The organism is Cupriavidus sp. UBA2010, from assembly GCF_002335265.1.
GTDB lineage: Bacteria > Pseudomonadota > Gammaproteobacteria > Burkholderiales > Burkholderiaceae > Cupriavidus > Cupriavidus metallidurans.
The window spans coordinates 1-57,171 of record NZ_DDCI01000033.1 but is presented as its reverse complement, the minus strand read 5'-3'; the positions used below and the strand labels follow the sequence as shown (position 1 = coordinate 57,171).

Below are 57,171 nucleotides of genomic sequence, written 5' to 3'. Positions count from 1 at the left end.
CTGGTAGAGCGCTACGTTCGGGACGTAGAGGCCGGAGGTTCGAATCCTCTCACCCCGACCAGATTTCAAAAAAGCCGGATCCTCGCATGTGGATCCGGCTTTTTGCTTTGTGGCCCACCCCGGCCACGGCACCCTCCACGGCGCCCTTTTTCGCGTCGATTCCCCCGCCCCGCGCAAGTAGGGTTGCGCCGCTGTCGCACAAACGCCAACGCGCGCGCAACCGAGCTTTACAAAAAGTGACCCCAGCGGCAAACTGCCCCGGTCCGGGACACATGCCCCCGCCGATCCCGCCGCAGTCAACCGCGCCGCCGTTCACCAGCCCGAACGCGCGCACCTTGCACAGTATTTCGCCATGACACTAGGCCTCGCGCTTGCCCAGAGCCGGCGGATCGCGCCGGCTCTGCTTGCCCAGTTGGAGCAATCGGCCCGGGAAAAGAAGACGCAGCTGATCGACGAGATCATTGGCAGCGGCACCATGTCCGCCCATGACGTCGCCGTGTTCGCCGCCGACAAGTACCAGCTCCCGCTGCTCGACCTCTCCGAATACAACCTCAGCCGCGTGCCGTCGGCACTCTCGGGCAACCGCGAGTTCCATGCGCACCGGCTCCTGCCGCTGGGCCGTCGGGAAAACCGCCTGATCGTCGCGATGTCCGATCCCGCCAACCAGGCCGGCGTCGAGGTGATCCGCCAGAAGTTCAGCCTGCCCGTGGAAACGGTCGTCGTCGAACACGACAAGCTGATGAAGCATGTCCGATCCGCCGGCGAGGCACTTGGCACGCTCAAGAACGCCCTGCCGACGCCCACGGCTCAGAAGATGATCGACTATGACCCGGTGGCCGCCGCAAGCGCGCGCAAGGTCCCCGGCGCCAACGACATCGACGACGCGCCGGTGGTGCGCTTCCTGCAGAAGCTGCTGACGGAAGCCTTCCATCGCGGCGCGTCGGACCTTCACTTCGAACCGTTCGAGTTCTTCTACCGCATTCGCTTCCGCGTGGACGGCGTGCTGCAGGAAGTCGCGCGGCCACCGCTCGATATCCGCGACAAGATCGCCACGCGCATCAAGGTGCTGTCGCGCCTGGACATCTCGGAAAAGCGCGTGCCGCAGGACGGCCGGATGAAGCTGCTGATCTCGATGCCAAAAGACAAGGACGGCAAGGAGACCGTCGACAAGGCGATCGACTTCCGCGTCTCCACGCTGCCCACGTTGTTCGGCGAAAAGATCGTGATGCGGATTCTCGATTCGTCGTCCGACAAGCTCGACATCGACCAACTCGGCTACGAGCCGCAGCAGAAGGCACTGCTGCAGGAAGTGATCAAGCGGCCGTACGGAATGGTGCTGGTGACTGGCCCGACCGGCAGCGGCAAGACTGTGTCGCTCTATACGTTCCTGAACATGCTGAACCAGGGCGACATCAATATCTCCACGGCGGAGGATCCGGCCGAAATCCAGTTGCCCGGCATCAATCAGGTCAACGTGAACGACAAGGCCGGCCTGACCTTCGCCGCCGCGCTGAAATCGTTCCTGCGCCAGGATCCCGACGTGATCATGGTCGGCGAAATTCGTGACCTCGAGACGGCCGACATCTCCATCAAGGCCGCGCAGACCGGTCACCTGGTACTGTCCACGCTGCACACGAACGACGCGCCGACCACGCTGACACGCCTGATGAATATGGGCGTGGCACCGTTCAACATCGCCTCGTCGGTCCTGCTGATCACCGCGCAGCGTCTGGCGCGCCGGCTTTGCACCTGCAAGCGCGAGGGCGACCTGGCGCCGCAGGTGCTGATCGACGCAGGCTTCCAGGAATCAGACCTCGACGGCACATGGAAGCCCTATCACCCGGTGGGCTGCGACCGATGCAGCGGTAGCGGCTACAAGGGGCGATGCGGTATCTACCAGGTCATGCCGATTACCGAAACCATTCAACAGATCATCCTGTCGCACGGCACGGCATTGCAGATTGCCGAACAGGCGCGCAAGGAAGGCGTGCTATCGTTGCGGGAAGCTGGCCTGCTCAAGGTCAAACAGGGCGTCACGTCACTCGAAGAAGTGCTGGCGACCACGAACACGTAAAACAAAGAACAAGTCTCAGGGGTCAAATCATGGCGACGCGCGCACCAGCGGCGGGCGCCCGGACGGCAGCGCCGTCTCGGGCGAAATCAGGGCGGAAGGCACCCACGCAGTACATCTTCGAGTGGGAAGCCAAGGACCGAAAAGGCAAGTCGTTCAAGGGCGAACAACGCGCCGAGAGCCAGTCCGAGGTCACCGCCTCGCTGCGCAAGCAGGGGCTGACCGTCGTCAAGATGAAGAAGCGCAAGGGCGCGCGCGGCAAGAAGATTACCGAGAAGGACATCGCCTACTTCACGCGCCAGCTCTCGACCATGCTCAAGGCGGGTGTGCCGCTGCTGCAGTCGATCGACATCATCGCGCGCGGCCACGCCAACCCGAACTTCACCCAGCTGCTCACTGTCATCCGCTCGGACATCGAATCGGGTAGCAGCATGGCCACGGCGTTCCGCCGACATCCGCAGTACTTCGATACGCTCTACTGCAACCTGATTGACGCTGGCGAACAAGGCGGTATTCTCGATGCACTGCTCGAACGGCTGTCTCTCTATATGGAGAAGAGCATCGCGCTGAAGAGCCAGATCAAGTCCGCGATGATCTACCCGATCGCCGTGCTGTCCGTGGCCTTTGCCGTGACGGTGATCCTGATGCTGTTCGTGATCCCGGCCTTCAAGGGCGTGTTCTCGAGCTTTGGCGCCTCGCTACCGGCGCCCACGATGGTCGTGATCAACATCTCCGACTTTTTCGTGCAGTACTGGTATCTCGTTATCGGCGCGCCAGTCTTCTCGATCATTGGCTATTTCCGCGCCCGCAAGAAGTCGGAGAAGGTGCAGCGCTGGCACGACAAGGTTCTGCTCAAGCTGCCGATCTTCGGCAGCCTGTTCCGCAAGGCGGTGGTCGCACGCTGGACGCGCACGCTGGCCACGATGTTCGCGGCAGGCACACCGCTGGTGGAGTCGATGGAATCGGTAGCAGGGGCCGCCGGCAACTGGATGTACTACGATGCCACGCGCGAAATCGAGCAGTCTGTGCGTATCGGCACCAGCCTGACCAACGCCATGCAGGCCACCCATGTGTTCGACAATATGGTGCTGCAGATGACTCAGATCGGCGAGGAGTCGGGCGCGCTGGACAGCATGCTGCTCAAGGTCGCCGAGTTCTACGAGCGCGAGGTCGACGACGCCGTGGCCGCCATCTCGAGCCTGATCGAGCCGCTGATCATCGTGGTGCTTGGCGTGCTGATCGGCGGCATGGTCATCGCCATGTATCTGCCGATCTTCAAGCTGGGCCAAGTGGTGTAACGCCGGGTGATGTAACGCATGCAAGCTGTCCTGTCATCGCTGGCGGCGTTGCCGCCAGCTTTCCTTATTGTCGCGGCAGGGGTCGTTGGCCTGATGGTCGGCAGTTTCCTCAACGTGGTGATCCATCGTCTGCCTAAGATGATGGAGTACGACGAGGCCAACTACATCGCGGAAATCCGCGATGAACCGTTGCCGCACCCAGAGCGCTATAACCTGATGGTGCCGCGATCCGCGTGCCCGAAGTGCGGCCACCAGATCGCCCCCTGGGAGAACATCCCCGTCATCAGCTACCTGTTCCTGCGTGGCCGCTGCAAGGCCTGCAAGACGCCGATCGGCATCCGCTATCCGCTCGTCGAACTGGTCACGGCGACGCTCAGCGGCCTGGCGATGTGGCACTTCGGTCCAACGGCGCAGGCGCTGGCTGCGATCGCGATGATCTGGGCGCTGGTCGCGTTGTTCATGATCGATGCCGACACCCAGCTTCTGCCAGACCAGATTACGCTGCCGCTGCTATGGCTGGGCCTGCTGCTGAACCTGCAGGGCCTGTTCGCGCCACTGGCGGATGCCGTCATCGGCGCTGCGGCGGGCTACCTGCTGCTGTGGAGCGTCTACTGGCTCTACAAGCTTGTGCGGGGCCGCGAGGGAATGGGCCACGGCGATTTCAAGTTGATGGCGGCGCTTGGCGCATGGTTCGGCTGGCAGGCACTGCCCGCCCTGATCCTGATGTCGTCGGTGGTCGGCGCCGTGCTTGGCGGCGCGATGCTGATCTTCCACCGCAAGAGTAGCGACACGACCTTCCCGTTTGGTCCGTACATTGTCGGCGCCGGGCTGATTGTCCTGTTCTTTGGCGCCGACGTAGTACCGCTGACGCTGGTGGCCGGACACTAGCCGACAACCGGCAGTTGCACGCAAAGCTGGTATCGTTGGCGACATTCACGACTGACTGACACCCTGTTCCATGCTGGAAATCGGACTGACCGGCGGCATCGGCTCCGGCAAGACCCGCGTCGCGGACATGTTCGCCGCGCGCGGCGCCGCGCTGATCGATACCGACATCATCGCCCACGAGATCACCGCGCCGGGCGGCCCAGCCATTGCACCGCTCGTCGCGGCATTCGGCCCCGGATGCCTGCGCCAGGATGGTGCGATGGATCGCGACGCGATGCGGGCGCTCGTCTTCTCCGACCCATCGGCCAAGACCCGGCTCGAGGGCATCACCCATCCGCTGATTCGCCAGGTCACCGAAGCGCGGGCCGCCGCCATCCGCGAAGCGGGCCACAACCCGTACCTGATCTACGTGGTACCCCTGCTCGTCGAATCGAGTACCTGGCGCGCGCGGGTCGGCCGCGTGCTCGTAGTCGATTGCCAGGAGGAAACCCAGATCGCCCGCGTGATGGCCCGCAATGGATTCACGCGCGATCAGGTATTGGCGATCATGCGGCGACAGGCCACACGCGCCGAACGCATGGCCGTGGCCGACGACCTGATCGACAACGACGGGCCACCCGAAGCGCTGGACGCGCAAGTCGCGAAGCTCGATGCGCTATATCGCTCGCTTTCGGATACATCTGGAAACACATCCGAAAACGCGGCGCATTCGTGACATCCCCCATGCCCGATAGGGGCAGATTCGATTTGTCCTCGGGCCCTGACTCGCATAGAATGCGCTGAAACATGCCGGCAAATATGCGCGGTGTGACGAGTTCCGGCCAGGAACTCCACCCAGGCGCGAGTTGTCTTTGCATGGGCGAAAGCGGCACGGACAGCGCCAGAGCGCCTTCCCGACTGAAACAACCGCCAACCGGCGCGCAGCACGGACACCGACTTGATCCTGTACGAATATCCTTTCAACGAACGCATCAGGACACTCCTGCGCCTGGAGGACCTGTTCGATCGGCTGGATTATTTCCTCGGGCAGGAACATCCGCTTCAGCATCACGTCGCCATCACCACGATTTTCGAGATCATCGACGTGGCGGGACGTGCCGACCTCAAGACCGACCTGATCAAGGAACTCGAGCGCCAGCGCCAGGCCCTGGCGCCGCTGCGCTCCAATCCGCAGATTGATCAGGATGCGCTGGTCGCGGTGATCACCGAAATCGAGCAAGGCATTGCGGCGCTCAGCCAGACCGTCGGCAAGGCCGGCCAGTTGCTGGCCGACAATGAATGGCTGACCAGCATCCGCAGCCGCGCGATCATCCCCGGTGGCACCTGCGAGTTCGATCTGCCGGCGTACTACGCCTGGCAGCATCGCGATGCCGATGATCGCCGCGCCGACATCCTCAAATGGGCACGCCCACTAGCCTCGCTGCGCATGGGCGCTGGCATTGTGCTGCGCCTGCTGCGCGAGTCCGGCCAGAGCGGCAAGGTCATTGCCACCGGTGGCAGCTATCAGCAGATGCTGTCTGGCCGTAGCTACCAGCTCATGCAGGTGTACCTGGACGAATCGCTGCTGGCCTTCATCCCCGAGATGAGCGCCAACAAGTACATGCTCTGGGTACGGTTCACGCAGCAGGATGGCGACATGCGGCCCCGATCGGTGGATGCCGATATCCCCTTCCTGCTGAAGCTCTGTAATTTCTGAAGTCTCCGATGCCAGCCGTCGTCAAATGCCCCACCTGCGGCAAGGAAGTTGCCTGGGTGCCGGATAACAAGTTCCGTCCGTTCTGCTCGGAACGTTGCAAACAGATCGACCTGGGCGCCTGGGCGTCCGAGAAATATGTGATCGGTGGCAAGCCGGGCGAGACGCCGTCGCCAGACCTGCCGGAAGACGCCGAAGACTGATCGGATCGCTGCTACTCCCCTCTCACGCCAGGCGAAAGAGGGGAACCTGCGATAGCGGCGATATCGCCGAGTGCTACGGCCGGCCGGACTAACGCGCAGCCAGCACCCGACGGCAGAATCCCACGCAAACCAGCACGAACACGGCCAGTCCCAGCCACTGCGCCGTAGTGCCAAACCCCTCGCCCACCAGTGCCAGCGGCGCCTCCTTGCCCGAGAGGCCGATCACCGCGGCCAGCGCAACGCCGACCAGGCTTTCACCCACGATCAGGCCCGAAGCAAGCAGCGTCCCGCGTCGCTCGGCATGGGCCAGCACCGTGGGCACATCGTCGCCACGCGCCTCGGCGCGCTTGCGCTCCGTGCGCAGCAACCACCACGACAACACCGCGCCCACCACCAGCGCCGAACTGATCGTCGGCGGCAGGTAGATGCCGATGCCGACTGCCAGTACGGGCAGCCGCGCCACGCCACCGCGATGGCGCAGCACTTCGTCAATCGCGATCAACACAACACCCAGCGCCACGCCAATCAGGATCATTGTCCAGTTGAGCTTGTGCGTGAAGATGCCCGTAGCGATCGCGGTCATCAACGTGGCCTGCGGAGCGGCCAGCGCCTGATTCGGGTCCATGTCGGCCCGGGGCAAGGCGCCGGCAAAGCCGTACGCATGATAGAGCAGTTCGAGCACCGGCGGAATCACGGCGGCACCCACGGCGCAGCCGATCAGCAGCGCCACCTGTTGGCGCCACGGTGTGGCGCCAACCAGCCAGCCAGTCTTGAGATCCTGCAGGTTGTCATTCGAGATCGAGGCCACCGCCACGACAGCCGAGGTCGTGAAGATCGCCAGCGCAATCGCGTACTTGCCGCCCTCGGGCGTGTCGAGCAGGCCGTCCAGCGTGCCGATGCCAAGTATCAGCAGCGACACCAGGATCACAGCGATGATGCCGATGCCCGAGATCGGGCTGGCTGACGACCCCACCAGACCAGCCATATAGCCACATGCGGCAGCCACCAGGAAGCCGAACACGAAGGCGAACAGCACGGCACAGCCAACCAGACGCCAGGTGGCGCCGGTATCGAGCGGCGCCGGGGCCAGGAAGTATCCAAACGTCACTGCCAGCACCACCAGCAGGACCAGCGTGAGGGCGCCGATCCAGGCCATCGGCAAGTCGCGTTGCGTGCGCGGCACCGCGCCACCCGCCCCCGGCGCGCCGGCACGGAGGGCACCCATCGATGCACGCACGCCTTCCACCATCGGCTTGAACAGCGTGCCGAGCGTCCAGATCGCCGCGATACCGATCGTGCCCGCGCCGATGAAGCGCGCCTGCGTGCTCCACACGGCGGTACCGAAGCTGGACAGTGTGGCCCCCGCCGGCATCGGTGTGATGGCGGTCAGCCACGGTACCGCGATGCCCCAGGTCAGGAACAGGCCCAGCAGCATGGCCAGCCCGCCGACGATGCCGACCAGATAGCCGGCGCCCACTAGCGCGAGCGAGAAACCCATCGAGAGGCGCACTACGGATGCGCCAACGGCCAGCCAGGCATTGGCCCCTTCGGCCAGAACCCGGAAGCCACCTGCGGCAATGCTGAACAGGCCCGCAGCAACGCCACCTGCAACGAGGTCACCAAGCCCGGTCTCCTGTTTTCCATTGCCCTTATCCTGGCTCGCGCTCCCCACTCGCAGGATCTCGGCGGCGGCCACCCCTTCCGGATACGGCAGATCGCTGTGCACCACCATCGCGTGGCGTAGCGGGATGCTAAAGATCACACCGAGCATGCCACCCGCCGCGCAGATCGCCAGCGTCTGCCAGAACGGGAATCCCTGCCAGTGCCCCAGCATGACCAGGCCCGGCAGGATGAAGATGATCGACGACAGCGTGCCAGCCGCGGACGCCTGCGTCTGCACCATGTTGTTCTCGAGGATGTTCGCGCCCGGAAACAGCCGCAGCACGGCCATCGAGATCACGGCAGCGGGAATCGCCGAGGAGAACGTCAGGCCGACCTTGAGGCCGAGGTAGATATTGGAGGCGGTGAACACCACCGTGATCAGGGCGCCGAGGATGATGCCCCGCAGCGTCAGTTCGGGCAGAGAAACAGCGTCATCGATACGATCGACACGTTGCATTGAGCCTCCTGTGAGTGGTCGAAAAAAATTGCCCGGCAAGAGCCGGGCATCGATTTCAGCTTGCGCGGGATTCTTCCGCCAGCCAGTCGACGACTGGGATCGTCGCCGGCAGGAGCGGCCCCACCGACACAGGCACTGTCTGCCAGGAGAATGCCTGGCCCTCCCGCCCGACCGGATCGCCGCGCCATTCCGTGATCTTGCGGAAATACAGGCGCACATAGGCATGAGGGTAATCATGCTCCAGCGTGTGCCAGTGTTCGCTTCTCACGATGTCGAGGCCGAGTTCTTCGTGCAGTTCGCGCGCCAGTGCCGCCTCAACCGATTCACCGGGCTCGAGCTTGCCGCCCGGAAATTCCCAGTAGCCCTCGTACGGCTTGCCTGCCGGACGCTGCGCCAGCAGAAACTTGCCGTCCGCCTGGATCATCACGCCAACCGCCACTTCCGTGACCTTGCGCGTCTGCCCGTCGGCGGTCTTCATCGTGTCCACCTGACCGCTCATGCCTTGCTGCCTGAATCAGTCGCGGGATCAGCCACGAACGGCTTGCCATGCTTGCCGCCCCAGTCGCGCGCGAACTGCCACGCCACGCGCCCGGAGCGCGAACCGCGCTCGAGGGCCCAGACCAGCGCATCGCCGCGCGCGGCCTCGATATCGGCGGGCGTGCAGCCGAAGTGTCCGAGCCAGTGACCAACGATGGCCAGATACTCGTCCTGCTTCGGCGGGTAGAACGACAGCCACAAGCCAAAGCGCTCGGACAGCGAGATCTTCTCCTCCACCACCTCTCCCGGATGGATTTCGCCATCGGAAGTGTGCTGGTAGGTCTCGTTGTCCTTCATGTACTCGGGCAGCAGATGCCGGCGGTTCGACGTCGCGTAGATCAGCACGTTGTCTGACTGCGCGGCCACCGAGCCGTCCAACGCCGACTTGAGCGACTTGTAGCCGGATTCGCCGTCCTCGAACGACAAGTCGTCGCAGAAAATCGCGAAGCGCTCGGGGCGCTGCGCAAGCTGCTCGACGATGTCTCCGAGATCGCCCAGATCATCCTTGTCTACTTCCACCAGGCGCAGCCCGTCGTTCACGAATGCATTCAGGCAAGCCTTGATCAGCGACGACTTGCCGGTGCCACGCGCGCCGGTCAGCAGCACGTTGTTGGCCGGCAGCCGGTTCACAAACTGGCGGGTATTGGCGACGATCGCGTCTTTCTGGCGATCGATGTTCTTCAGATCGCCCAGATGGATCGGCGGCAGTTGCCGGATCGCCTGCAGATAGCCGATGTTGCCGAACAGGCTCTGGCGCTTGCGCCAGCGGAACGCTACCGCCTCCTTCCAGTCCGCGTCGGTCAGTTCCGGCGGCAGCCATTGTTCAAGTCGGGCAAGGAAGCCATCGAGGCGGGCAGCGAGGTCAGACATGGGGCGAGTCTTCCAGAATTACGAACTTACGAACGATAGTCGGCGTTGATCGACACGTAGTCATGCGACAGGTCGCAGGTCCACACGGTCGCTTCGGCGTCGCCACGGCCCAGCGCGATGCGCACCGTGATCTCCGCCTGCTTCATCACGCGCTGACCGTCTTCCTCGCGATACTCGGGGTTGCGGCCGCCGTCACGCGCGACCCACACGTCATCGAGCCACAGGTTCACGCGATCGACGTCGAGGTCGTTGACGCCGGCATAGCCGATAGCGGCAAGGATACGGCCGAGGTTGGGGTCCGAGGCATAGAACGCCGTTTTCACCAGCGGCGAATGGGCCACGGCGTAGGCGATCTGGCGGCACTCGGCCACATTCTTGCCGCCTTCCACACGGATCGTCATCAGCTTGGTGGCGCCCTCGCCATCGCGCACGATCGCCTGCGCGAGTTCCTGAGCCAGCGCCGTCACGGCATCACGCAGCGCCTCGAACGCGGCACCGTCGGCGCGTTCGATCGTCACGCCGGCCTTGCCGGAAGCGATCAGCACGAACGAGTCGTTGGTCGACGTATCGCCGTCGATCGTGATGCTGTTGAACGAGTGATCGGCGGCGTGCGACACCAGCTTCTGCAGCACCGGCTGCGCCACGGCGGCATCGGTGGCGATGAAGCCGAGCATCGTCGCCATGTTCGGGCGGATCATGCCGGCGCCCTTGCTGATGCCGGAGAGCGTCACGGTCTTGCCATCGATCTGCACCGTGCGCGAGGCGGCCTTCGGCTGCGTGTCGGTGGTCATGATCGATTCCGCGGCGGCCAGCCAGTTATCGGCACGTGCGTTGGCGATAGCCGTCGGCAGTGCGGCGGTCAGGCGGTCGACCGGAAGCTGTTCCAGGATCACGCCGGTCGAGAACGGCAGCACCTGGTTCGACTGGATGGCCAGTGCCTTGGCCAGCGCATCGCACGTGGCGCGCGCGGCGGCCAGACCCGGTTCCCCGGTGCCGGCGTTGGCATTGCCAGTGTTCACCACGATGGCACGAATGCCAGCGCCCGCGGCGAGATGCTCGCGGCAAACCTGCACTGGCGCCGCGCAGAACCGGTTCTGCGTGAACACGCCCGCCACCGTGCTGCCTTCGGCCACGCGGACCACGAGCACGTCCTTGCGATTGGCCTTGCGGATACCGGCTTCGGCCCAGCCAAGCTCGACGCCGGCGACGGATTTCAAGTTTTCTGCCTGGGGCAGGGGCAGGTTCACTGGCATGGTGATTTCCTCAAATTCTCTGATGCACCTGACGAACATGCCCGCTTGACGCAGGGTTCAAGCGGGCATGTGCTGGATGGTTTGGTGATGCGCACCGCGCGCGCCTATCACCGACCGCGACGGACTGGCTTCAGCTCAGCTTGCCGTGGCACTGCTTGAACTTCTTGCCCGAACCGCACGGGCACGGGTCGTTGCGGCCAACCTTGGGCATGCCGGCCAGCGCCGCTTCGCCGCCCATCGCGGCCAGCGCCGCGGCGGCCGTGTTGCTGCGTGCCGGCTCTGCCTGCTCCACAGGCTCGGCGCCCTCGGCGAACTCGTCGTGCTTGTATTGCACGTTCTCGAGGTGCGCCAGACCCTCTTCGATCTGCTCCGAAGCCTGTTCGAGTTCCTCGGGCGATTGGATATGCACGTTGAACACCACGCGCGTGACTTCGCTCTTGATCACGTCCAGCAGGCGCGCGAACAGTTCGAACGATTCGCGCTTGTACTCCTGCTTCGGATCCTTCTGCGCATAGCCACGCAGGTGGATGCCCTGACGTAGATGATCCAGCGCGGCCAGGTGCTCGCGCCAGTGCGTGTCGATGCTTTGCAGCATGACCGAGCGCTCGAAGCCGGCGAACGACTCGCGGCCCACTTGCGCCACCTTGGCGTCGTAGTGCTCGCGCGCTGCCTTCAGGATCATGTCCAGCAGCTCTTCATCCTCGATGCTCTGCGCGCCTTCGATGGTCTTCGCCAGCGGCAGCTCCAGACCCCAGTCGTCACGCAGGCGCTGCTCCAGGCCAGCGATGTCCCACTGCTCTTCCATGCTCTCGGCGGGCACGTACTCGCGGAACACCTCGACCAGCACGCTCTCGCGCAGGTTCGCCACCATGTCGCCGACGTCCTGCGATTCGAGTACGTCGTTGCGGAGCTTGTAGATTTCCTTGCGCTGGTCGTTGGCAACGTCGTCGTACTGCAGCAGTTGCTTGCGGATGTCGAAGTTGCGGCCTTCGACCTTGCGCTGCGCGGATTCGATCGAGCGCGTGACAATACCGGCTTCGATCGGCTCGCCTTCAGGCATCTTCAGGCGCTCCATGATCGCGCGCACGCGGTCGCCGGCGAAGATACGCAGGAGCTGGTCGTCGAGCGACAGATAGAAGCGCGACGAACCCGGGTCGCCCTGACGGCCGGCACGGCCGCGCAGCTGGTTGTCGATCCGGCGCGACTCGTGTCGCTCGGTGCCGACGATATGCAGGCCGCCAGCCGCCTTGACCTGGTCGTGCAGCGATTGCCACTCATCCTTGAGCTTGGCGATGCGCTCGGCCTTCTCGGCATCGGACAGGTTGGTATCGGCTTCGATAAAACCGGCCTGCTTCTCGACGTTGCCGCCCAGCACGATGTCGGTACCGCGACCGGCCATGTTGGTGGCGATCGTGACCATCTTGGGCCGGCCGGCCTGCGCCACGATCTCGGCTTCGCGCGCGTGCTGCTTGGCGTTCAGCACCTGGTGCGGCAGCTTCTCCTTGTTCAGCAGGTCCGACAGATACTCGGACGTTTCGATCGACGTCGTGCCCACCAGCACCGGCTGGCCTCGGTCGTAGCAGTCGCGGATATCGCGCACCACGGCGTCGTAGCGTTCCTTCGACGTCTTGTAGATCTGATCCTGCAGGTCCTTGCGCTGGGCCTGACGGTTGGTCGGGATCACCACGACCTCGAGGCCGTAGATTTCCTGGAATTCGTAGGCTTCCGTGTCGGCCGTACCGGTCATGCCGGCCAGCTTCTCGTACATGCGGAAGTAGTTCTGGAACGTGATGGTTGCCAGCGTCTGGTTTTCCTGCTGGACGGTCACGCCTTCCTTGGCTTCCACGGCCTGGTGCAGGCCATCGGACCAGCGGCGGCCCGTCATCAGGCGGCCCGTGAATTCGTCGACGATGATGACCTCGTCGTTCTGCACCACGTAGTGCTGGTCGCGATGGAACAGGCTCTGCGCGCGCAGGGCGGCGTACAGGTGGTGCATCAGCGTAATGTTCTGAGGCGCGTAGAGCGATTCGCCCTCGCTGATCAGGCCGAGCTGGGACAGGATCTGCTCGGCCTTCTCGTGGCCGGCCTCGGTCAGGTAGACCTGATGGCCCTTCTCGTCCACGTAGTAGTCGCCCGGCTTCTCGACGCCGGTACCGTCGGCCTTCTCCTCGCCGATCTGGCGCTCGAGCAGCTTCGGAATGCCGTTCATGCGCTGGTAGAGATCGGTCTGGTTCTCGGCCTGGCCGGAGATGATCAGCGGCGTGCGTGCCTCGTCGATCAGGATCGAGTCCACTTCGTCGACGATCGCGTAATGCAACGGACGCTGCACGCGCTGCGACGGGTCATAGACCATGTTGTCGCGCAGATAGTCGAAGCCAAACTCGTTGTTGGTGCCGTACGTGATGTCCGCGTTGTACGCGATCTGCTTCTGATCGTGTGGCATCTGCGACAGGTTCACGCCCACCGACAGGCCCAGGAAGTTGTACAGGCGCCCCATCCACTCGGCATCGCGCTGCGCCAGGTAGTCGTTGACCGTCACCACGTGCACGCCCTTGCCGGTCAGCGCATTGAGATACACGGCCAGCGTGGCGGTCAGCGTCTTGCCTTCGCCGGTGCGCATTTCGGCAATCTTGTTGTCGTTCAGCACCATGCCGCCGATCATCTGCACGTCGAAGTGACGCATCTTCATGATCCGCTTGCTGGCTTCGCGGCAGACGGCGAAAGCCTCAGGCAGCAGTGCCTCGAGCGACTCGCCGCCGGCATGGCGCTGGCGGAATGTCTCGGTCATGCCACGCAACTCGTCGTCCGAGAGCTTCTCGAACTTCGGCTCGAGCGCATTGATCTGCTCGACCGTGCGGCGATATTGTTTGATCAGCCGTTCGTTGCGGCTGCCGAAGACTTTCTTGAGAAGGCCCGTGATCATCGAGTGCTTTCACCTGCGAGCGACCAGCGGCGAACCGGGCAGCCACGCGCGAGGAATGGGTGGATTGGCGCAAAACGCCGAGTTTATCATGTGCCGATGTCCTGACCGGACCGCTGCCAGGCCAGAATCTGCATGGGCGCAACAGGCCCGGGCGATAACCGGAGCCGCCCGTCCGGGACAGGCTACCGGTGAGGTTGGGACAACCTCACCGACTTCAATGTTCCGCTGCGTGCCCAGGGTTCGACGATCAGCGGATGGCGGTACGGTCGGTTGGGGAGAGCGCCTCGGCCAAGGGCGCCGGTGCGGCCGCGTTCAGAAAGCCGTTCGGATTACGTGGCAAACCGTTCACATGGACCTCGAAGTGCAGGTGCGCGCCGGTCGAGCGCCCCGTGCTGCCGACCCGGGCAATCATCTGGCCAGGGCGGACGATATCGCCGGCCCGAACCAGCGACTTCGACGCATGAGCATACCGGGTCTTGAGTCCGTTACCGTGATCGATATCAATCATGTTGCCGTACTCGTTGTGCCATTCCGCTGCCACCACCACGCCACCTGCGGCCGCCAGGATCGGCGTGCCGGTGGGCGCCACGAAGTCCACGCCATCATGCTGAGAGCGGCGACCGGTGAAAGGATCGATCCGCGCACCGAAGCTGGATCCGTCGTACCCGGTTGCCACGGGAAGCACCCGGGGGATGCGTCGTTCTCTCATCTGCCGGTCCATCAACGCGGTCTCGATCACATCGAAGTAGTCGACGCGGTGCTCGGCCTGCTCGCCCAGGCGGGCCAGCTCGGCGCGCAGTTCGGGCAGGGTCAGTTCGGTCGACTGCGCCGGCGCGGCCGGGCCCCCACGGGCTGGGCGATGGCGAAAGTCGAAATCCTGGGGGGCAATGCCGGCGAGACCCGAAACCCGCTCACCGAGGGCATCCAGACGAACCATCTGCGCCTGCAGATCGCCCACGCTCGCGGCAAGCACCGCCAGGTTCTGCCGTAGAAAGACGTTTTCGCGTGCTTGTCGCGAGACCTCGGGCGACGCTTGGGAGCGCGCCACGAGCCAGGTCACCCCTGAAGCGGCGGCAGCAACGAGCGAGCAGAGCGCCAGCATGAGCAGCGCGACGCGCAGGCGCGTGAGATGAAAACGAAGCATCCGCTGCTCGCGCGGATGTAGCACGATGATTTGCATGACCTAACCCCACCCCAAAAGACGGGGCCGCTCTTTCGGCCCCGTGCGCACGCGGGCAAAGGCATCCCGGCTCTCGGACGGGCAAGGATTGCGCGCTAGAATGCGCGCATGCGCATGTTCACCCACCACGCTCACCAGACCCCTGCGGCCAAGCCACTCAATGACTGGCTGGCTAAGGCCGGGCCGGTTTCGGCGCTGATGCAGACCGCGCGGCAACTGGCATCTCTGGAAGCGGAAGTCCTGTCGCTCCTGCCGCAAGGCATGCGGGCCGGCATCGCCGTGGCCGGCATCAAGACTGACGACCGGGGACCGCAAACGGAACGCACACTGTTGTTGCTTGCCGCGCATGGCGCGGCGGCCGCGCGGGTCCGGCAAGTGGTGCCGACCCTGCTTTCCCGGCTGCAACAACGGGGATCGCAGGTTACCGCAATCCGTGTACGGGTACAACCGGAGGTCGGGCGTGGCGATTGGGACACTGACCCGGTCGAGCGCAAACCGCGAACGGCCAATCTATCGCCTGCCGGATTGCACAGCATGGACGTGCTGGCGCACAACCTGGAGGCGTCACCGCTGAAGGATGCGGTGGAGGCCTTGCTCGCCCGGCATCGCTGATTCGATCCCCGCTACGCCCGCTCAGCCCCCTTATTTGCAGTTAGTAGCGGCTGGATGCGCGGCCATGCAACGTCCCGCAGACAACAAAAAACCCCGCGCTCTTTCGAGGCGCGGGGTTTCGATCGAAGCTTGATGCCAGTCAGTTGTCAGGCAAATGCCGGCTGAGCCTGTGGCAGGAACGCGACGGGCGCTTCCTCGACCTTGTCGAAGGTCACGAACTCGTAGGCTTCCTGGTCCGCCAGCAGCGCGCGCAGCAACTGGTTGTTCATGCCATGGCCAGATTTGTGCGCAACATATGAAGCAATCAGCGGATGGCCGATCACGTACAGGTCGCCAATCGCGTCGAGGATCTTGTGGCGGACGAACTCGTCGCCGTAGCGCAGTTCCTCGTTGTTCAACATACGGTGCTCGTCGAGCACGATCGCGTTGTCGAGGCTGCCACCACGTGCCAGGCCCATCTCGCGCAGTGCCTCTACTTCATGGGCAAAACCGAAAGTGCGGGCACGGGCGATTTCACGGACGTAGCTGGTGTCGGCAAAGTCGATCGTGAACGTCTGGCCCGTCTTGTCGACAGCGGGATGGCGGAAGTCGATCGTGAAGGCGAGCTTGAAGCCAAAGAACGGCTCCAGGCGAGCCAGCTTGTCGCCATCGCGGACTTCCACGGCTTTCTTCACGCGGATGAAACGCTTGGCCGCAGGCTGCTCTTCCATGCCCGCCGATTGCAGCAGGAACACGAACGATGCCGCGCTGCCGTCCATGATCGGAATTTCTTCGGCGTCGACGTCGACATAAAGATTGTCGACACCCAGGCCGGCGCAGGCCGACATCAGGTGTTCAACGGTCGAAACGCGCGCGCCGTCCTTCTGGAGCACCGATGCCAGACGGGTATCACCAATGGCCGAAGCCGCCGCATGGATTTCCACGGCCTCCGGCAGGTCGACGCGGGTAAAGACAATGCCGGTATCGGCCGGAGCCGGGCGCAGGGTCAGCGTCACTTTGCGGCCCGAGTGCAAACCGATACCAACCGTCTTCACCAGGGATTTGATAGTGCGCTGTTTGAGCATGACGGCCTCAACTATTATTAAAAGCTATTGGGCGTAAAACTTGATAACGCGATACTACCATTACTCGGTCTATTGCGCTGCACCACTTTGTTTCGGGGTGTTAGACAACGTCCGAAATGATACGCATAAAGCATTCACGCCCGAACTACCGTATCAGGCGCGCAACGCTTGCAGCACCCATTCGGCACTGCTGACCTTGAACTCGCCCGGCTCCTCGACGAACAGGTGGGTCACCACACCGTCATCGACGACCATCGCATAGCGTTTGGCGCGCACACCCAGGCCGCGCTGGCTCAGGTCCTGATCCAGCCCCAGGGCCTTGGCCCATTGCGCGGCGCCGTCACCCATCATCCTGACCTTGCCTGTGGCCTTCTGCTCGCGTCCCCAGGCACCCATCACAAAGGCGTCGTTGACCGAGTGGCACCAGATTTCGTCGACACCGGCGGCACGCAACGCATCGTACTCCTTGAGATAGCTGGGCACATGCTTCGCGGAGCAAGTCGGGGTAAAGGCGCCGGGCAGGCCGAAGACCACGATCTTGCGGCCCTTGACCAGTTCGGCCACCGAAAACGCATTCGGCCCGAGCGCGCAGCCTTCGGATTCGGTTTCGAAAAATTCGTACAGCGTGGCGTCGGGGACGCGTTGCCCAATGGCGATCATGGGAGATTCCTCCTCTCGGTAGAAACCCTGCCTGCATCATAGGGGCGGATGCCGTTGCAACCAAGCGTCGCATTGGCGAATCCTGGCTTCAGCTATGTCAAGTGCAGGGCAGTCGGCTTGCTGCTCAAACGCCGCGCGGCGCGTCTTGTGGACGCGCCGCGCGGACGGGGGCACATCCCGCCGCTGGGAGGCGGGAAACCAGTCCGGGGAGGCGGCCGATGGCCTGCCTGCCCGGCAACGGGATGCGGACGGACTGCTTTCGGCGCGGGCGCGACGCGTGCCGGCGCACTGACGGATGGCGTCAGTCCAGGCAATCACCGAGCGGAAAGGGAGCGCTCGGGCGATGCGGAACGGACCAGCGACAACCCGCCAGGCACGCGGCCAACGCCACGGCCCTGCCGGAGCCCAACTCAGTCAGCCTGCTTGCGCAGGAAGGCCGGGATGTCGTACGTATCCACGCCCTTCTCTTGCAGCGCCGCCACGTGGGCGGACGCCGACTCGCGCGAGCTGCGCCACACGGCCGGCGTATCCAGGCCGCTGTAGTCCGGCGATGCATGCGCCGGGGCAGCGGTCAGGCCAGCCATCATCTGCACCGGGATGTTGTCCGTGCCGGTCTTCAGCAGCGTCATCGGTTGCTGCTTCTTGGCCGAGCGGCCCAGGCCAGTGGCCACCACGGTCACGCGCAGCGCGTCGCTCATCGAATCGTCGTACACCGTACCGAAGATCACGGTCGCGTCCTCCGCGGCGTAGCTGCGGATCGTGTTCATGACTTCCTTGGTTTCCGACAGCTTCAACGAGCGGCTGGCCGTGATGTTGACCAGCACGCCACGCGCGCCGGACAGGTCCACGCCTTCGAGCAGCGGGCTGGCCACGGCCTGTTCGGCGGCCAGGCGGGCGCGATCCACGCCGGACACGGTAGCCGTGCCCATCATGGCCTTGCCCTGCTCGCCCATCACCGTCTTCACGTCTTCAAAGTCGACGTTCACGAGACCGTCGACATTGATGATTTCGGCGATGCCAGCGACAGCGTTATGCAGCACGTCATCGGCGCACTGGAAGCACTTGTCCATCTCGGCGTCGTCGCCCATCACTTCGAACAGCTTCTCGTTGAGCACAACGATCAGCGAGTCCACCGACGACTCGAGTTCGCCCGAACCGTGTTCGGCCACCTTGGCACGGCGCGCGCCTTCGAAGTCGAACGGCTTGCTGACCACGCCCACGGTCAGGATGCCCATTTCCTTGGCCACCTGCGCCACGATCGGCGCAGCACCGGTACCGGTGCCACCGCCCATGCCGGCAGTGATGAAGACCATGTGCGCGCCGCGCAGGGCGTCGGCGATCTGGTCACGCGCCTGCTCCGCGCAGTTACGGCCAACTTCCGGCTTGGCACCGGCTCCAAGGCCGGTGTTGCCCAGTTGCAGCACGCGCGATGCGGTGGAGCGCTTCAGCGCCTGGGCATCGGTATTCATGCAAATGAATTCCACACCCTGTACGCCACGGCTGATCATGTGCTGCACGGCATTGCCGCCCGCGCCGCCCACGCCCACCACCTTGATGATGGTGCCGTCCTGAATCTCCGTTTCGATCATGTCAAAGTCCATCACTGCCTCCGAGAAAAATCAGTCCCCAAACGCTGCAGCCTCCCCGCCGCAACCCTTGGTTCCTGAACAAGAAACCATCAAGAACAACTAACCAGAAAAACTGCGAAAAAACTGCTCAACGTGCATTTCCGCCATCTCGCTGACGCCAGTCGCGTATCACGTCAAAGAAAACCTGACCGGCAATCTCGTCAGAAGTTGCCGACAAACCATTCCTTCATGCGTCCCCACACCTGCTTCACGGAGCCGCTCTGCACCGCCACCTTGCGGCCGCGCATACGCTGAACGCATCCTTCCTGCAGCAGGCCCATCACCGTGGAGTAACGCGGGCTCTTCACGACTTCGTGCAGGTTGCCGCGATACTCGGGCACGCCCACGCGCACGGGCTTCAGGAAGATGTCTTCGCCCAGTTCCACCATGCCCGGCATCATGGCCGTGCCACCGGTGATCACCACGCCCGAAGACAGCAGTTCCTCGTAGCCCGACTCGCGCACCACCTGGTGCACCAGCGAATAGAGTTCCTCGATACGCGGCTCGATCACGGCGGCCAGCGCCTGACGGCTCAGCGTGCGCGTGCCGCGGTCGCCCACGCCAGGCACCTCGATCATGTCTTCCGGGTCGGCGATCGCCTGCTTGGCAATGCCGTACTGCATCTTGATGTCCTCGGCATCGGGCGTCGGCGTGCGCAGCGCCATGGCGATGTCGTTGGTGATCTGGTCCCCGGCGATCGGGATCACGGCCGTGTGCCGGATCGCGCCTTCGCTGAAGATGGCGATGTCCGTCGTGCCGCCGCCGATATCCACCAGCACCACACCGAGTTCCTTCTCGTCCTCGGTCAGCACGGCCAGGCTCGAGGCCAGCGGCTGCAGGATCAGGTCGTGCACTTCCAGGCCGCAGCGGCGCACGCACTTGACGATGTTCTGGGCCGCGCTAACCGCGCCCGTCACGATATGCACCTTCACTTCGAGCCGGATACCGCTCATGCCGATGGGCTCGCGCACATCCTCCTGGCCGTCGATGATGAATTCCTGGGTCAGGATGTGCAGGATCTGCTGATCGGTCGGGATGTTGACCGCCTTGGCGGTCTCGATCACCCGGGCCACGTCCGTCTGCGTGACTTCCTTGTCCTTGATCGCCACCATGCCGCTCGAGTTGAAGCTGCGGATATGGCTGCCGGCAATGCCGGTGAACACCTCGGCGATCTTGCAGTCAGCCATCAGCTCGGCTTCTTCCAGCGCGCGCTGGATCGACTGCACGGTTGCCTCGATGTTGACCACGACCCCCTTCTTCAAACCCTTGGACTCGGACTGGCCCATCCCGATCACCTCATAGCTGCCGTCGGGGCGCAGTTCCGCCACCACGGCCGCCACCTTCGAGGTGCCGATGTCTAGACCGACCAGTAGGTCCTTGTATTCCTTGCTCATCGAGTTTTCTCCGCGTTCTTACTCTTGAGTCGCGTCGGATTGTTGTTGGTGTTACCGGCCGAAGCCGCCTGGGGGGTTGCCGTGCCGCTGGCAGCCTTGGTCGCCGCCTTGGCCGCCGCCGCTGCCTGCGCATCGGTCAGGAAGCGCACGCTGGCCGCCCGGATCGCGAATCCGTTGGGATAGCGCAGATCGGCATACTCGATCTGCTTGCCCATCTGCTCCGTGACCTGCGGCCACGACGCCACGAAGCGCTTGACCCGCGCCTCCATGGCCGTGCGATCCTCGTCGTTCTGCTCGCGGCCGAATTCGACGACCATGCCGTTAGACAACTTGGCACGCCATGCATAACGCCCCGACAGCGCGACGGCCAGCGGTTCGAGCTTCATCGGCTTGAACCACTCGCGCATGATCTCCAGCTTCTCGACCACGTCTCCCTCGCTGTCCGGCGGTCCGTCAAGCGCCAGCAGCTGGGCATCCTCTTCGGCCTCGGCGGTGTTGGCCACGAATACCTCGCCATAGGTATTGATCAGCCTGCCACTATCCGGACCACCCCAGGTACCGAGGGGCTCATGCTCTTCCACCTGGATCGCCAGGCCGTTCGGCCACTCGCGTCGCACGCTCGCGTGGCGCACCCAGGGCACCGACTCGAACGCCTGGCGCGCCGTGTTCAGGTCGAGCGTGAAGAAGTTGCCGGCCAGCTTGCCCAGCGCGTTCGCCCGCACGCTCGGCGCGTTCACGTGGCGCAACGGCTCGCCATCCATCGACGTCAGCTCGACATGCGTAATGGCGAACACCGGCCGCTGGGCCAGCCACAGCAGCCCAGCCCCAAGCGCCATGAGCGCCACCAGCGCGTATAGCGCTGAGGCGAGCAGGTTGAGCAGGCGCGCGTTATGCCACATGTGTCGTCGGTCAGGCGGTCGGTACTGCGGTTATTCGGGTTTCCAGTGTTCATTCGGATGCAGGTCCAGCGTGGCGGCCGCCAGTACCTGCATGACGAAATCCTCATAGCTGATGCCCTGCGCGCGCGCCGCCATCGGCACGAGCGAATGGCCGGTCATGCCGGGGGACGTATTCATTTCGAGCAGATAAGGCTTGCCGTCACGCGTCAGCATCACGTCCGCGCGGGCCCAGCCGCGACACCCCAGCACCCGGAATGCCTCCACGGCCAGCGCGCGTACTTCGCGCTCCAGCGCGTCGGGCAATGTCGACGGGCACAGGTATTGGGTATCGTCAGTAAAATACTTATTTTGATAGTCGTAGTTCGACTCCGGCGCGACAATCTTGATAACCGGGAGCGCTTCGGCCGTCGGACCCTCGCCCACGATCGGGCAAGTCAGCTCCGCGCCGTCGATGAACGTCTCGGCGATCACGTCGGCATCGAGCCCTGCGGCCTTCTCGAACGCAGCGCGCATCTGGTCCGCGGCGACCACCTTGGTCAGGCCGATCGACGACCCTTCACGGGCCGGCTTGACGATCAGCGGCAGGCCAAGATCGGCAACCACGGCATCGAAATCGGTATTCGCGTAGAGCATCGCGAAGCGCGGCGTGGTCAGGCCATGCGTCATCCACAGGCGCTTGGTAGCCTGCTTGTCCATGGCCAGCGCCGACGCCAGCACGCCGCTGCCGGTATAGGGGATGCCAAGCTGCTCGAGCAGGCCCTGCATCGTGCCGTCTTCGCCGTAGCGGCCGTGCAGCGCGATAAAAACGCGGTCGAAACCTGCCGCAGCCAGTTCGCTGATCGGCTGCAGACCCGGATCGAACGGATGCGCATCGACGCCGCGCGACTTCAGCGCGGCCAGCACGCCGTTCCCGGACAGCAGCGAGATCTCGCGCTCGGCCGACTTGCCGCCCAGCAGCACGCCAACCTTGCCCAGCGACTTCGGATCGATATTGGGATGGGCGACGAAGCTCATTGCTGCCCCCCTTGTTGATGCGATACCAACTGGCCCGGCACCGCGCCGATCGAGCCAGCGCCCATGGTTACGACCACATCGCCGGGCCGTACGGCATTCAGGATGGCCTGGGGCATGTCCTCGATCTGCTCGACAAAAACGGGTTCTACCTTGTTTGCGACGCGCAGCGCGCGCGTCAGCGCGCGGCCATCGGCCGCGACGATCGGCGATTCACCGGCGGCGTACACCTCCGCCAGCAGCAGCGCGTCGACGGTGCCCAGCACCTTGACGAAGTCCTCGAAACAGTCGCGCGTGCGTGTAAAACGATGGGGCTGGAACGCCAGCACCAGGCGGCGGTCCGGGAACGCGCCGCGCGCGGCGGCCAGCGTCGCGGCCATCTCGACCGGGTGGTGGCCGTAGTCGTCGACCAGCGTGAACGTGCCCGAACCGTCGGGCGTCGCCACCTCGCCATAGCGCTGGAAGCGGCGGCCCACGCCGTGAAACTCGCGCAGCGCCTTGACGATCGACGCGTCCGGCACTTCGAGTTCGGTGGCGATCGCGATAGCGGCCAGCGCGTTCTGCACGTTGTGAATCCCCGGCAGGTTCAGCACGATGTCGAGCGGCGGCTCGGCGTGGCCATTGAGCTGGCGCAGCACGGTGAAGTGCATCTGTCCATCGACGGCGCGCGCATTGACGGCGCGAATCTGCGCGTCCTCGGCAAATCCGTAGCGCACCACCGGCTTGGACACGAACGGCAGGATCTCGCGCACGTTCGGGTCATCGACGCACAGCACGGCAATGCCGTAGAACGGCAGGCGCTGGGTGAACTCCACGAACGCCTGCTTGAGCCGGGCAAAATCATGCCCGTAGGTGTCCATGTGGTCGGCGTCGATATTGGTGATGACTTCCATCACCGGAAACAGGTTCAGGAACGACGCGTCGGACTCGTCGGCTTCCGCGACGATGAAATCGCCCGTGCCGAGCCGCGCGTTGGCGCCGGCTGAATTCAGGCGGCCACCGATCACGAACGTCGGATCGAGCCCGCCTTCGGCCAGCACCGATGCCACCAGGCTGGTCGTGGTGGTCTTGCCATGGGTGCCGGCAATGGCCACACCCTGCTTCAGGCGCATCAGCTCGGCCAGCATCACCGCACGCGGCACCACCGGGATACGCCTGGCGCGGGCTGCCAGCACTTCGGGGTTGTCGTTGGTCACCGCGGTGGATACCACCACGGCATTGGCGCCCGTCACGTTCTCCGCGTCGTGGCCATGAGCCACGCGCGCGCCGAGCGAAGCCAGGCGCCGCGTGGCGGCATTGCTGCCCACGTCGGAACCCGAGACCTTGTAGCCCAGATTCAGCAGGACCTCGGCGATGCCGCTCATGCCGGCCCCGCCAATACCTACGAAGTGGATGTTCTTGACAATATGCTTCATTGAATTCGTTTCACGATTTACCCGCCAACTGGCTGCAGATCTCGGCGACGCGCCGGGTTGCCTCCGGTTTGGCCAGGCCGCGCGCAGCGCGCGCCATGTCCTTCAATTGCGTCCGCGACAGGCCGGCGAGCGTCTTCGCCAGACCTTCCGCGGTCAGTTCGTTCTGTTGCACCAGCAACGCAGCGCCCTGCTTCGACAGGAACGTCGCGTTGGTGGTCTGGTGATCGTCCACCGCATGCGGAAACGGCACGAACAGCGCCGCCACACCGGCGGCCGCCACTTCGGAAACCGTCATCGCGCCCGCGCGGCAGATGACCAGATCGGCGTCGGCATAGGCCGCCGCCATGTCGTCGATGAATGGCACGGTATCGCCGGCCACGCCCGCCGCGGCGTAGTTCGCACGCAGCGTATCGATCTGTTTCACGCCGGCCTGATGCTTGACGACCGGGCGCTGCCCCTCGGGCAGCAGCGCGATCGCCTTCGGCACCACGTCGTTGAGTGCGGCCGCGCCAAGGCTGCCACCCACCACGAGCACGTGCAGCGGGCCGGTGCGATGGTCGTAGCGTGACTCCGGCGCCGGAATCTGCGCCAGTTCGGCCCGTACCGGATTGCCGGTCCATTCGCTGTTCGGCAACGTGTCCGGGAACGCGCAGAGCACGCGGTCCGCGACCTTCGCCAATACCTTGTTCGCCAGGCCAGCGATCGAGTTCTGTTCGTGCAGCACCAGTGGGCGCCCAAGCAGCGACGCCATCATCCCTGCCGGGAAGGTGATATAGCCGCCCATGCCGAGCACCACGTCCGGCTTCACCCGACGCAGCGCGCCGATGCTCTGCCAGAACGCGCGCAGCAGGTTCAGCGGAAGCAGGAGCTTGGTCAGCAGGCCCTTGCCACGCAGTCCACCGAACTGGATGTACTCCATCGGGATGTCGTGCTTCGGCACCAGCGTCGCTTCCATGCCCGTACGATTGCCGAGCCAGACCACGCGCCAGCCCTCGTCACGCAACGCACGCGCGACCGCCAGCCCCGGGAACACGTGGCCCCCGGTGCCGCCAGCCATCACGAGCAGCGTGCGTGCGGTCATACCTTCCCTCCGCGCATCAACACCCTGTTCTCGTAGTCAATGCGCAGGACAATCGCCAACGCCACACAGTTCATCAGGATGCCCGAGCCGCCATAGCTGACCAGTGGCAGCGTCAGGCCCTTGGTCGGCAGCAGGCCCAGGTTCACGCCCATGTTGATGAACGTTTGCCAGCCGATCCAGATGCCCATGCCCTTGGCCACCAGACCGGCGAAGGTACGGTCGAGCTGCAGCGCCGTACGGCCGATGTCGAAGCAGCGGCGGACCATCCAGTAGAACAGCACGATCATCACGAGCACGCCGATGAAGCCGAATTCCTCGCCGATCACCGCCAGGATGAAGTCAGTGTGGGCTTCCGGCAGGTAGTGCAATTTCTCGATGCTGCCGCCCAGGCCCACACCAGTCCATTCGCCACGGCCGAAGGCGATCAGCGAGTGCGTGAGCTGATAAGCCTTGCCGAGCGCGTTACTTTCTTCCCACGGATTCAGGTACGCAAAGATCCGCTCGCGACGCCACGGCGATGCCGTAATCAGCAGCGCGAACGCGCCCACGGCCACGCCGACCAGGCCGGCGAACAGCTTGCCGTTGATGCCGCCCAGGAACAAGATGCCCATCGCCACGGCCGCGATCACCAGGAACGCGCCCATATCGGGTTCGAGCAGTAGCAGCATCCCCACCACGACCACGGCCACCCCCATCGGAAGGAAGCCCTTCGAGACGGTCTGCATCCACTCCTGCTTGCGCACCGTGTAGTTGGCCGCGTACAGCACCACGGCCAGCTTCATCAGTTCGGACGGCTGGAAATTCATCAGGCCAAGCGGAATCCAGCGCCGCGCGCCGTTCACGCCCTTGCCGACGAACGGCACCAGCACGATCACCAGCAGGATCAGGGCGACGATGAACAGCTTCGGCGCGTAACGGTCCCAGACCTTCACTGGAATCTGGAACGCCACCAGCGCCGTGGAGAGTCCGATCACCAGGCTGAACGCGTGGCGCACCAGGAAATGGGCCTCGCGGTAGTTGGCGTAGCGCGGCGAGTCCGGCAGCGCGATCGACGCCGAGTAGACCATCACCAGGCCGAACGTCAGCAGTACGATCGCTACCCACAGCAGGGGCTGGTCGTACTCCATCATGCGGGAGCGGGTCGGCTTGACGCCGGACACCGCATCACGCAGGCCACCCCAGGCATTGCCAATGGTGGCGCCGATGAATCCGCTGCGCTTGACCTGCGAGTCGCTCATGGCATGATCCCCCGGGACAAAGCCAGTTCTTCCACCGCGCCGCGGAACACCTGGGCGCGATGCACGTAGTTACGGAACATGTCGAGGCTGGCGCAGGCCGGCGACAGCAGCACCACGTCGCCCGCTTCCGCGAGGCTGGCGGATTTCTCTACCGCTTCCTCCAGCGAGCCGGCGTCGATCAGCGGTTTGCCGGTCGCCTCCAGCGCTTCGCGCAGCGCGCCCGCATCCTTGCCGATCAGCACCACGGCGCGCGCGTATTGCGCCACCGGCGCGACCAGCGGCGAGAAATCCTGGCCCTTGCCCTCACCACCGGCGATCAGCACCACGTGCTTGTCCAGCCCGCTCAGTGCAGCCACGGTGGCGCCGACGTTCGTTCCCTTGCTGTCGTCGAAGTACTCGACTTCATCGATCGTTGCCACCCATTCCACGCGGTGCGGCTCGCCGCGATACTCGCGCAGGCCGTGCAGCAGCGCGTTCAGCGGCAGGTCGATCGCGCGGCACAGCGCCAGCGCGGCCATCGCGTTGGTGGCGTTGTGCATGCCACGGATGTGCAGCGCGTCGGCCGGCATCAGGCGCTTGTGGCGTACCGGCACGACGGCGTCGGCGGCGACATCGTCCTTCTTGCGGCGGCGCGGCTTCTGCTCGGCATCGGCTTCGGTGTCGGGCTCGGCCAGCACGAGCCATGGCATCCCGCCTTCGCGCAGCACGCCGTAGCTGCCCGGCGTCTCGGGCAGGTCGGTGCCGAACGTGACCAGCGTGGTGCCGCGGCGGGCCATGTTCATCGTCAGCGGGTCCTGCCGGTTGAGCACCTGCAGGCAACCCTTCTCGGCCGGGCCGAAGATGCGCGCCTTGGCGGCGGCATACGCTTCCATGCTGCCGTGCCAGTCGAGGTGGTCCTGCGTGACATTGAGCACCGTGGCCGCGTGCGGCGCCAGCGAGAACGTGTATTCGAGCTGGAAGCTGGACAGTTCGAGCACCCAGACATCGGGCAACGTGGCGCTTGCGATGCAGGCCGACAGCTTGTCCAGCGCGGACGGGCTGATATTGCCTGCCACGCCTACGGTCTTGCCTGCGCGCTCGATCAGCCGGCCGGTCAGCGCGGTGGTCGTGGTCTTGCCGTTGGTACCGGTGATGGCCAGCACGCGCGGGGCGTAGCCCGACGTGGCCTCCAGGTAGCCAATCGCCTGGGCGAACAGTTCGATCTCGCCCCAGACAGGAATACTGCGTGCCTGCGCCGCCTCGAGCAGCGCCCGCGTATTGGGTTCGAGCGGGGACAGCCCGGGGCTGATCGCCACCAGACCGATATCGTCGAGCAGGTTCTCGGTGAACTGCCCGCCCACGAACTGGGCCGTGGTCAGTTCCGCCTGCAGGAAGACAAGGTTGGCGGGCGCCTCGCGTGTGTCGGCCACGCGCACGCGGCAGCCATTCAGGCCGCACCAGCGTGCCATGGCCAGCCCCGATTCACCGAGGCCAAGTACCAGCACATGAGGTTTCTGCAACACGCCAAACACTTCGTTTTCCTGCCTTGTAGAGTCCGTAGATTAAAAATTTCAGCCCGGGTTCAGCGCAGCTTCAGCGACGACAACCCGATCAGCACCAGCAGCATCGTGATGATCCAGAAGCGCACCGTCACTTGTGTTTCCTTCCAGCCGCCCAGTTCGAAGTGGTGATGCAGCGGCGCCATGCGGAACAGCCGGCGGCCTTCGCCGTAACGACGCTTCGTGAACTTGAACCACGACACCTGGAGCATCACTGACAGCGTTTCCACCACGAAGATCCCGCCCATCACGAACAGCACGATCTCCTGGCGCACGATCACCGCGACCGTGCCCAGCGCCCCGCCCAGCGCCAGCGCGCCGACGTCACCCATGAACACGCGTGCCGGGTGGGCGTTGAACCAGAGGAACGCCAGACCCGCGCCGGCCATCGCCGAGCAGAAGATCAGCAGTTCGCCCGCGCCGGGAATGTGCGGGAACAGCAGGTACTTGCTGTAGACCGCATTGCCCATCACGTAGGCAAACACGCCAAGGCCGCCGCCCACCAACACCACGGGCATGATCACGAGGCCGTCCAGGCCGTCGGTCAGGTTCACCGCGTTGCTCGAGCCAACGATCACCAGATAGGTCAGCACGATGAAACCGGTCACGCCGAGCGGGTAGCTCACTTCCTTGAAGAAGGGCACGATCAGGTTCATCTTGTACGGCACGTCGGCGAACATGCCGCCCTCGATCCAGCTCAGGAACAGGCTCCAGATGCGCACGTTGCTGGCCTCGGACACCGAGAACGCCAGATACACGGCGGCAACCAGACCGATCAGCGTCTGCCAGAAAAACTTCTCGCGGCTCGACATGCCGCGCGGATCGCGATAGACCACCTTGCGGTAGTCGTCGACCCAGCCAATCGCGCCATAGCCCAGCGTCACGAGCAGCACAACCCAGATGAAGCGGTTGCCCCAGTCACACCAGAGTAATGTCGAGATCGCGATCGAGATCAGCACCAGCACGCCACCCATGGTCGGCGTGCCGGCCTTCACCAGGTGCGTCTGCGGGCCGATCGTGCGTACGGCCTGACCGATCTTCAGTTCGGTCAGGCGGCGAATCACCCACGGCCCGAAACCCAGGCCGATCACCAGCGCGGTGACGTTGGCCATCACCGCGCGGAAAGTCAGATAGTTGACGACCCGCAGGAAGCTGTAGTCGTTCTGCAGCCACTGGGCCAGTGTCAATAACATCGTTGGTCTGTTTCGTTAATGAGCGGAAGGTGATGCGACAAGCGCATCGACCATCCGTTCCATGCGCATGAAGCGCGATCCCTTCACCAGCACGGCCGCTGCATTGGCCACCGTGCCCTCCTTGTCTGCCTCCAGCGCCTGCGCCAGGTCTTCCGCGCGAGCGAAATACCGTGCGCCACCGCCATATGCCTGCACCGCGTGCGGTGCGAGTTCGCCTGTTGCCCAGAGCGCGTCGATGCCGCGCTCGCGCGCGTACGCACCGATCTCGGTGTGGAACATCGGACCCTGGTCCCCTACCTCGCCCATATCGCCCAGCACCAGCAGGCGCGGCGTCGCAAATCCGGCCAGCACGTCGATCGCGGCACGCATCGAATCCGGGTTGGCGTTGTACGTGTCGTCGATAACGACGATGCCCGCTGGCGTGTGCTTCACCTGCAGGCGGCCCTTCACGGCGGTGAAGCCGGCGATGCCGGTCTGGATCGCCGCCACATCGACGCCTGCGGCCAGCGCGCACGCCGTGGCCGCCAGCGCGTTGCGCACGTTGTGCACACCCAGCACCTGCAGGCGCAGCGTGAAGCGCAGGTCTGGCGCGGTCACGTCCAGCACCTGCACGCCATTCTCCAGCGATACCGTGGCCCGTACGTCAGCCGAAGCATCGGTCCCGAACGACAGCACCTTCCGTGTGCCGGCGGCCTGACGCCAGATGGCCGCATAGGCGCCACCGCTTTCGGCATCGACCGGAAACACGGCCACGCCATCGGCGGGCAGCGCGGCGATGGCGCTGGCGTGTTCATGCGCCACGGCCTCCACGCTGACCATGAATTCCTGGTGCTCGCGCTGGGCGTTGGTGACCACCGCCACGGTCGGCTGGGCAATGCCGGCCAGGTAGATCGTCTCACCCGGGTGATTCATGCCCAGTTCGAGCACGGCCAGCTTGTGATGCGCGCGCAGGCGCAGCACGGTCAGTGGCAGGCCGATATCGTTGTTCAGGTTGCCGCCCGTTGCCAGACGATCGCCCTCACCCACGGCCGCGGCAAAGATCGCCGCGATCATTTCCTTGACCGTGGTCTTGCCATTGCTGCCGGTCACGGCCACCGTCGGCGGCGTGAACGTGCGGCGCCAACCCGTGGCCAACTGGCCGAGGCCGGTGCGCGTGTCGGGCACGATCAGCGCCGGCACGTCGACGTCGACCTTGCGGCTCACCATCACCGCGGCGGCGCCGCGCGCGACCACATCGGCCAGAAAATCGTGGGCGTCGAAACGCTCACCCTTGAGCGCGACGAACAGGTCGCCGGGCTCGACGGTACGGCTGTCGGTATGCACGCGCGAAAACGAGCGCGCAGCATCTCCGGAAATACTTGCGCCGGCAATCCAGCCAGCGGCTTGCTGCAGAGTCGTCATCGGTTGGCGGTTCATGCCGACACCCCCCGCGCGCCCAGGGTCAGGCGCACGTGCTCGCGGTCGGAGAACGGGCGCTTGCGCCCCTGGATCTCCTGCGTGGCTTCGTGGCCCTTGCCGGCCACGAGCACCACGTCGGCCGGGGCGGCATGTTTGATGGCGTAGAGAATGGCGGCGGCGCGGTCCTCGATCAGCGCGGCGCGGGCGCGGTCGTTCATGCCGTCGGCGATCGCTTCAAGGATCTCGCGCGGATCTTCGCTGCGCGGGTTGTCACTGGTCAGCACCACTTCATCGGCCAGGCGCTCGGCCACTTCGCCCATCAGCGGGCGCTTGGTGGCGTCGCGATCCCCGCCGCAGCCGAACACGCACCAGAGCTTGCCTTGACGCGCCTGGGCCACGGGCCGCAGCGCGATCAGCGTCTGGACCAGCGCATCGGGCGTATGGGCGTAGTCGACCACGGCCAGCGGGGCATCGTGGCCGCCGAACAATTCCATGCGACCATCGACCGGCGTCAGGCGACGCAGCGCATCGATGGCGGCATCCCAGGTCACGCCCTGCGCCAGCGCGGCGCCGAGCACGGCCAGCAGATTGCTGACGTTGAATGCTCCGATCATCGGCGTGGTCACGTCCGCGGTGCCGAAACTGCCATCGACGTGGAACGCCGTGCCGGCGCCAGTGGCCCGCACGCCAGTCGCGCGCAGCCACTGGCCGCGTGCCGTCGAAGCGCCGGCCTTGCCGTCGATGCCATATTCAATGACTTGCGGGGCTCTCACGGCCACCGCGTTGCTGGCTAGCAGGCGCTGGCCCATGCCATCGTCGCGATTGATCACCGCCGCCTTGAGGCCGTCCCACGCAAACAGGCGCGCCTTGGCTGCCTCGTACTCGGCCATCGTGCCGTGGTAGTCGAGGTGGTCCTGGGTCAGGTTGGTCAGCACGGCAACGGCAAACCCGGTGCCGGCCACGCGGCCCTGCTCCAGCCCATGCGAGGAAACTTCCATCGCCACGGCGCGCGCGCCGGCATCGTGCAGTTCGGCCAGGCTGGCCTGCAACTGCACGGCGTCCGGCGTGGTGAAGCCGGTGAGCTTGAGCGCGTCGGGGAAGCCCGAGCCGAGCGTGCCGATCGTCGCGCATCGCGTGCCTGCAATCTGCAGCAGGCGTGCCAGCCATTGCGCGCACGAGGTCTTGCCGTTGGTGCCCGTGACGCCGGTAACCGTCAGATTGCACGCGGCGATGCCGTACCAGCCAGCCGCGATGGGGCCTGCCAGTTCGTGCAGGTGGGACACTGCCAGGTGGGGCACGCGATCGTCATGGGGCCATGCGAAGTTGTCAGCCTCGTAGACGACGGCCGACGCGCCGGCAGCGATTGCCTTGTCGATATGCGGACGACCATCGGTAGCCAGACGCTCATTGCCCAGCACATAGGCGAAGAACACGTCGCCCGGTTGCAGGCGGCGCGTATCGCCGGTCAACTGCGCGTTTTCCGGGACGTGCGTACGCAGCCAGGCCAGCGCGTTGCTGGCCTGGGCGGAGACTTCAAGCGGAAGCAGCGGCTGGCGCGTCATTGGGTGGCGCTCCATGGTTCGCTCTCAGGCACCTTGTCGGTGACCATCAACTGCCGGATCGGCGAGTCGGGCTGGACATTCAGCGCGCGCAGAGCGCCGCCGGTGATGGCCGAGAAGACCGGGCCGGCGACCGCGCCACCGTAGTGGCTGCCGGAGGTCGGCTCGTCCACGCTGACAGCCACGATCACGCGCGGGTTCGACATCGGCGCCAGGCCGATGAACGAGGCGCGGTACTTGCTGCGGTCGTAGCCGCGGCCCACGTGCTTGTATGCAGTGCCGGTCTTGCCGCCGACGCGGTAGCCCATCACCTGGGCCTCCGGCGCGGTACCGCCGGGCGCGGTCACGGTTTCGAGCATGCCGCGCACCTGGCGGGCAACCTGCGGCGACAGGATGCGCTCGCCGTCTGTCGGGCCGTTGGTCTTGAAGATCGACACGGGAATCAGCTCGCCGTCATGCGCGAAGATCGTATAGGCGTGCGCGATCTGGAACAGCGACACCGAGAGGCCATAGCCATAGGACATCGTCGCCTGCTCGATTGGGCGCCAGCTCTTCCACGGCCGCACGCGACCCGCCACGGCACCCGGGAAGCCGATCTTTGGCGCCTGCCCCAGGCCGACGCTGGTAAACATGTCCCACATTTCCTGCGGCTTCATCATCATCGCGATCTTCGTCGTGCCGATGTTGCTCGACTTCTGGATCACGCCGCCCACCGTGAGCGTGCCGTAGTTGTGGGTATCGGAGATCGTCGCGCCTTCGAAGTTGAACTTGCCGGTCGTCACGATGGTCGTCGACGGCGTCACGCGTCCAAGCTGCAGCGCCAGCCCGATCGAGATCGGCTTCATCATCGAGCCGGGCTCGAAGGTATCGGTCAGCACACGGTTGCGAAGCTGCTCGCCCGACAGGCGGCTGCGGTCGTTCGGGTTGTAGGTCGGCCAGTTGGCCAGCGCCAGCACCTCGCCGGTCTGCGCATCGAGCACCACGGCGCTGGCGGCCTTAGCCTTGCTACGCTCGACCACGGCCTTGACCTCGTTGTAGGCCAGGTACTGGATCTTGGCGTCGATCGACAGCTGCATGTCCTCGCCGTCGCGCGGGGTCTTCAGGATGCCAACGTCCTCCACCACGCGGCCCAGGCGATCCTTGATCACCTGACGCGCGCCGGCACGGCCTGCCAGCACGCTTTCACGCGCCAGTTCCACGCCTTCCTGCCCCTTGTCCTCGACGTTGGTGAAGCCGACGATATGCGCCATCGCCTCGCCTTCGGGATAGAAGCGCTTGTATTCGCGAGTCTGGTGAACGCCATCGATCTTGAGCGCGGCGATCTTGTCGGCCGCATCGGGCAGCACCTGGCGCTTCAGGTAGACGAAGCTCTTGTCCTCGTTGAACTTGGCGCGCAGTTCCTTCTCGGACATGTCCAGCAGCTTGGCCAATTGGCGCATGCGCTGCGGATCGAGATCGTTCGGCACATCCTCAGGCACGGCCCAGATCGCCTTGACCGGCAGGCTGGTGGCCAGCACCAGGCCGTTGCGATCCAGGATCTTGCCGCGCGTGGCGGGCAGCTCCAGCGTGCGCTGGAAGCGCTTCTTGCCCTCCATCTCGTAGAACTGGTTGCCCGGGCCCTGAATCCACATCGCGCGCGCGGCCAGCGCCAGGAACGCGGCGAACATCAGGAACACCACGAACTTCGAGCGCCACATCGGCAGGCGCAGACCCAGCACCGGGCTGGCGGAGAACTGGCCGGTGCGCGGACGGGCTGCCTCGCCGCGCGACTTGTTGCCGGCGCGGGCGCGGTTCATGGTTGGCCGGGCCATGCTCATTTGGCTGCCCCCTCTGCGGGTTGTTCGGCATCCGGCGGCGTCGATGGCAGCACCACGCCCTGCAGATACTGGGTACGACCGGCCACCGCCGGCGACATCTTGAGCTGCGTGCGCGCGGCCTCGGCAATGCGCGCGCTCTTGCTGAGCGAGCTTTGCTGGTACTGCAGGCGCGACCAGTCGATATCGAGCTGCTTCTCCTCCGACTGCGCGCGTTCGAGTGCCACGAACAGCGTGCGTGCCTGATGCTGCGCGCTGACCAGCGACAGCGCGCAGAACAACAGGGCGGCAAGGAGGAAGAAGGTCAGGCGGTTCATGCCGACTGCTCTCCGAGTTTTTCGGCCACGCGCATCACCGCGGAACGGGCGCGCGGGTTGCCGGCCACCTCTTCGGCGCCCGGCTTGAATCGGCCCAGCAGTTTCATCGTCGGCTGCGGCAGGTCGGCCGCGCGCAACGGTGCGCGGCGCAGGGCCGGATCGGCATCCCGCTCGGGACGGGCGTGCGCCTGCATGAACCGTTTGACGATACGGTCCTCGAGCGAGTGAAAGCTGATCACCACGAGGCGGCCCCCGACCTGAAGCAGTTCGTACGCCGCCTTCAGGCCTCTTTCGAGGTCCTCAAGCTCTTGATTGATGTAAATCCGTAAAGCTTGAAAGGTGCGGGTCGCAGGGTCCTGGCCCTTCTCGCGTGTTTTGACGGCTTTCGCCACGAGCGCGGCAAGGTCTGAAGTAGTGGCGAGTGCTCCGCCATCGCCGGATTCGCGCCGGCGAGCAACAATCGCCTTTGCAATCTGTAGAGCAAACCGTTCTTCCCCATAGTCTCGTATCACCCTGGCAATGTCATGCTCGTCCGCTTGTGCAAGCCACTCGGCGGCGGTAATGCCGCGCGTGGTGTCCATGCGCATGTCCAGCGGGCCCTCGAAACGAAAGGAAAACCCCCTCGCTGCCTCGTCGATCTGGGGCGAGCTGATTCCCAGGTCGAGCAGCACGCCAGCTACCGGGCCACGGCCGGCCAGCCGATCGCCCATTTCCGCAAAGCTCGCGTGCTCAATGGAGAAGCGGGCATCCTTGATGGTGCCCGCTTCTGCGATTGCTGCCGGATCCTTGTCGAAGGCGACCAGGGTGCCGGCCGGCCCCAGCCGGGCCAGTACTGCCCGGCTGTGCCCCCCTCTGCCGAAGGTGCCGTCCACATAGGCGCCGTCGGGCCGCCAGACGAGCGCATCGACGGCCTCGTCCAGCAACACGGTGCGATGGCGCAGGGTGGTGGTCCCCGGCGATTCGGTAGGGCTCATGACCTCTTCAGAAGGAGAAATTCTTCAATGCTTCCGGCATGCCTTGCGCCATCGCTGCCTGTTCCTTGGCGGCGTAGGTCGCGGCATCCCAAACTTCGAAGTGGCTGCCCATGCCGAGCAGCATCACTTCCTTGTCGAGCATGGCGGCACTGCGCAATTCCGGTGCTATCAGCACGCGGCCTGCGCCGTCCATATCCACGTCGGCGGCGTTACCGAGGAAAATCCGCTTCCACCAATGGGCATCCATCGGCAGCGCCGCTATACGGCCTCGGAAAACCTCCCACTCAGGGCGGGGAAAGAGCAACAGGCATCCATCCGGGTGCTTGGTCAGCGTAACCCGGCCCTCGGCCTGTGTTTGCAGCGCTTCGCGGTGCCTGGCCGGAATGGACATCCGACCCTTGGCATCAAGCGAAAGCGCCGATGCTCCCTGAAACAAGCTCGCCCCCCTGGTAGCCGTCGGCCTCAGAGCCGTCCGGCAGGTCGATTCATCCCTTCCGCTACCAGTTCGGTCTGAGATAAATCATCGCAGAGCCAACCCGGTTTTTCACACAAAAATACACTTCCTCACACTATTTCCCACTTTAGAGGAAGCGTTTTGGCGGGTCAAGGCTCGCTATGGGGCAAGAAACAAGCTTTTTTTAATCAGAACAAAGACTTAGCGCGTCAACCTCACGCACCGCAAAGGTGATTCCTTAATGAAATGAAGAACTTGGGGAGGAAAGCAGAGAAACCACCTGAGAACTACCGGAGGGAATACTGCCGACAGCGTGAAACGCCATCGGTTTCACGCCGTCGGGAAGGATACAACGTTTTGCTGTCAGCCCCTGTCAGGCAAGGGCTCAGGGGACTTTTCCACAACCACCACAGGCAGGTCCGCGACCCATCGCGAATTGGATCGCGACGAAGCGCTTCGAGACGCGCCGATCCTTATCGATCAGATGCGGTAGGCGGTGGTGGTCATGACGCGCGATGCGACTTGCATCAATGCGCGAACTGGTCCCGGCAGTGGGATACCCCCTGCGTTCCTCGCGGCATCGCCGTGGCGGACCTCGTCGTCGCGCATTTGTTCGAGGATTGCGCGCGAGCGGCTGTCCGTGGTGGGCAGGCGGTCGAGGTGGCTGGTCAGATGATGCTCGACCTGACGCTCAGTCTCGGCCACGAAGCCAAGGCTGACCTTGTCGCCGGCGCGTCCCGCCAGAACGCCGATCGCGAACGCGCCGGCATACCAGACGGGATTCAGCAGGCTCGGACGCGAGCCCAGTTCACGCAGGCGGTCCGCGCACCAGGCCAGATGATCCTCTTCCTCTTTGGCGGCAGCATCCATCTGCGCGCGCACGGCCGGCGTTCGCGCGGTCAGCTTCTGCGCCTGGTAGAGGGCCTGGGCGCAAACCTCTCCAACATGATTGATGCGCATGAGGCCGGATACGTGGCGACGCTCCTCGGGGTTCATCTGCTCCGTTTCCGGAGCCAGCCTGTCTGCAGGGTTGGCGCGCTCCGCGCGGGTCGCACCGGCAATCGCGCGCAACGCGACATCGAATTCTCGGATCAACGTATCCATGTCTGTCTAGGGATGGTCTGCGCGCATATCGAACCTTCGCCCCACTGAAGAGGTAGGTCGCACCAAACGCGCCTTCGGGAATTCCCCCATTGTACCCGCGCGACCCGCGCGAGGCCCGCAACATCGCCCGCAACGCCGCGTCTGTGCTGGCATCTGTCGCTTACAGGTACTTAAAAACCCTGAGTTGTGAAAACCAGACAAGACGTTTACCACAGGGTCAAAAGAAGTGCTCTTTTGTTAGAGTGGTCGGCAGCTTCCAAGGAAGTCAAGTGCGGAAGGGTGTAGAGGGCTGACTTATGGAGGTCCCTTCCGGGCTTTATCTAATAATTCTTAAGTGGAGATCACCCAGCATGAAAAAGTCGCTTCTCGCGCTTGCCGCGATGAGCGCGTTTGCCACTGCGGCAAATGCGCAATCGAGCGTGACCCTTTATGGTGTCGTGGACTTGCCGATCGAATACACGAACCACCTGGCACCGGGCCTGGGCGCCCCTAACGCCAGCGGCGTTCCTCAAGCGGCGCCGGGCGGCGGCAGCCGTGTTGGTCTGTCTGGCGGCGGCGGCCTGTCCGGCTCGCGTTGGGGCCTGCGTGGCACCGAAGATCTGGGCGGCGGCCTGAAGGCACTGTTCGTGCTGGAAAGCGGCTTTGGCCTTGACGATGGCAAGTCGCAGCAAGGCGGCCGCCTCTTCGGTCGTCAGGCATTCGTGGGTCTGCAAAGCGATACGCTGGGTCGCGTGACCTTCGGTCGCCAGTACACCACGATGTTCGACATGTTCGCGAACTTCTCGCCGACCGGCTACGCGACGCTGTATGAACCGGTGGTGGCCCAACTGGGTACGAACTTCCGCTCGGACAACACGGCCAAGTACACCGCCGTGATCGGCCCAGTCACCGCCGAGGCGCACTGGAGCTTCGGCACGGGCGTCGGCGCGATCGGCACGACCCCGCTGGCCGGCGGCGGTGCTGGCGAAGTGCCGGGCAACTTCAACAACAACGCAGGCGGTGGCGCTGGCGTGCTGTACATGAGCGGCCCCCTTGGCCTGACGGTTGCCTATGACGAATGGCGTCCGGCGGTCAACATTGGCTCGCCTGGCCGGTCGCGCAAGATCGGCGCAGCCGGTAGCTACACGTATGGCCCGGCCAAGCTGATGGCTGGTTACCGCTATGGCCGTACCACGGACAGCAGCGGCAACGAACTGATCCGCGACAACTACTACTGGATCGGCTTGAACTATCAGGTCAGCGCTCCGCTGGGTCTGACGCTGGCCTACTTCTACGACGACGTCACGCAGCTGCGCGCCCCTGCCGGGGTTGGCCAGGCCGCCCTGCCGTCGAACAATCCCGCCAACCCGTGGCAGATCAGCTTCGTGGCCGACTACAACTTCTCGAAGCGCACCGACGTCTACCTGACGATGGCCTACGCGAAGAACTCGGGCCTGAACTTCGACACGTCGGCGGTCAGCTTCGCCAACGGCTACTACCTGCAGCAAGGCGCCAACAGCCAGGTCGGCGTGGCCCTGGGTATTCGCCACAAGTTCTGATCGAACCGATTCATCGTTCCTTTCAAGGCGCCCACGGGCGCCTTTTTTTTTGCCAGATGCGAGACACGCATAAGGGCTTCACCCCATCCGCCAGGTGGCGGGCACCAGACTAGAATGGCTCCGAGACCGGGACAACCGGCCATTAGCCGGCCCTTATACGGAGACCTCGCCATGTCACACCCACGCCGGCGCACTGTCGCGCTGCTGCTTTCGATTGCCCTGAGCCCGCTGGCGGCCGCTTCGGCCCATGCAGCCGACGCCTATCCCACCAAGCCGATCCGTCTGGTCGTGCCATTCCCGGCCGGCGGCACCACTGACATCCTGGCGCGCGCAGTCTCTGCTGAATTGTCGAAGCTGCCCGGCTGGAACGTGGTGGTCGACAACAAACCCGGCGCCGGCGGCAATATCGGCTCGGACATCGTCGCTAAGTCGGCGCCGGACGGCTACACGCTGCTGATGGGCACCGTAGGGACGCACGGCATCAACCAGTCGCTGTACGGCAAGCTGCCGTACGACCCGATCAAGGACTTCGCGCCGATCACCGAGGTGGCGTCGGTACCCAATGTGCTGGAGGTGAACCCCGCCTTCGCGCAACAGAACAAGATCAATACCGTCAACGATCTCATTGCCTACGCACGGGCTAATCCTGGCAAGCTGAACATGGCATCGAGCGGCAACGGCACGTCGATCCACCTGGCCGGCGAGCTGTTCAAGACCCAGACCAAGACCTACATGGTCCACTTCCCGTACCGCGGCAGCGGCCCCGCGCTGACCGACATGACGGGCGGCACGATGCAGGTGATGTTCGACAACCTGCCTTCCTCCATGGCGCTGATCAAGGCCGGCAAGCTCAAGGCGCTGGCCGTGACCAGCGCCAAGCCGTCGCCGGCGCTGCCCGGCGTGCCCACCGTGGCGGCCGCGGCGAACCTGCCGAGCTATGAGGCCAGTTCGTGGTTCGGGCTGCTGGCACCGGCTGGCACGTCGCCGGAGATCATCCATCGCATCCAGCAGGAAGTCGCCAAGAGCCTGAGCACCCCTGCCGTGCGCGACCGAATGATGGCCCAGGGCGCCGATCCGGTCGGCAACACACCCGACCAGTTCGCCGCTCTCATCCGCGCCGAGCACATCAAATGGGCCAAGGTGGTCAAGGATTCCGGCGCAAAGGTCGACTGACGACAACCGATCGTGGCCGGGCAAGGCATATACTTGAAATATCAAGTTTTCGCCTGCCCTAACCACGATGCCCAATCCTTCCTCCGCCAGCAATACCGACGAGCCGGCGCCGGTCGATCTGGAGACCAGCGCTGGCGACTCGGAGCATGAGGCGCTGCGCCTCTGGCTGCGCCTGCTGACCTGCACGAACCTGATCGAGGGCGACATCCGTTCGCGGCTACGTCAGGATTTCGCGGTCACCTTGCCCCGCTTCGATCTGATGTCGCAGCTCGATCGGCATCCTGAGGGCCTCAAGATGGGCGAGTTGTCTCGCCGCATGATGGTGACCGGTGGCAATGTCACCGGCATCACCGACCAGTTGCAGCAGGAAGGCCTGGTCACGCGCGAGGCGCTGCCCACCGATCGCCGCGCCTATCTGATCCGCCTGACGCCTGCCGGCCGGGCAGCGTTCTCCAGCATGGCGCGCGCGCACGAGGGGTGGATCGAGCAATTGTTCTCCGGCCTGGCCGAAACCGATCGCCGCGCGCTGTTCCGGCTGCTCGGCCGCCTCAAGACCAGCCTGCCCACGTCATGACCCAGTTACTGTCTCGTCCGCTGCAACTCATCGGCATCTTGTCCACCGCGTGCGTCGTGGCGGCATGTGCCTCCTCGACGCCTTCGGGCCCGCAGATCACCCCGGTGAACGCGACAGTCAAGCTCGGACGCGTCACCGAAAAGACGTTCCTGACGCGGATCGACGTCGCGAATCCGAACGACAGCGGCTACGGTGTCGGTGTGGGAGCCGCCGGTGTTGGCGGCGGTAGTGGCGGTGGCGGCGTTGGTGTGGGATTCTCGATGGATCTGACCCGCCTGTTCAACCGGCAGCCGCCTCAGCAGATGGATCTCTACCAGTACAAGGTACGGGCGGCCGATGGCACCATGGCGCAGGTGAATGCGCCGGCGGCGCCGGGACTGGAGCCCGGCGCGTGTGTGCGGCTGATCTATCCGGACGGATCGACACAACCGCAGATGGCGCCGTCAAACGAGTGTTGAGGCGCCAGATCCTGCGTCAGGCTGCCTTGCGGCTATCGCGCAGTTCGCGGCGCAGGATCTTGCCGACATTGGTCTTCGGCAGTTCGGTACGGAACTCGACGTACTTGGGGCGCTTGTAGCCGGTCAGGCGTTCCTTGCAGAACGCAATCACGTCGGCCTCGGACAACGCCGGGTCCTTCTTGACCACGAACAGCTTCACCACCTCGCCCGAGTGCTGGTCCGGCACGCCCACGGCGGCGACTTCCAGCACGCCCGGGCATTCCGCCACCACGCCTTCCACTTCGTTCGGATACACATTGAAGCCCGACACCAGGATCATGTCCTTCTTGCGATCGACGATCTTGGTATAGCCGCGCTCGTCCATCACGCCGATGTCGCCCGTCTTGAAGAAGCCGTCGGCGGTCATGACCTTGGCGGTCTCGTCGGGGCGATTCCAGTAGCCGGCCATCACCTGCGGCCCGCGCAGGCAGATTTCGCCCGGCTGGCCGAGCGGCAGTTCGTTGCCGTCGTCGTCGCGGATCGACACGTCGGTCGACGGCAGCGGCAGACCAATCGTGCCGGAGAACGCATCGGTATCGGTCGGATTGCAGGTGGCCGACGGCGAGGTTTCGGACAGGCCGTAGCCTTCGATGATCGGGCAGCCCGTCTTCGCCAGCCAGTTCTTGGCCACGGCTTCCTGCACGGCCATGCCGCCGCCATTGGCCACGCGCAGGCCCGAGAAATCGATCTTGGCGAAGTCCGGATGATTCAGCAGCGCGTTGTAGAGCGTGTTCACGGCCGGGAACATGTGGAACTTGTACTTCTGCAGTTCCTTGATGAAGCCCGGGATATCGCGCGGATTCGGGATCAGGATGCTCAGGCCACCGCTGCGCATCCCCAGCAGGCAGCAGACGGTCAGCGCGAAGATGTGGTACAGCGGCAGCGCGGTGATGGTGACCACCTGGTCGATAGGCGCGCCCTTGGCCAGCGCCGGCTGCATCCACGCTTCGGACTGCAGCACGTTGGCCACGATGTTCCGATGCAGCAACGTGGCCCCCTTCGACACGCCGGTGGTCCCGCCCGTGTACTGCAGGAACGCCACGTCATCGGGACCGGTATTGACCGGCTTCAGCGTCATCTTGCGGCCTTCGGCCAGCACGTCCTTGAAGCGCACGCAGTGGGGCAGCTCCCAGGCCGGCACCATCTTCTTGACGTTACGGACCACGAAATTGACGATCGCGCCCTTCACCGTACCAAGCAGGTCGCCCATGCTGGCCACCACGACGTGTTTGACCGGCGTGGCCGACAGCACGGCCTGCAGCGTCGACGCGAAGTTCTCGAGGATGACGATCGCCTCGGCGCCGCTGTCCTTGAGCTGGTGCTCGAGTTCACGCGGCGTGTAGAGCGGATTGACGTTGACCACCACGTAGCCGGCCCGCAGCACGGCCGCCAGCACCACCGGATACTGCAGCACGTTCGGCATCATGATCGCAACGCGCGCGCCGGGGCGCAGGCCCCGCGACTGCAGCCACGCGGCGAAGGCGTGAGAAAGCTGATCGAGTTCGCCGTAGGTCATCGCATGGTCCATGCAGATGAATGCCCGGCGATCGGCATAGGTACGGAACGATTCCTCGAGCAACTGGGCCAGTGAACGGAACTGGCTGGCGTCAATCTCTGCTGGCACGCCTGCCGGATAGTTTTTCAGCCACAGCTTTTCCATACCGTCTCCTGAATTTCTGAATGGTCGTTCGATTTTTTCGCAATGCTAAACGCGCGATGCTATCGAGACAACACGTTAGACGAAGTCCTCCACGAATACGACCGTGAAATCATGGATTATGCGTCACCCAATAAGATGACCAAGGGAATACCCTGACGGCCTCAACCGGCTTTGACTGCGGTCAATTCGGCAGGACCAGTTTCATCATGTTCCTGGCCAACTCCTGCGCCAGCGTCTCTGGGTCCATGCGTCCCGGCTCGTGCCAGGTGTACATGAATCCAATCACGCCGCCCATGGAATGCGCGGTCACGCGCGCATCGCCAAACTCGAACACGCCTGCCTCGCGTCCTTCTTCCAGAAGCGCGTACAGGTCGCGATAGAAATCGCGCGCCATGGTGTTGAGCCAGTCCACCGTGTCCGGCCTCAGGTACTGGTTGTCGCGGAAGCTCAGGGCGGCGGCCACATGGCAGCGGACACAGCGTCGCGCCATTTCCAGCAAGCAGGCGCTCAGCCGTTCACGAACCGGCAGTGCCGGGTCGGCGGTCTCGCGGATCACCGTCAGACAGGTCTGTGCCGACTCGCGGCACAGGATGTCGAAGATCTCGTATTTGTCAGCGAAGTAGTAATAGACGGCGGGCTTGGTCACGCCGAGCGCCCGGCACAGATCGTTCATCGTCATGCCTGGGTAGCCCTTCGTGTAGAAGAGCTGGCCCGCCGCGTCGAGAATCTGGCGACGACGCGCTTCCTGACGTTCGGCGACGTGCGCACGCGCAGGGCCGCTTTCTGCCAGCGTGGTGGCTTCGGTGGCACGAGGCGTATGGCCGGTTCTTTTGAGGGCGCGAGGCATGTCGGCCATTCTCGCACGGCCCGCGCGCACCACCATTGGGAAACTCCCGCGATTGACCTCTGCGGCTACTGCCCCTGGCTGGTAGCGGATGTCTGACTGCCGGCGTCCGTCGCACGCAAGGCGGTCAGCGGCTTCACCTCGGTGGCGGGCGGCGCCAGCTTGCGCAAAGCCGCGTCGCGCTCTGCCGGTGGGAGATCGCCGATCTTGCGCGCGGCTGCGTAGAAGCGCTCCCAGTCACCATCACATTGCGCCAGTAACGCGGCAAAAGCCGGCACCCATTGCTGATACGTGGCGACAGCGGCGAGATGGGCGTTGGTCAGTGGCTGCTCGAACCATCGGTCATAGCCACTGTAGCCGCCCCACTCGTCCTTCTTGAGGTTCGCGTACGTCTGGCGCAGTTCGTCGAAGATGCGCGCCTTGCCTTGCCGCTTGGCGCCATCGTCGAGCGGCGAATGGTAAAGCTCGACCAGTTGTTCGCGCGCGCCCAGCAGCATGGTGCGGAACTGGCGCCGCCGCTTGTCGTAGATCTGATAGCTGGCGCGCACCTCGGGCGATCCTTCCTGCGCGAGCCAGCGTTCGACGCCGGCCGTCTCCACCGCCGTGGCAAACGATTCGTTGAACGCCGTGTCGTTGCGCACGTAGACCACCTGATGCGCCAACTCGTGGAAGATCAGCCGCGCCAGTTCGCCTTCGGGCAGGTAGACGAAGGTGTTGAGCAGCGGGTCGTCGAAGTAGCCAAGCGTGGAATACGCGGGGATGCCGGCCACATAGGCCTCCAGCCCGTCACGGCGCAGCCCCAGTGCGTAGTGGTCGGCAGCTTTCTGGTCGTAATAGCCCCGATAGGTGATGCAACCGACGATTGGAAAGCACCACTTGCGCAGATCCATCGACAGCTCGGGCGTGGCAAACACGCTCCACACTACATAGGGACGATGCAGGTTGGCGTAGCGGCGATAGCTGCCGTTGTCAGGCAGCTTCAACTCGCGCGAGGCGTAGTCGCGGATCTCGCGGGCCAGCGTCAGACGCTGAGCCAGGCGCGCATCGTGGGCGTCATTGGCCGTGGCAATGGCATCGTCGATCGGTTGTGCCTGCGCCATCACGCCGAGATGGCCGCCGATCGACTGATAGTAGTAGCCGAGTGTGTCGCAACCGGCCACCAGCAACGCCGCGCCGAGCACCGCCAGGGCACTCGCCAGGCGCCGGCGGGCCGGCCAGCGGATCATGATGCCAGCGCCTCGGCGGGCACCGGCACCGGCTCCACTTCGACCAGGCAATCGTAGAACACCGGCGCGCGCCCCAGGTCCGTCAATCGCTGGCTGGTCAGTTCGTTGGCGTTCTTGCCATCCGGCGCGAGCTTCTTCCACCAGATCGACAGGCCGACGACCAGCCCCTGCCGGGCGCGGTCGGTCACGCGGGCACGCGCCTGCATGCTGCCGCGATCGTTGAAGGCGCGGACCTGCGCACCATTGGCAATGCCACGCGCCGCGGCGTCGAGCGGATGGATGTCGAGATGCGGCTCGCCTTCGGTGGCGCGCAGGCTGTCGACATTGACGAATGTGCTGTTGAGGAAGTTGCGTGCCGGCGGCGAGATCATCGCCAGCGGGTAACGCGCGAACAGTTCGGGGGCCGAGGAAGGCGCTTCGTACGGCGGCACGTAGGCGGGAACGGGATCAAGCCCCTCTCGCGCCATTGTCTCCGAATAGAACTCGCACTTGCCCGATGCCGACGGGAAGCCGCCCTCGGCGAACGGCGCCTTGGCGATATTCAGTTTCTGCCAGCCCCGGGCCTTGAGGGAATCCCAGCTAATACCCGCCGCGCGCTTGTCGTCACGCAGGACGGCCTGCGATGCGATCGCCTCGTCGCTGTCGGCAAAGCAGGACTCCGTGAATCCCATGCGCGCGGCCAGCCGGCGGAAGATCTCGGTGTTCGGCAGCGCCTGCCCGAGCGGCTCCACCGCCTGGTTGTTCGCCAGGAAGTAAGTGTGGCCGTAGGCCTTGTGCACATCAACGTGCTCGAGCTGCGTCGTGGCCGGCAGCACGATATCGGCGTAATCGGCCGTATCGGTCCGGAAGTGCTCCAGTACTACCGTGAACAGGTCGTCGCGTCCAAACCCGGCTGCCACCCTCCCCGATTCCGGCGCCACTGCCACGGGGTTGCTGTTGTAGACCACCACGGCTTCGATCTTCGGGCCGTTGCCGGTGGTGCCGTCGTCCAGCAGCGCGTCGCCGATCGTGCTCATGTTGATCGTGCGCGGCAGGTTCGGCCAGCCAGGCAGCAGGTCGGGCCGTTGCAGCGCCGCGTTGTCGACCGGGAAGAAGCCCGACGTCGACAACAGCAGGCCGCCTGCGGCCTCGCGCCATGCACCGACCAGCGAAGGCAGGCACGCCACGGCACGCACTGCCTGGCCGCCACCGTGCACGCGCTGCATCCCGTAATTCAGGCGGATCGCCACCGGTTGGCGCTCGCGCACGGCGAGTTTGCCGTACAGCCCGGCGAGCCACTCGATGTCATCGACCGGAATCCCGCAGATCCGCGCCGCCGTTTCCGGCGAGAACTGCATCGCCCGTTCGCGCAGCGCATCGAAGCCAACGGTATGGCGGGCGACGTAGTCGTGGTCGATCAGGTCGTCGCGAATCAGCACGTGCATCATCGCCAGCGCCAGCGCGGCGTCGGTGCCCGGCATCGGCGCGATATGACGATGGCATTTCTCCGCCGTCAGCGAGCGGTACGGGTCGATCGCCACCAGCGTCGCGCCACGGCGCTTGGCTTCCTGGGCGCGCGTCCAGAAATGCAGGTTCGACGTAATCGGATTGCTGCCCCAGATAATGATCAGCTTCGCGTCGACCACCTGCTCCATGTCCATGCCGACGCTAGCGCCGTAGGTATGGCGCAGGGCCGTGGCGCCCGCACTGGCGCAGATCGTGCGATCGAGCAGCGAGGCGCCGAGCTTGTGGAAGAAGCGCGCTGCCATGCTCTCGCCCTGTACCAGGCCCATCGTGCCGGCGTAGCTGTAGGGAACGATCGCCTCAGGATTCCGGGCGGCGATCGATGACAGCCGCCCGGCAATTTCGTCGAGCGCCTCGTCCCACGAAATTGGCTCGAACCTGCCCTCGCCCTTCTTGCCCACGCGCCGCAGCGGGGTCAACAGCCGGTCCGGGTGATAGGTGCGTTCGGTATAGCGCGAAACCTTGGTGCAGAGCACACCCTGGGTGCCCGGATGCTCGGGGTCTCCGGCGACCTTGATCGCCCGGCCGTCTTCGACGGTGACGAGCAGTGCACAGGTATCGGGGCAATCGTGGGGGCAGGCGGCGCGGACGATGCGGGTGGCCATGGCGGTATCGGCAGGCAGATAACTTCAGTGGGGCGCCCGGTGTGGGCAATGAAGTACGGCGAACGGGCCAGCGTCAGGGCGAATCGAACTTCGCCTCTTCCATGTTCCGCCATGTGACTGTGGCGCAACGGCCTCGCCAGAACATTCCCAACCGGGAGAAATTGTTTGGCTCCGATTGTATTCGATTATGATGTGCCGGCGCGTTCCGCCCCCTGGGTCGGAAAGAACCCGCAGCGACGTCAGATCGCGAGGGGACGCGGATCCGAGAAGCAACACAGCAGTAACAAGAATGGTTGACGGATTTTTTGACGGGGATTCACATGGTTTTGCAATCTAGGGTCAATCGCCGGACATTTGCCGGCCTGCTGATGGCATGCGCCATCGGTAGCTGCGGCGTGACTGGCGCCGCCTTTGCCGCCAACACCACGGCTGGCGAAACGGGCGTCACCACCGACACCATCCTGCTGGGCCAGTCGGCCGCGCTGTCCGGCCCCACGGCCGTGCTCGGCAAGCAGATGAACGCCGGCGCCCGCCTCTACTTCGACTACATCAACAAGCAGGGCGGCGTGTTCGGCCGCAAGATCGAGCTCAAGGCGCTCGACGACATGTACGAGCCGGAAGAGGCCGTCAGGAATACGAAGAAGCTGATCGAGGAAGACCGGGTCTTCGCCCTGTTCGGCTACGTGGGCACACCGACCAGCCAGGCCGTGATGCCGCTGGTCAACCAGGCACGCATCCCGTTCTTCGCGCCGTTCACGGGGGCACAGTCGCTGCGCGACCCGCAGAGCCGCTACGTATTCCATGTGCGCGCCGGCTATGAGGAAGAAACCGCCGCGATCGTGCGCCAGATCCGTACCACCGGCCTCAAGCGCATCGTCGTGGTCTTCAACGACGACGCTTACGGCCGTGCCGGCCTCTCCGGCGTCGAGCACGCCATCAAGGCCCTGCCCGCCGACAGCGGCGTGCAACTAGTGGCCCAGGAAAGCGTGATCCGGAACACGGTGGAAATCGGCGATGCCATGCAGACGGCGATGAAGGCCAAGCCGGACGCGGTCGTGCTGATCAGCGCCTACCGCACGGTCGGCGCCTTCGTGAAGGAAGCGCTGCGACGCGGTTACAGCGGGCAGTTCTACAACGTGTCGTTCGTTGGCACCCAGGCGCTGGCCAAGGAAGTGGGGCCGCAGGGCAGCGGCGTGATCATCTCGCAGGTGATGCCACACCCCGGCAACGCCACGCTGCCGGTGGTGCGCGAGTACCTGCGGCTGCTGCAGGCGGCTGGCAAGCAGAATGACTTCGACTACGCCAGCATCGAGGGCTTCATCGCTGCCAAGTCGTTCGTCGAGGGCCTGCGGCGCGCGGGCAAGGACCTGACGCGCGAGCGCCTGGTGACGGCGCTGGAAACCATGCGCAACGTCGACCTCGGTGGCTATATCGTTCAGTTCTCGCCCGAGAGCCATGTGGGCTCGAAGTTCGTCGAGATGACGATCATCAACTCGCGGGGCGTGGTGATTCGCTGACGGCCTTTTTTTGCTCCCTTTTCTCCCCTCTCCCGCACTGCGTGAGAGGGGAGAAAACACTCACCCCGTCAGGTCTGATCGTTCAGATGACACGCTGAAAACCTCAGCGGCGCGATCTCTTTGAGGACCGGCTGCTCGGTCTTGCAACGTGGCATCGCGTGCGGGCAGCGCGGATGAAAGTGGCAGCCGGTGGGCGGATTCAGCGGCGACGGAATCTCGCCCCGGATCGCCACGTAAGTCTTCTTGCCAACCTCAAGCTTCGGCGCCTCGGCCAGCAACGCCTGCGTATAGGGATGATTCGGCGCGGCGAACACTTCCTCGGTCGGCGCGGACTCCACCACACGTCCCAGATACATGATCACCACGCGGTCGCTGATGTGCTTGACCACGCCCAGATCATGGCTGATGAACAGGTACGTAAGGTTCAGTTCTTCGCGCAGGCGCATGAACAGGTTCAGGACCTGGGCCTGGATCGATACATCTAGCGCCGCCACCGATTCATCGCAAACCAGGAACTCCGGCTTGACCGCCAACGCGCGCGCAATGCCGATCCGCGCGCGCTGACCGCCCGAGAATTGGTGCGGGAAGCGGCGCAGCACGGTCGGATCCATCCCCACGCGCACGAGCATGTCTTCCACATACGCCTTCTGCGCGCCCTTCTCCACCATGCCGTGGACGACAGGCGCCTCGCCGACGATGTCGAGCACGCGCATCCGTGGATTCAGCGACGCGTACGGGTCCTGGAAAATCATCTGGATCGCAAGCTGCTTCTCGCGCTTCCGGTCTGGCGGCAGCCGGTCAAGATCCGTCCCGCGCCAGAATCGCTCCCCTTCGGTCAGCGTGTGCAGGCCCACGGCCATGCGGCCCAGCGTGGACTTGCCGCAGCCCGATTCCCCCACGAGACCAACAACCTCGCCAGTGCGGATCGAGAGATCGACACGATCCACCGCATGAACGATCTCCACGCGCTGCTTCGCGCCGAAGACATTGGCGACTTTCGCCGCGATGTCGAGCGACTTGACGAAGCGCTTGGAGACGCCTCGCAGTTCCAGCAGCGGTGCCGGCGGCATGGCCGTCTCCGCCGCCACGCCGGAGGCCAGGGCGCCCGGGGTATCCATCACGTTCGAGCTCATGCGGCCTCCTGCTGGGCGTGTACCGGATGGAAGCAGCGCAACTGCCTCCCATCTGGCGACAGTTCAAGCGGCGGCTCGGTGGCGCAGATCTCCGTGGCATAGGGGCAGCGCTCGCGAAACGCGCAGCCGCTCGGCAGATTCAGCAGCGATGGCGTCATGCCCGGAATCTGTCGCAGCGGCGCACCACGCGGATTGCGCGACGGCGCCGAGTCGATCAGCCCGTGGGTATAAGGGTGCCGGGGAGCTTCGAGCACCTGCCGCACGTCGCCCGATTCGACGATCTTGCCCGCGTACATCACGCAGACCTTGTCGGCCAGCCCCGCCACAACGGAAAGGTCATGAGTGATCCAGATCAGCGCGGTGCCGGATTCGCGGCACAGCGTCTGCATTTCATACAGGATCTGCCCCTGGATCGTGACGTCGAGCGCGGTCGTCGGCTCATCGGCGATGATCAGGTCGGGCTTGTTGAGCAGGGCAATCGCAATCGCCACGCGCTGGCGCATGCCGCCGGAAAACTGATGCGGATAGGCCTGCAGCCGCTCGTCCGGCGAAGGGATGCCGACGCGTGCCAGCGCATTGCGCGCGCGCTCACGCGCGGCGGCCTTGCTGACATCGTCGTGCGCGCGCACGGCTTCGATCATCTGGGTGTCGATGCGCAGGACCGGGTTCAGCGTCATCATCGGGTCCTGAAAGATCATCGCGATCCGGTTGCCGCGCACGTCGCGTTGCTGCGCGGGCGTCAGCGCGCGCAGGTCGCGAGTCACGCCGTCCCGGCTGGTCAGCGCAATGCGGCCTTCGACCACTTTGCCCGGCGGATCGATCAGCCCCATGATCGAATAGCCGGTCATCGACTTGCCCGAGCCCGATTCACCGACCAGGCCCATGATCTCGCCACGGCCAACCGTGAACGACACGTCGTCCACGGCGCGCGCTACGCCGGCTCGGGTAAAGAACTGCGTTTTCAGGTGTTCGACGACCAGGGTCGGTTGCGTCATGTCGGCTCCTGGTCCGTTATTGCGTTTGCAGGCGCGGATTGAGCACATCGCGCAACTGGTCGGCCACGAGGTTCATCGCCACGATTGTGATCACGAGGGCGATGCCCGGGAAGAAGCTGATCCAGTACTTGCCGGACAGCATGTACTGCTGGCCATTGGCGATCAGCATCCCAAGCGACGGCTCGGTAACCGGCACACCAAGCCCCAGGAACGACAGCGTGGCCTCCAGCGTGATGGCCGACGCTACTTGCAGCGCGGCGATAACGATCAGCGGCGGCAGGCAGTTCGGCAGCAGATGGCGGAACATGATGCGCCCCGGCGGCAGGCCCAGGCAGGTGGCCGCCTCGATATATTCCTTGCGCCGCTCGACCAGCGCTGCGCTACGCGTGGTGCGCGCGTAGTAGGCCCACTGCACAGCCACCAGCGCGATGACGATGTTGCCGATGCCGGGACGCAGGAACGCCAGCAGGATCAGCGCCAGCAGGATCGGCGGAAACGAAAGCTGCAGGTCGGCCACGCGCATGATGAAGGCCTCGGTGCGGCCGCCGATGAAGCCCGCCAGCAAGCCGAGCGTGGCACCCAGCAGCAGCGCAATCACGGTGCTGACCACCCCGACGCCCACGCTGATGCGCAGGCCGTACATCACCGCGGAGAGCATGTCGCGGCCCTGTTCGTCGGAGCCCAGCAGGAACGTCATGCCGCTGCCCGCCTGCTCGCCGGGAGCCAGGCGGGCGTCGAGCACGTCCAGGGTCGCGAGGTCGTAGGGATTCTGTGGCGCGAGCCACGGCGCGAATATCGCGATCAGGATGATCAGCCCAAGGATGACCAGCCCCATCATCGCAAGCTTGCTCTCCATGAACTGGCTGGCGAAGCGGCGGAACGGCGTCTGCTCTTTGGCGGTACCGGCCGCCTTGGCCGCGTTTTGCGGTACGGTCGAAGTACTCATGGCTCAGCCCTTGTTGTCGGCAATCCGCACGCGCGGATCGAGCATGCTGTAGAGGATGTCGACCAGCAGGTTGATCAGGATGAACAACGTCACGATCACCATCAGGTAGGCAACGATCACCGGGCGGTCCAGCAACTGAATCGAGTCGATGATGAGCTTGCCCATGCCGGGCCAGGCAAAGATGGACTCCGTGACGATCGCAAAGGCGATGATCGACCCGAACTGCAGCGCGATCACGGTCACGATCGGAATCATGATGTTCTTCAGCACGTGCACCCCGACGATGCGGGTGTTCGACAGGCCCTTGGCGCGTGCGAACTTCACGTAGTCCTGCAGCATCGCCTCCTGCGTGCCGGCGCGTGTCAGACGGATCACCATCGCGATATTCAGCAGCGACAGCGTGACGGCCGGCAGGATCAGGTGGCGGATACCGTCCACGGTCAGAAAGCTCAGCGGCACACCCAGCACGCGCACCGTTTCTCCCCGGCCGTTGGATGGCAGCCATCCAAGCTGTACCGCGAAGACCATGATCAGCATCAGGCCCACCCAGAACGTGGGCAGGGAAAAGCCGAGGATCGACACGGTCATGATCGACTTGCCGGCGATGCCATTCGGCCGGAGCCCGGCCCACAACCCCAGCGGAATGCCGAGCGCGATCGCCAGCAGGATCGCGCACACGGCCAGCTCCAGCGTGGCGGGCATCCGCTCGAAGATCAGCTTGAGCGCGGGCGTGCCGTGCGCGAACGAGGTGCCGAGGTTACCGTGCAGCGCGTTCTGCAGGAAGATCCAGTATTGCTCCCAAAGCGGCTTGTCGAGACCGAGCGCGGCGATCGTACGTTTGATGTCTTCCTGGTCCGCCTGCGGACTGATCAGGATATCGACCGGATTCCCGATCGCGAAGACGCCAAGAAACACGAGCAGCGACATGACGAGGAGCACAACCACGCTCTGCATCAGCCGCCGGATGATGAAGACCAGCATGTTCTTACCACTATCCTTTCGCTGGCCGCCGCATGCGGCCCGTCAGCGTGTTCGCGGCCCACGGGGGCAGGCGTGGGCGGATTGCCCCGGCTGCATGGGCGCAGTCGGGGCCGCGATCATACCGGAGCCATCAAAGGCCCGCGTGCGGGCAGAATCATTGCGCGCCGGCCGGCTTGAAGTTATGCGCGTATGTCCGTTCGTCGGTACGGGGGATGTACACGATGCCCTTCTGCGTGGCCCACGTGGTCACCTGATGATGGATCGGAATGATGCCATCATCGAGGATGGCGATGGCAGTGGCTTCCTGCAGCAGCTTCGAGCGCTCATTGTCATCCACGGTGGCCAGCGCCTTCTCCAGCACCACATCCATCTTCGGATTGCAGTACTCGCCCCAGTTGGTGGTACCGAAGCCCTTCTTGGAGTCCTCGCAGGCTAGCAGTGCGCGCAGCGGCGAGCTGACCTCACCGGTCTGGGCACCCCAGCCCAGCAGGCCGAACGACCATTCGTGCTTGATCCCCTTCGCCGAGTAGGTGGCCATCGGCATCCCTTCCACCTTGGTGTTGATGCCAATGCGCGTCAGGTTCTGCGCGATGGTCTGCGCGATCTTCTCGTCGTTGACGTACCGGTTGTTCGGCGTATGTAACGTCAACCCGAAGCCATTGGGGTAGCCCGCCTCGGCCAGCATCTTCTTCGCCGCCTCGGGATCGTACTTGACCGTCTTCAGCGCCGGGTTGTAGCCGAACATCGTCGGCGGCACGAGGTTGTTGGTCGGCTCCGACAGCCCTTCCATCAGACGATCCTTGATGCCCTGGCGATTGATGGCCGTGCTGATGGCAAGACGCACGCGCGGGTCCTTGAGCGGATTCTTGTCCATCGCCTGGCCGTCCTTCGTAGTCACGAACGGTGACTTGTCCCGTTTGGCGTCGAAGTACAGATAGATCACCCGATGCGAGATCTTAGAGAAGAACGAAAGCTTGGGATCGTTGCGGACTTTGGGCAGGTCCGGCGTCGGCACGTTCTCGATCGCCTGCACATCGCCCGACAGCAGCGCCGCCAGACGCGTGGCCGGGTTCGGGATGAAGCGCAGCGTCACCTTGTCCCAGGCCGGCTTTGGCCCCCAGTAGTCGGGGTTCTTGACCAGCTCGACGCGATCGTCGCGCGCGTAGCTGACGAACTTGAACGGCCCGGTGCCGATCATGCCCTTGCCCTGCGCAAAGTCGTCGGAAGACAGGCCCTGCGTGGCCTTCTTCTGCACCATGAACACCGCCGTCAGGTCGTTGAGCATCAACGGGTACGGCTGGTTGGTGGTCAGCTGGATCGTGTACTTGTCGATGATCTTCTTGTTGATGATCGCCTTGGTGTACACATCGAACTTGCCCGGGCTGTTGAGGATCGTGGCAGGCCGGTCCAGTGACCAGGCGATGTCCTCGGTGGTCAGCTCCGTGCCGTCATGCCACTTGACGCCCTTGCGGATCTTGAATTCCCAGGTCAGGTTGTTGACGAGCTTCCACGACTCGGCAAGTCCGGGAATAACGCGGCTGTCCGGATCAAGCTTGATCAGGGTCTCGAACACGTGCTCGGACACGTTGATGTTCGAGAACAGGTTGTAGAAATGCGGATCCATCGAGGTCGGTGGCGAACTCATGGCGATCTTCAGATCCACGGCGTGAACTGGCGCGGCCAAACCGAGGCCGAGGGCGCTGGTCAGCAGGACGGTGTTGATCGTCTTGCCGATGGCCTTCCTGATGTGACGAAGGGACATCGCGCGATTCTCCCAGGGGGAAGTCTTGAAATGACGGTTAGGATCAGCCACGTCGATTGCCCGTGCGAAAGGCCGCATTTTGGTGCGACGATTCTGCAAGGCAAGATGCCACGCGGCCGGCCAGGCACTTCAAGCATGAACTGTTCCAGCACTGCAATGGGTACGCCATGCGGGGAAACCCACCCGGTTGGACGCGCTGTCGCAATGCTGCGCCGCGCCACAATCGGACCGTAACTGTTGCATCGGCAATGGCTTGTGGCCGGCACCATGTGAGATCAGACAGGGATCAAGCGGGAATCAGGCGACCCACGACAAGCCGCAGCGCCGCCGCGTTTTGGCGCTTTGTGTACAGGCATCGTATGATCGGGGGTATCCAATCGCCCCATCCGCCTGGACTGGCATCATGAAGCTCATCCCCGAAATTCTGCAGGCGCAAGCCGAAATCCGAACCCTCCGACGCGACATCCACGCCCATCCCGAACTCTGCTTCCAGGAGCAGCGCACGTCCGATCTGGTGGCAAAGAGCCTCGAGTCCTGGGGGATCGAAGTCCATCGCGGACTGGGCACGACGGGCCTGGTCGGCGTGATTCGCAACGGCAATAGCGGCCGCACCATCGGCCTGCGCGCGGACATGGATGCGCTGCCGCTGCAGGAGGCCAACACGTTCGGCCATCGCTCCCAACACGAAGGCAAGATGCACGCGTGCGGCCACGACGGCCATACCGCGATGCTGCTGGGCGCGGCCCGCCACCTGGCTGAACATCGCAACTTCGACGGCACGGTTCACGTGATTTTCCAGCCCGCCGAGGAAGGCGGCGGCGGCGCGCGCGAGATGATCAAGGACGGGCTGTTCGACCGTTTCCCATGTGATGCGGTATTCGGCATGCACAACTGGCCCGGCATGCCAGTGGGCACGTTCGGCACCACAGCGGGCCCGCTGATGGCATCGAGCAACGAATTCAAGATCACGGTGCGTGGTAAGGGCGCGCACGCGGCCATGCCGAACAACGGCTGCGACCCGGTGTTCACGGGTGCGCAGATCGTGTCCGCGCTGCAGGGCATCATCACGCGCAACAAGCGCCCGATCGACGCAGCGGTGATCTCTGTCACGCAGTTCCACGCGGGCGACGCCACCAATATCGTGCCGGACTCGGCATGGATCGGCGGCACCGTGAGAACGTTCACGATCCCGGTGCTTGACCTGATCGAGCGCCGCATGGAGGAAGTCGCTCGGGCCGTGGCACAGGCGTTCGATTGCACGATCGAGTTCGAATTCAGCCGCAACTATCCCCCGACCATCAACAGTGCGGCCGAAGCCGAGTTCGCCGTGGGGGTGGCCACCGAGCTGGTGGGCGCATCGAATGTCGATGGCAACGTCGAGCCGACCATGGGTGCCGAGGATTTCTCGTTCATGCTGCAGGCAAAGCCCGGCTGCTACCTGTTTATCGGCAATGGTGAAGGATCGCACCGCGAAGCTGGCCACGGCATGGGCCCGTGCATGCTGCACAACCCGAGCTATGACTTCAACGATGAACTGCTGCCAATCGGCTCGTCGTTCTTCGTGAAGCTGGTGGAGAAGTGGCTGGCGCCGGCCTGATTCCCGGCTTTTCCTTCCGTATTGACACAACGGACGCACGATGACGCATACGCACCTGGATGACGCCACGGCGGAGCGGTTTGCCCACGTGGCGCTTGAAAACATCGCGCGTCAATATCCCTATAAGGTCGACCATCTGATGGTGGGCGCCGACGATCTGTCGGCCCCAGCCGTCATGCACCCAGTGTTTTACGGGAGCTACGATTGGCATTCATCGGTGCACATGCACTGGCTGCTCGTGCGCGTGCTGTCGCTGCGGCCTGCGCTGCCAGTGGCCGATCGGATTCGTGCTGCCCTGGACAGGCAATTGCGCCCCGAGGCAATTGCGGCTGAGCTGGCGTACTTCGAGCGGCCGGCGTCGCGAACGTTTGAACGGCCGTACGGTTGGGGATGGTTCCTGAGACTACAGGCCGAACTGCGCGCGCTTGGTGCGCACGATGCCCAGGCAGCGAGTTGGGCCACCGCCTGCGCGCCACTGGCCGATCATCTCGCGCAGCGGCTCATCGACTACATCGACATCGCCGACTTTCCCGTTCGTACCGGCACGCATCTCAATAGCGCATTTGCACTCATCATGGCGCTGTTCTATGCCAAGTTCGATCAACATCTTGCTTTACGCAAGGCGGTCGTGCGACAGGCGCATCGCTGGTTTGGGCATGACCAGCGTTATCCGGCACGCTATGAACCTGGTGGCGACGAGTTTCTATCGGGCGGGTTGGTCGAGGCCATGCTGATGCGCCACGTCCTGGACGACTGCTCGTTCGGAGACTGGTGGGAGATGTTCTCGCCTGGAGAGGCCGAACTGGCGATGTGGCTCACACCAGTGACCGTCGCGGATCGGACCGATCCGAAGATGTCCCACCTCGATGGCCTGAATCTGTCCCGTGCCTGGTGCTGGCGGGTGCTGGGCCCCAGCCTGCCGCCGGTGCTCCAACCCCTTGCGCTTCGCGCATGGTCGGATCATCTCGAGGCATCGCTACCCCAAGCCGTCGAAGGGCATTACGTAGCCACCCATTGGCTGGCTACGTTCGCCCTTCTGGCCCTTACGGATTCGGCTGTCGGCTGACTTTGGTTATTCGATGGTGATATCGCCGTACCAAGACTCCGCGCGGGTCTTGGTATTGTCGGTGTCCGTCATAAGACCGACGGCAATCACCTTCCCCGGATCGGTGCCGAATGCCTTGCGGTAGTCCGCGCGCAGATCCCGTTCATGACAGCGCCACTCGCCGGTATGGCGCGTACCTGAGTCGACGATGATCATGCGCACGCGATCGGTATGGGGATTATTCACGACCGCTCCTGGCGGCAGCCGTCCGCCCCAGATGTACATCAGCGTGGCGTATGGCATTTCCCGACCGGTGGTGATGCGAGCCATTTCGTACATCAACTGATCACGTAGCGGCAGCGTGGAGCGATCGCCATCGAAGGCGACGAAGATGCGCAGCGGCGAATCCTCTCGATGGCTGACGCCATTGTCGGCAGTGCGGATGACATCGCGCGTCTTCCACATCCAGCGCAAGGCGCCGGCCTCTCGCTCGACCAGTGGCACGTAGAGCCCCGATGCGGAACTGTCAGCCTCCGCATGAAGCACGAGACGGTGATCGACTTCCGTCAGCGCATAGCGTGTTGGTGTCTTGTTGCGATTGATCTTCCAGGGACGCCACCCGACGGGCATCGGGCTGGCCACATTTGAGGCCGAGAACGGTGGAAGTTGGGAGAGCGCCAGCGGCGTCGTAGGCTCGGAATCGCCGTCGGCCCCGCCTTCGGCATCTGCAGCGCTCTCGCCGGCAAGATTGGCCAGTTCGAGCGAATCCGGAACTACGCCTGAATTTGCATCCATCGGGCGGCTTTTTGCGGCGAACGCCTTGCAATCGCCGTCAGAGACGGCTGCCAGTTTCGATGGATCGATTGTCTGTCTTGATGTTGATGCGCAGCCTGTCAGCATCAATGCACCCACGATCATCGTGAGCGCTGGCCCAAACTTCTTGGCCATGTAACCCCCTGTACCCGTATTGCTTGCCAGCGCTTCAAGAGCCCAATTTGTGAAACATGGGCACTGTCGATCGCGGCTTTACTGTTGCGGACTACCTTGCGTCAGCAGATTGCCAACGCATGGGGAGAAACATATCAGATGCGTTTTGCCGGAGGAATCCTCCGGTACCCTGAATACAACGGGTAAAGACATGCACGCAACAAAACCGCGCCGCCAAAGCAAAACCCCCAGCTTATAGG

General features: G+C 64.4%; 48 protein-coding genes and 1 tRNA gene (1 of these 49 only partly in view). 15 read left to right on the top strand and 34 right to left on the bottom strand.

Annotated elements, in window-relative coordinates:
- The 7 genes from B2246_RS24030 to B2246_RS24000 form a co-directional block, all read left to right on the top strand.
- Nucleotides 1-61, top strand: a tRNA-Pro gene (locus B2246_RS24030); it begins 16 nt to the left of the window's first position.
- A 291-nt stretch (nucleotides 62-352) separates the two neighbouring features.
- Entirely contained in the window at nucleotides 353-2,074 is a 1,722-nt protein-coding gene (pilB, locus tag B2246_RS24025; RefSeq protein ID WP_008650337.1) for a type IV-A pilus assembly ATPase PilB, read from the top strand.
- 29 nt (nucleotides 2,075-2,103) lie between these two features.
- A complete protein-coding gene (locus B2246_RS24020; protein WP_008650336.1) occupies nucleotides 2,104-3,369 on the top strand; it encodes a type II secretion system F family protein in 1,266 nt (421 codons plus the stop codon).
- A gap of 18 nt (nucleotides 3,370-3,387) precedes the next feature.
- Nucleotides 3,388-4,257: a prepilin peptidase gene (locus tag B2246_RS24015; protein ID WP_008650335.1), complete on the top strand. Its 870-nt coding sequence runs from the start codon at nucleotides 3,388-3,390 to the stop codon at nucleotides 4,255-4,257.
- A 70-nt stretch (nucleotides 4,258-4,327) separates the two neighbouring features.
- Nucleotides 4,328-4,972 (top strand): dephospho-CoA kinase, encoded by a 645-nt coding sequence (gene coaE / locus B2246_RS24010; RefSeq protein ID WP_035884308.1) that lies wholly within the window; start codon nucleotides 4,328-4,330, stop codon nucleotides 4,970-4,972.
- Nucleotides 4,973-5,194: 222 nt separating this feature from the next.
- On the top strand, nucleotides 5,195-5,953 hold the full coding sequence (gene zapD / locus B2246_RS24005) for a cell division protein ZapD (protein WP_008650332.1): 759 nt from the start codon (nucleotides 5,195-5,197) through the stop codon (nucleotides 5,951-5,953).
- Between the two features lie 8 nt (nucleotides 5,954-5,961).
- Nucleotides 5,962-6,153 (top strand): DNA gyrase inhibitor YacG, encoded by a 192-nt coding sequence (locus B2246_RS24000; protein WP_008650330.1) that lies wholly within the window; start codon nucleotides 5,962-5,964, stop codon nucleotides 6,151-6,153.
- 88 nt (nucleotides 6,154-6,241) lie between these two features.
- On the opposite strand, the gene B2246_RS23995 is transcribed toward B2246_RS24000, so the two are convergent.
- The 6 genes from B2246_RS23995 to B2246_RS23970 form a co-directional block, all read right to left on the bottom strand.
- On the bottom strand, nucleotides 6,242-8,272 hold the full coding sequence (locus B2246_RS23995; protein WP_035884309.1) for an OPT family oligopeptide transporter: 2,031 nt from the start codon (nucleotides 8,270-8,272) through the stop codon (nucleotides 6,242-6,244).
- A 55-nt stretch (nucleotides 8,273-8,327) separates the two neighbouring features.
- On the bottom strand, nucleotides 8,328-8,771 hold the full coding sequence (locus B2246_RS23990) for an NUDIX domain-containing protein (protein ID WP_035884310.1): 444 nt from the start codon (nucleotides 8,769-8,771) through the stop codon (nucleotides 8,328-8,330).
- Nucleotides 8,768-9,679, bottom strand: coding sequence for an ATP-binding protein (locus B2246_RS23985; RefSeq protein ID WP_008650326.1), 912 nt, complete (start codon nucleotides 9,677-9,679; stop codon nucleotides 8,768-8,770). Before B2246_RS23985 ends, B2246_RS23990 begins: the two co-directional genes overlap by 4 nt.
- Before the next feature lie 26 nt (nucleotides 9,680-9,705).
- Nucleotides 9,706-10,932 (bottom strand): bifunctional glutamate N-acetyltransferase/amino-acid acetyltransferase ArgJ, encoded by a 1,227-nt coding sequence (gene argJ, locus B2246_RS23980; protein ID WP_035884311.1) that lies wholly within the window; start codon nucleotides 10,930-10,932, stop codon nucleotides 9,706-9,708.
- A 130-nt stretch (nucleotides 10,933-11,062) separates the two neighbouring features.
- Nucleotides 11,063-13,855, bottom strand: a complete 2,793-nt coding sequence (gene secA / locus B2246_RS23975) for a preprotein translocase subunit SecA (protein ID WP_035884312.1) — start codon at nucleotides 13,853-13,855, stop codon at nucleotides 11,063-11,065.
- Between the two features lie 247 nt (nucleotides 13,856-14,102).
- The gene (locus B2246_RS23970) at nucleotides 14,103-15,035 is read right to left on the bottom strand and encodes a M23 family metallopeptidase (RefSeq protein WP_035884313.1); all 933 of its coding nucleotides are present in this window, start codon (nucleotides 15,033-15,035) and stop codon (nucleotides 14,103-14,105) included.
- A gap of 108 nt (nucleotides 15,036-15,143) precedes the next feature.
- On the opposite strand from B2246_RS23970, the gene B2246_RS23965 reads away from it, so the two are divergent.
- Nucleotides 15,144-15,647, top strand: a complete 504-nt coding sequence (locus B2246_RS23965) for a DciA family protein (protein WP_035884314.1) — start codon at nucleotides 15,144-15,146, stop codon at nucleotides 15,645-15,647.
- Between the two features lie 146 nt (nucleotides 15,648-15,793).
- Here the strand turns inward: B2246_RS23965 and lpxC are convergent, their stop codons facing one another.
- From lpxC to coq7, 18 genes are all read right to left on the bottom strand, one after another.
- Complete coding sequence (gene lpxC / locus B2246_RS23960) at nucleotides 15,794-16,711, bottom strand: UDP-3-O-acyl-N-acetylglucosamine deacetylase (protein ID WP_008650320.1); 918 nt, start codon at nucleotides 16,709-16,711, stop codon at nucleotides 15,794-15,796.
- A gap of 153 nt (nucleotides 16,712-16,864) precedes the next feature.
- Nucleotides 16,865-17,371 carry a peroxiredoxin gene (locus B2246_RS23955; RefSeq protein WP_008650319.1) on the bottom strand — a complete coding sequence of 169 codons (507 nt, stop codon included), beginning with the start codon at nucleotides 17,369-17,371 and terminating at the stop codon, nucleotides 16,865-16,867.
- A gap of 410 nt (nucleotides 17,372-17,781) precedes the next feature.
- Nucleotides 17,782-18,972 (bottom strand): cell division protein FtsZ, encoded by a 1,191-nt coding sequence (ftsZ, locus tag B2246_RS23950; RefSeq protein WP_008650317.1) that lies wholly within the window; start codon nucleotides 18,970-18,972, stop codon nucleotides 17,782-17,784.
- Nucleotides 18,973-19,160: 188 nt separating this feature from the next.
- Entirely contained in the window at nucleotides 19,161-20,393 is a 1,233-nt protein-coding gene (gene ftsA / locus B2246_RS23945) for a cell division protein FtsA (RefSeq protein WP_008650315.1), read from the bottom strand.
- On the bottom strand, nucleotides 20,390-21,292 hold the full coding sequence (locus tag B2246_RS23940; protein WP_008650314.1) for a cell division protein FtsQ/DivIB: 903 nt from the start codon (nucleotides 21,290-21,292) through the stop codon (nucleotides 20,390-20,392). The genes ftsA and B2246_RS23940 overlap by 4 nt, the downstream gene beginning before the upstream one ends.
- Nucleotides 21,293-21,322: 30 nt before the next feature.
- Nucleotides 21,323-22,306: a D-alanine--D-alanine ligase gene (locus B2246_RS23935; protein WP_008650312.1), complete on the bottom strand. Its 984-nt coding sequence runs from the start codon at nucleotides 22,304-22,306 to the stop codon at nucleotides 21,323-21,325.
- Nucleotides 22,303-23,718, bottom strand: coding sequence for a UDP-N-acetylmuramate--L-alanine ligase (gene murC / locus B2246_RS23930; RefSeq protein WP_011517619.1), 1,416 nt, complete (start codon nucleotides 23,716-23,718; stop codon nucleotides 22,303-22,305). The genes B2246_RS23935 and murC overlap by 4 nt, the downstream gene beginning before the upstream one ends.
- Nucleotides 23,719-23,728: 10 nt before the next feature.
- Nucleotides 23,729-24,799, bottom strand: coding sequence for an undecaprenyldiphospho-muramoylpentapeptide beta-N-acetylglucosaminyltransferase (gene murG, locus B2246_RS23925; protein ID WP_008650309.1), 1,071 nt, complete (start codon nucleotides 24,797-24,799; stop codon nucleotides 23,729-23,731).
- Nucleotides 24,796-26,037: a putative lipid II flippase FtsW gene (ftsW, locus tag B2246_RS23920; RefSeq protein ID WP_008650307.1), complete on the bottom strand. Its 1,242-nt coding sequence runs from the start codon at nucleotides 26,035-26,037 to the stop codon at nucleotides 24,796-24,798. The genes murG and ftsW overlap by 4 nt, the downstream gene beginning before the upstream one ends.
- Nucleotides 26,034-27,548 (bottom strand): UDP-N-acetylmuramoyl-L-alanine--D-glutamate ligase, encoded by a 1,515-nt coding sequence (murD, locus tag B2246_RS23915; RefSeq protein WP_035884316.1) that lies wholly within the window; start codon nucleotides 27,546-27,548, stop codon nucleotides 26,034-26,036. Before murD ends, ftsW begins: the two co-directional genes overlap by 4 nt.
- A gap of 50 nt (nucleotides 27,549-27,598) precedes the next feature.
- Complete coding sequence (gene mraY, locus B2246_RS23910) at nucleotides 27,599-28,768, bottom strand: phospho-N-acetylmuramoyl-pentapeptide-transferase (protein WP_008650301.1); 1,170 nt, start codon at nucleotides 28,766-28,768, stop codon at nucleotides 27,599-27,601.
- Nucleotides 28,769-28,783: 15 nt separating this feature from the next.
- Nucleotides 28,784-30,184 (bottom strand): UDP-N-acetylmuramoyl-tripeptide--D-alanyl-D-alanine ligase, encoded by a 1,401-nt coding sequence (locus B2246_RS23905; RefSeq protein WP_035884318.1) that lies wholly within the window; start codon nucleotides 30,182-30,184, stop codon nucleotides 28,784-28,786.
- Nucleotides 30,181-31,728 carry a UDP-N-acetylmuramoyl-L-alanyl-D-glutamate--2,6-diaminopimelate ligase gene (locus B2246_RS23900; RefSeq protein WP_035884319.1) on the bottom strand — a complete coding sequence of 516 codons (1,548 nt, stop codon included), beginning with the start codon at nucleotides 31,726-31,728 and terminating at the stop codon, nucleotides 30,181-30,183. Before B2246_RS23900 ends, B2246_RS23905 begins: the two co-directional genes overlap by 4 nt.
- Nucleotides 31,725-33,542 (bottom strand): peptidoglycan D,D-transpeptidase FtsI family protein, encoded by a 1,818-nt coding sequence (locus B2246_RS23895; RefSeq protein ID WP_008650298.1) that lies wholly within the window; start codon nucleotides 33,540-33,542, stop codon nucleotides 31,725-31,727. The genes B2246_RS23900 and B2246_RS23895 overlap by 4 nt, the downstream gene beginning before the upstream one ends.
- A complete protein-coding gene (ftsL, locus tag B2246_RS23890; RefSeq protein ID WP_008650296.1) occupies nucleotides 33,539-33,856 on the bottom strand; it encodes a cell division protein FtsL in 318 nt (105 codons plus the stop codon). Before ftsL ends, B2246_RS23895 begins: the two co-directional genes overlap by 4 nt.
- Complete coding sequence (gene rsmH, locus B2246_RS23885) at nucleotides 33,853-34,830, bottom strand: 16S rRNA (cytosine(1402)-N(4))-methyltransferase RsmH (protein WP_008650294.1); 978 nt, start codon at nucleotides 34,828-34,830, stop codon at nucleotides 33,853-33,855. The genes ftsL and rsmH overlap by 4 nt, the downstream gene beginning before the upstream one ends.
- Before the next feature lie 7 nt (nucleotides 34,831-34,837).
- Nucleotides 34,838-35,266 (bottom strand): division/cell wall cluster transcriptional repressor MraZ, encoded by a 429-nt coding sequence (gene mraZ, locus B2246_RS23880; RefSeq protein ID WP_008650293.1) that lies wholly within the window; start codon nucleotides 35,264-35,266, stop codon nucleotides 34,838-34,840.
- 498 nt (nucleotides 35,267-35,764) lie between these two features.
- On the bottom strand, nucleotides 35,765-36,388 hold the full coding sequence (coq7, locus tag B2246_RS23875) for a 2-polyprenyl-3-methyl-6-methoxy-1,4-benzoquinone monooxygenase (protein WP_008650278.1): 624 nt from the start codon (nucleotides 36,386-36,388) through the stop codon (nucleotides 35,765-35,767).
- A 350-nt stretch (nucleotides 36,389-36,738) separates the two neighbouring features.
- Between coq7 and B2246_RS23870 the strand changes: the two genes are divergently transcribed.
- The 4 genes from B2246_RS23870 (at nucleotide 36,739) to B2246_RS23855 (ending at nucleotide 40,131) form a co-directional block, all read left to right on the top strand.
- Entirely contained in the window at nucleotides 36,739-37,926 is a 1,188-nt protein-coding gene (locus B2246_RS23870; RefSeq protein ID WP_008650276.1) for a porin, read from the top strand.
- A 171-nt stretch (nucleotides 37,927-38,097) separates the two neighbouring features.
- The gene (locus B2246_RS23865; protein WP_017512388.1) at nucleotides 38,098-39,099 is read left to right on the top strand and encodes a tripartite tricarboxylate transporter substrate binding protein; all 1,002 of its coding nucleotides are present in this window, start codon (nucleotides 38,098-38,100) and stop codon (nucleotides 39,097-39,099) included.
- Nucleotides 39,100-39,166: 67 nt separating this feature from the next.
- Complete coding sequence (locus B2246_RS23860) at nucleotides 39,167-39,673, top strand: MarR family winged helix-turn-helix transcriptional regulator (protein WP_011517628.1); 507 nt, start codon at nucleotides 39,167-39,169, stop codon at nucleotides 39,671-39,673.
- On the top strand, nucleotides 39,670-40,131 hold the full coding sequence (locus tag B2246_RS23855; protein WP_035884320.1) for a hypothetical protein: 462 nt from the start codon (nucleotides 39,670-39,672) through the stop codon (nucleotides 40,129-40,131). Before B2246_RS23860 ends, B2246_RS23855 begins: the two co-directional genes overlap by 4 nt.
- Before the next feature lie 16 nt (nucleotides 40,132-40,147).
- On the opposite strand, the gene B2246_RS23850 is transcribed toward B2246_RS23855, so the two are convergent.
- The 4 genes from B2246_RS23850 to B2246_RS23835 all read right to left on the bottom strand — a co-directional run bounded on the left by B2246_RS23850 (nucleotide 40,148) and on the right by B2246_RS23835 (nucleotide 46,008).
- A complete protein-coding gene (locus B2246_RS23850) occupies nucleotides 40,148-41,830 on the bottom strand; it encodes a long-chain fatty acid--CoA ligase (RefSeq protein WP_008651112.1) in 1,683 nt (560 codons plus the stop codon).
- A gap of 181 nt (nucleotides 41,831-42,011) precedes the next feature.
- Complete coding sequence (locus B2246_RS23845) at nucleotides 42,012-42,677, bottom strand: TetR/AcrR family transcriptional regulator (protein WP_200876314.1); 666 nt, start codon at nucleotides 42,675-42,677, stop codon at nucleotides 42,012-42,014.
- A 65-nt stretch (nucleotides 42,678-42,742) separates the two neighbouring features.
- Nucleotides 42,743-43,900 (bottom strand): aminopeptidase, encoded by a 1,158-nt coding sequence (locus tag B2246_RS23840; RefSeq protein ID WP_035884322.1) that lies wholly within the window; start codon nucleotides 43,898-43,900, stop codon nucleotides 42,743-42,745.
- Nucleotides 43,897-46,008 (bottom strand): molybdopterin-containing oxidoreductase family protein, encoded by a 2,112-nt coding sequence (locus tag B2246_RS23835; protein ID WP_035884324.1) that lies wholly within the window; start codon nucleotides 46,006-46,008, stop codon nucleotides 43,897-43,899. Before B2246_RS23835 ends, B2246_RS23840 begins: the two co-directional genes overlap by 4 nt.
- 320 nt (nucleotides 46,009-46,328) lie before the next feature.
- Between B2246_RS23835 and B2246_RS23830 the strand changes: the two genes are divergently transcribed.
- Nucleotides 46,329-47,525 (top strand): ABC transporter substrate-binding protein, encoded by a 1,197-nt coding sequence (locus tag B2246_RS23830; RefSeq protein ID WP_035884326.1) that lies wholly within the window; start codon nucleotides 46,329-46,331, stop codon nucleotides 47,523-47,525.
- A gap of 68 nt (nucleotides 47,526-47,593) precedes the next feature.
- Here B2246_RS23830 and B2246_RS23825 read toward each other — a convergent pair whose 3' ends face one another.
- The 5 genes from B2246_RS23825 to B2246_RS23805 form a co-directional block, all read right to left on the bottom strand.
- Complete coding sequence (locus tag B2246_RS23825; protein WP_085959097.1) at nucleotides 47,594-48,643, bottom strand: ABC transporter ATP-binding protein; 1,050 nt, start codon at nucleotides 48,641-48,643, stop codon at nucleotides 47,594-47,596.
- An 11-nt stretch (nucleotides 48,644-48,654) separates the two neighbouring features.
- The gene (locus B2246_RS23820) at nucleotides 48,655-49,653 is read right to left on the bottom strand and encodes an ABC transporter ATP-binding protein (protein ID WP_008651127.1); all 999 of its coding nucleotides are present in this window, start codon (nucleotides 49,651-49,653) and stop codon (nucleotides 48,655-48,657) included.
- Nucleotides 49,654-49,669: 16 nt separating this feature from the next.
- Nucleotides 49,670-50,599 (bottom strand): ABC transporter permease, encoded by a 930-nt coding sequence (locus B2246_RS23815; RefSeq protein WP_008651128.1) that lies wholly within the window; start codon nucleotides 50,597-50,599, stop codon nucleotides 49,670-49,672.
- 3 nt (nucleotides 50,600-50,602) lie between these two features.
- The gene (locus tag B2246_RS23810) at nucleotides 50,603-51,580 is read right to left on the bottom strand and encodes an ABC transporter permease (RefSeq protein WP_035884327.1); all 978 of its coding nucleotides are present in this window, start codon (nucleotides 51,578-51,580) and stop codon (nucleotides 50,603-50,605) included.
- 154 nt (nucleotides 51,581-51,734) lie between these two features.
- Entirely contained in the window at nucleotides 51,735-53,342 is a 1,608-nt protein-coding gene (locus B2246_RS23805; RefSeq protein ID WP_008651132.1) for an ABC transporter substrate-binding protein, read from the bottom strand.
- A 403-nt stretch (nucleotides 53,343-53,745) separates the two neighbouring features.
- Here B2246_RS23805 and B2246_RS23800 point away from each other — a divergent pair, with 403 nt between their 5' ends.
- Nucleotides 53,746-54,939, top strand: coding sequence for a M20 aminoacylase family protein (locus B2246_RS23800; protein ID WP_008651136.1), 1,194 nt, complete (start codon nucleotides 53,746-53,748; stop codon nucleotides 54,937-54,939).
- 40 nt (nucleotides 54,940-54,979) lie between these two features.
- On the top strand, nucleotides 54,980-56,005 hold the full coding sequence (locus B2246_RS23795; protein ID WP_035884329.1) for a DUF2891 domain-containing protein: 1,026 nt from the start codon (nucleotides 54,980-54,982) through the stop codon (nucleotides 56,003-56,005).
- 6 nt (nucleotides 56,006-56,011) lie between these two features.
- On the opposite strand, the gene B2246_RS23790 is transcribed toward B2246_RS23795, so the two are convergent.
- Nucleotides 56,012-56,932 (bottom strand): DUF3047 domain-containing protein, encoded by a 921-nt coding sequence (locus B2246_RS23790; RefSeq protein WP_286881709.1) that lies wholly within the window; start codon nucleotides 56,930-56,932, stop codon nucleotides 56,012-56,014.
- Nucleotides 56,933-57,171 lie beyond the last annotated feature (239 nt).

What these genes read in the sequence shown, in the direction of transcription:
- pilB (WP_008650337.1), top strand. Translation starts at nt 353, where the DNA reads ATGACACTAGGCCTCGCGCTTGCCCAGAGCCGGCGGATCGCGCCGGCT.
- B2246_RS24020 (WP_008650336.1), top strand. Translation starts at nt 2,104, where the DNA reads ATGGCGACGCGCGCACCAGCGGCGGGCGCCCGGACGGCAGCGCCGTCT.
- B2246_RS24015 (WP_008650335.1), top strand. Translation starts at nt 3,388, where the DNA reads ATGCAAGCTGTCCTGTCATCGCTGGCGGCGTTGCCGCCAGCTTTCCTT.
- coaE (WP_035884308.1), top strand. Translation starts at nt 4,328, where the DNA reads ATGCTGGAAATCGGACTGACCGGCGGCATCGGCTCCGGCAAGACCCGC.
- B2246_RS24000 (WP_008650330.1), top strand. Translation starts at nt 5,962, where the DNA reads ATGCCAGCCGTCGTCAAATGCCCCACCTGCGGCAAGGAAGTTGCCTGG.
- B2246_RS23995 (WP_035884309.1), bottom strand. Translation starts at nt 8,272, where the DNA reads ATGCAACGTGTCGATCGTATCGATGACGCTGTTTCTCTGCCCGAACTG.
- B2246_RS23990 (WP_035884310.1), bottom strand. Translation starts at nt 8,771, where the DNA reads ATGAGCGGTCAGGTGGACACGATGAAGACCGCCGACGGGCAGACGCGC.
- B2246_RS23985 (WP_008650326.1), bottom strand. Translation starts at nt 9,679, where the DNA reads ATGTCTGACCTCGCTGCCCGCCTCGATGGCTTCCTTGCCCGACTTGAA.
- argJ (WP_035884311.1), bottom strand. Translation starts at nt 10,932, where the DNA reads ATGCCAGTGAACCTGCCCCTGCCCCAGGCAGAAAACTTGAAATCCGTC.
- secA (WP_035884312.1), bottom strand. Translation starts at nt 13,855, where the DNA reads ATGATCACGGGCCTTCTCAAGAAAGTCTTCGGCAGCCGCAACGAACGG.
- B2246_RS23970 (WP_035884313.1), bottom strand. Translation starts at nt 15,035, where the DNA reads ATGCAAATCATCGTGCTACATCCGCGCGAGCAGCGGATGCTTCGTTTT.
- B2246_RS23965 (WP_035884314.1), top strand. Translation starts at nt 15,144, where the DNA reads ATGCGCATGTTCACCCACCACGCTCACCAGACCCCTGCGGCCAAGCCA.
- lpxC (WP_008650320.1), bottom strand. Translation starts at nt 16,711, where the DNA reads ATGCTCAAACAGCGCACTATCAAATCCCTGGTGAAGACGGTTGGTATC.
- B2246_RS23955 (WP_008650319.1), bottom strand. Translation starts at nt 17,371, where the DNA reads ATGATCGCCATTGGGCAACGCGTCCCCGACGCCACGCTGTACGAATTT.
- ftsZ (WP_008650317.1), bottom strand. Translation starts at nt 18,972, where the DNA reads ATGGACTTTGACATGATCGAAACGGAGATTCAGGACGGCACCATCATC.
- ftsA (WP_008650315.1), bottom strand. Translation starts at nt 20,393, where the DNA reads ATGAGCAAGGAATACAAGGACCTACTGGTCGGTCTAGACATCGGCACC.
- B2246_RS23940 (WP_008650314.1), bottom strand. Translation starts at nt 21,292, where the DNA reads ATGTGGCATAACGCGCGCCTGCTCAACCTGCTCGCCTCAGCGCTATAC.
- B2246_RS23935 (WP_008650312.1), bottom strand. Translation starts at nt 22,306, where the DNA reads ATGAGCTTCGTCGCCCATCCCAATATCGATCCGAAGTCGCTGGGCAAG.
- murC (WP_011517619.1), bottom strand. Translation starts at nt 23,718, where the DNA reads ATGAAGCATATTGTCAAGAACATCCACTTCGTAGGTATTGGCGGGGCC.
- murG (WP_008650309.1), bottom strand. Translation starts at nt 24,799, where the DNA reads ATGACCGCACGCACGCTGCTCGTGATGGCTGGCGGCACCGGGGGCCAC.
- ftsW (WP_008650307.1), bottom strand. Translation starts at nt 26,037, where the DNA reads ATGAGCGACTCGCAGGTCAAGCGCAGCGGATTCATCGGCGCCACCATT.
- mraY (WP_008650301.1), bottom strand. Translation starts at nt 28,768, where the DNA reads ATGTTATTGACACTGGCCCAGTGGCTGCAGAACGACTACAGCTTCCTG.
- B2246_RS23905 (WP_035884318.1), bottom strand. Translation starts at nt 30,184, where the DNA reads ATGAACCGCCAACCGATGACGACTCTGCAGCAAGCCGCTGGCTGGATT.
- B2246_RS23900 (WP_035884319.1), bottom strand. Translation starts at nt 31,728, where the DNA reads ATGACGCGCCAGCCGCTGCTTCCGCTTGAAGTCTCCGCCCAGGCCAGC.
- B2246_RS23895 (WP_008650298.1), bottom strand. Translation starts at nt 33,542, where the DNA reads ATGAGCATGGCCCGGCCAACCATGAACCGCGCCCGCGCCGGCAACAAG.
- ftsL (WP_008650296.1), bottom strand. Translation starts at nt 33,856, where the DNA reads ATGAACCGCCTGACCTTCTTCCTCCTTGCCGCCCTGTTGTTCTGCGCG.
- rsmH (WP_008650294.1), bottom strand. Translation starts at nt 34,830, where the DNA reads ATGAGCCCTACCGAATCGCCGGGGACCACCACCCTGCGCCATCGCACC.
- coq7 (WP_008650278.1), bottom strand. Translation starts at nt 36,388, where the DNA reads ATGGATACGTTGATCCGAGAATTCGATGTCGCGTTGCGCGCGATTGCC.
- B2246_RS23870 (WP_008650276.1), top strand. Translation starts at nt 36,739, where the DNA reads ATGAAAAAGTCGCTTCTCGCGCTTGCCGCGATGAGCGCGTTTGCCACT.
- B2246_RS23865 (WP_017512388.1), top strand. Translation starts at nt 38,098, where the DNA reads ATGTCACACCCACGCCGGCGCACTGTCGCGCTGCTGCTTTCGATTGCC.
- B2246_RS23860 (WP_011517628.1), top strand. Translation starts at nt 39,167, where the DNA reads ATGCCCAATCCTTCCTCCGCCAGCAATACCGACGAGCCGGCGCCGGTC.
- B2246_RS23855 (WP_035884320.1), top strand. Translation starts at nt 39,670, where the DNA reads ATGACCCAGTTACTGTCTCGTCCGCTGCAACTCATCGGCATCTTGTCC.
- B2246_RS23850 (WP_008651112.1), bottom strand. Translation starts at nt 41,830, where the DNA reads ATGGAAAAGCTGTGGCTGAAAAACTATCCGGCAGGCGTGCCAGCAGAG.
- B2246_RS23845 (WP_200876314.1), bottom strand. Translation starts at nt 42,677, where the DNA reads ATGCCTCGCGCCCTCAAAAGAACCGGCCATACGCCTCGTGCCACCGAA.
- B2246_RS23840 (WP_035884322.1), bottom strand. Translation starts at nt 43,900, where the DNA reads ATGATCCGCTGGCCGGCCCGCCGGCGCCTGGCGAGTGCCCTGGCGGTG.
- B2246_RS23835 (WP_035884324.1), bottom strand. Translation starts at nt 46,008, where the DNA reads ATGGCCACCCGCATCGTCCGCGCCGCCTGCCCCCACGATTGCCCCGAT.
- B2246_RS23830 (WP_035884326.1), top strand. Translation starts at nt 46,329, where the DNA reads ATGGTTTTGCAATCTAGGGTCAATCGCCGGACATTTGCCGGCCTGCTG.
- B2246_RS23825 (WP_085959097.1), bottom strand. Translation starts at nt 48,643, where the DNA reads ATGGATACCCCGGGCGCCCTGGCCTCCGGCGTGGCGGCGGAGACGGCC.
- B2246_RS23820 (WP_008651127.1), bottom strand. Translation starts at nt 49,653, where the DNA reads ATGACGCAACCGACCCTGGTCGTCGAACACCTGAAAACGCAGTTCTTT.
- B2246_RS23815 (WP_008651128.1), bottom strand. Translation starts at nt 50,599, where the DNA reads ATGAGTACTTCGACCGTACCGCAAAACGCGGCCAAGGCGGCCGGTACC.
- B2246_RS23810 (WP_035884327.1), bottom strand. Translation starts at nt 51,580, where the DNA reads ATGCTGGTCTTCATCATCCGGCGGCTGATGCAGAGCGTGGTTGTGCTC.
- B2246_RS23805 (WP_008651132.1), bottom strand. Translation starts at nt 53,342, where the DNA reads ATGTCCCTTCGTCACATCAGGAAGGCCATCGGCAAGACGATCAACACC.
- B2246_RS23800 (WP_008651136.1), top strand. Translation starts at nt 53,746, where the DNA reads ATGAAGCTCATCCCCGAAATTCTGCAGGCGCAAGCCGAAATCCGAACC.
- B2246_RS23795 (WP_035884329.1), top strand. Translation starts at nt 54,980, where the DNA reads ATGACGCATACGCACCTGGATGACGCCACGGCGGAGCGGTTTGCCCAC.
- B2246_RS23790 (WP_286881709.1), bottom strand. Translation starts at nt 56,932, where the DNA reads ATGGCCAAGAAGTTTGGGCCAGCGCTCACGATGATCGTGGGTGCATTG.